This window comes from Bifidobacterium moraviense (assembly GCF_012932365.1).
GTDB lineage: Bacteria > Actinomycetota > Actinomycetes > Actinomycetales > Bifidobacteriaceae > Bifidobacterium > Bifidobacterium moraviense.
The window spans coordinates 1-57,671 of the sequence record NZ_JAAIIH010000009.1 but is presented as its reverse complement, the minus strand read 5'-3'; the positions used below and the strand labels follow the sequence as shown (position 1 = coordinate 57,671).

Sequence of the window (57,671 nt, the reverse complement as noted above, 5' to 3'; positions counted from 1 at the left end):
GCTCCGACGACGCTCCGCCCGCCACGGCTGAGCGTCACCCGCCGCCGCTTGGCTCCGGCAGGTGCGGGCGCGCATGCGCCGTCACGTTTCGCCGTCCGCGCCCGGACTGGGCGGAACCCGTATTCCGGTTCCGCCCAGTCCGTCGTCTATTCGGCGTCTTCCGGTTCGCCGGATGCGTCGTCGGTCTGCGACGTCCCGTCGTCGTCCGGTTCGCCGTCCTGCCCTATGCCGGCATCCCCGCCATTGTCGTCGTCATCGATTGGCGCGAGGGAGCCGTTGAGGGCTTCGGTCTCCGTGTCCGAGGTGCGGTAGCCGAGCGTTTCCAAAGCCTCGTACAGTGGCGCGGCGTGTTCCGCGATGGTCGCCGCGCCGCGCCACGTTTCCCAGCTGACGCGTTCCTCGGCCAACGCGTAGAGCAGTCCGAACGCGGCCCGTTGCGGGTCGCCGGCAATCATCGCGGTGACGGACGCGCGTAACGGGTCTTCGGCCTCGCTCTCCGGCTCCTCGGCATCGGCGCCGTCGCCCGTCGTGTCGATGCCGGTGATTTGCCCCCAGACGTCTTCGGCGTGACTGTCCCATTGGTCGAATCCCTCGGTGAGCGCATCGAGCGCGAATCTCGCGGACAGCAGGGCGACGGCCCTGCCGATGCCTTTCGGCTGGGATTTCAGTTCCATGAGATGCGTCACGAACGCGATGCGCAAATCACGGCTTGCCCGCGCGAACTCCTTGGCCGGTGCCGTCTCGCGTTCCTCGCGTTCCCGTTCCTCTCGCCAACGCGCCTCCCGCGCCTCGCGGGCCGCGGTCTCCGCCTCCTCGTCCACGGTCTCGTACAGGACGATGCCGCGCGCCCATGACGCGCCTTCGGCCCGCACCCCCACGACGGGCGTGGCACCGTCATGGGAGTCGCGCCATGCGTCGATGGCCTTGGCGATGTCGCCCGTGGTCAGCATCGTGGTGCGTCGCAATCCCTTCGGCGAGTCATACCAGCCGTCCGTGTTCGGTTGTTCGTCGGCCGCGTCGATGCCCATGCGTTCCAATTCGGCTCTCGCCGTGTCGAGCCATTCGCGCCATGTCCGCTCCTGCCGGGCGTGCTTGACGGCCATGTTCCAGTTCTTGCCGCCCGCCGCCTCGGCGAGCCGTTCCTGAAGGTCCGGATACCGGTCGAAGTCGGCGATGGTTTCCCAGTCGTCGATGCTCAGCTGGGCGGTTCCGGCCTTGCTTCGCGCGTTCTCGCCGATGGCGGCTATCTTCAGGCGTCGGCGCACCAATGACACGGAACGGCCGGTACGTTGCGCCGCCTCGTCCACGCCCACGCCCAAATCGAGAAGCCCCTGATAGCCGTCGGCCTCCTCGATGACGGTCAGGTCGGCGCGCTGGCTGTTCTCCACGAGCATGAGCTCGCGTTGCTCCCGTTCCGACAAATCGGCCACCACGGCGGGCACCCGGCTCAATCCGGCGAGTTTGGCGGCGGCGAGGCGACGATGCCCGATGACGAGCAGGTAGCGTCCCCGCGGCGTGGGAGTGACGAGCAGGTTCTGCCGGATGCCCTGCGCGCGTATCGAATCCGCGAGTTCCGACACGTCGCCCACGTCACGGCGCGGGTTCGCGGGGTTCGGGTCGATGAGACCCACGTCCAGCATGACGATGTTCGATTCGTCCATGCTCTCGTCGGTCATTACGGGACGTTCGATGATTGCGGTTTCCATGATTGTCTCCTTGAAAAAATCGGATGATTGGGATTGGTCGGGGCTTCCGGCGTCGGAAGCCCCGACCGGATTGAATCCGCGGCCGACGTTCAGTGGCGGCGGCGTTCCGTCCATGCGGGGCGGATGCCGTGTTCGCTGGCCGCGAGCACGAGGGACGCCAGCGAACAGTCGTCATCCAAGGCCAAGGCCTTGAGCGCGCGCACCGCGGCGGCGGTCGAACGGTCGGCCATCCACAGCAGGTACGCGCACGACGCCATCGGCTGCGCCTCGTATCCGTCCGGCGCGTCGGCCGTCACCGATTCCAGCAACGCCGTCGCGCGTTCCCCGCGTCGCGTGTCCGGCTGGTAGTCGGCGTCCTTGAACGCCCGTGACAGTTCGCGCATGACCACGGCCGCCGATTCCATCGAATGCGGCTGGGCGTACAGCATGTGCAGTTCGCCGCCGCCCATTTCGCGCAGCGATGCGAGTATCAGCGCGTCCCGCATGCTCAGGCACTCGGTCATCAGCACCGCCAGCGTGACGCGCTCCTCATGGGAGAAGCCGCCCTCGTCGCGCGACAGCAGGCCGTTCCACCTGTCCATCAGGGGCGCGAACCACTTGTCGGCCGCTTGCGCCGGTCCAAGTTCACGCCGGTCCTGAAGAAACCCGTCGCGTACGCGTTTCGCCAGTCCGGTTCCCGCCATGCGGGTGTCCACCATGTCGTTCATGTCCATCGGTCCTTTCCGTGTGGTTTCCATTTCGGACACCACCCGCCTGCCATGCGCGTAGGCGGAGAGACCGGAGGCGTGGACCGCGACGATCCGGGCCGTAGCGAAGACGGCATGCTGGTCCGCCGTCGCAGCGCAGGCACGGGAGCGGCGCGGGACACGGCGCAGGGAACACAGACGGAGCGCATGGCATGCTGGTGGTGGCCGCAAACCCCTCGTCAGATTCCGCGCGGCCCACCGCCGCGAGCATGCGAGCGGCCAAGCAACACGGTCATGCGCGTAGCGCATGGCCCGGGGCCGCGTTCCCGCGCCGATTGCGGAGAGTATGTCGAACAGCCCCGCCTGGAGCATTCTCTCCGCAAGCGGAGCGGGAAGTCCGCGATAAGTTACTGTCATCCGTAGATGTCAAACAGGAGCCAGGTCATGGACATGCGAGCCTCGAATCGTAGATAATGGGAGAGCTGTATTCTCGGACAACGAAGAAGGCGTAAGGTGCAGGTTGCGAGGAACCGCCTCATTATGGGCTCACGCCGGGGTAAGTCATCAGATGGGGGACAAACGCTGGCCGTCACCCCGCGGGATCGATTGATCCTATGGCTTCGTCAGCTCAAAGGGGAACGCCTGCTTCGTTTCACGACGACTCTGATCTGCATCGTTGGCACGATGGGCGTGCTGATCCGCGATTATGTGAAAGAGCGGATGGCAATCGGCACAGGATATTCGTTTATCCGGTTCCTCAACGAGGGAGCGGGGATATGGTACTTCCTCATACTGCTGGTTTTAGGAGCCATAAACGTGACGTTAAGGTCCAGAAGCCCCGTGGCGTTGCTGGCCTTGGAATTCATAGAACTCTCCCTGGGCGTCCTGTTCGGCGTTGGCCTGCACTCATACACGCAGGTCGCGCTTATCCTGGTGCTCTATCTGTGCATTCGGCTTCCCCTGTATGCCCAGGCCATGTGCGATCTGGCCATGATCTGCATGATCGCAATGCAATGCATCTATCCCTCCTATCTACAGCCTCAGTATTTGGCGTTACTGTATTCCGTCGCTTTGGCCGGCATCGCATCCTCACTGTTGTCCATAGTGCGGGAACGGCGAACGGCGAATAGGCTGCTGTCCGAGGCACGGCGAAAGGCCGCAATACTGGCGGAGGAGAAGAATCGTACGGAACGGCGCCTTCGCATGGCCAACGAACTGCATGACAGCGTCGGTCATGGATTGACCTCGATCATCGCGTTATCGCAGGGAGGCGAGGACTGCATAAGGAACGGCGGCTATTCCGACCCGCAACTGGCCGATGTCTTAGCGGAGATCACATCGATTGCGAAGGACAGTCTGGGTGATACGCGCCGCATCTTAAAGGTCTTCAATGAAGAGGAATCGCAGCCGTCTTTGGAACAGGTCGGTCTTGAACCAGTGAATCAGGATGACATCCTTCGTTTACGGGATTGGGACGATATCAGACCCGTACTGGAACACATACGCTCAACCGGAATCATCGTCGTGTTCACCGAAACGGGAAGACGCGTCGAGGATCCCCGCCGTTCGGATTTATGCTTCGCCGTCACTCGCGAGGCACTGACCAATGCCCTTCGGCACGGCGCGGGACTGACCCGCATTGCCGTCTCCTGGAATCATTACCGTGATGGCGGAACAGCAATCACGATCCGCAACGATGGACACGTCTCCGGACACGACACCACCGGCGAGGCATCCGGTCAAAGCGGGAAGCCGACAGGTGGAACCGGACTGCAACGACTCTCCCAACGCCTTGCGAAAATGGGCGGCACCCTGTCCTATGGGCCATACGGCAATGGCTGGGCGGTCAAGGCACTAATCCCCTGAAAGAAACGGAAGAACCATGAAGGATGCAAGAGACGACATCATCAAGGTCATGCTGGTCGATGACATGCGAGGGGCGCGCACCGGCTTCATGATGATGCTGAACAACGATCCGAACATCATCGTCAGCTCACAGGCCGCGGACGGCGCCCAAGCAATCGAGTTCCTACGGCAATCACCGCAGCAACTGCCTGACGTGATTCTGATGGACGTGCGCATGCCCGTCATGGACGGCATAGAGGCGACGGGCATCATCAAGGAGCAATTCCCCCAAATCCAGATACTGATCCTGACCACATACGATGAGGACGATTACGCCTTCGACGGATTGGCGCGCGGGGCATCCGGATTCCTGCTCAAGGATGCGACCCCCAAACAGCTACGTGACGCCGTACACGCCGTGCATAACGGAGATGCGGTATTGACACCGAGAATCACCGGTGAAGTGCTCAATCGCGGGGTTCGGCCCATATCGGACAACACCCGCATCAAGCTGCTACGAAGCCTATTCGACGGACTTTCCAAGCGGGAACGTGAAGTCGCGGAACTCGTGGCGGCAGGCTTGTCCAATCAGGAAATCGCGGAGCGCCTATTCATCGAAACGACATCGGTACGGCGCACGGTAAGCCGCATATTGGCCAGAATGCACATGCGGGACCGGGTTCAAATCGCCATAGCCTGGTATCAATCGGGGCTGGACCAAATAACAGGCGGCAAACCAGCATAAAAATCACGATATTCATCTCAAGGATTGTGGTGTTTGTCATCTTCAGATGACAAACACCACAATCCTTTTATTGGAGAATAGAGCGAACTGGTTAACTGTCTATGTCCATCGCTCAAGCGAACGGAACAAACCTAGCATATATATCACGTCACTTCTGCCATCCCCTAAGATAGGGCAGTATCCAAAAACCGTTAGGGGGGGGGACTTCGATTATTGCGGCTCGGGTCAATCGAAGAAAGGAAAACGATGTGCCAGCTGCCCGATTCGGCTTCACCCATCATCGCGTTTGAGAACGTCTCATTCAATCATGCCGGTCGCGAATTGCATGGGATCTCATTTGCCGCCTATGCAGGTCGAGTCACCGTTCTGATGGGACCGCATGACGCCGGCAAAACAACTGTTCTCCGGATGCTGTTGGGACTGGATATCCCGGATTCCGGATGCATATCCACCTGTGGCAAACCCTATGGCACATCCCGTATACCAAAAAACGTTGTGAGTGCAATGCCCGAAGCCATTTCACTGTCCCCGTATTACTCGGCCGGAACCTATCTTCGTTGGAAGGCGCTCTGGGCCGGGACGTCTGATTCGCTTCTTGACGGGATCATTCACATGACCGAACTGCAGAATCTTCTCACCGTCAAGCTCCACGATCTCGCTCCGATCGGTGTCCTCAAAATGCGATTCGCTATAGCTCTGCTTCCCAACCCCAAAGCCCTGATCGTAGACGAACCGCTCCAGGCACTTGATCAATCGGGCACGAATTGGATCTGCGAGCAGATACGGAAGCAGGCGAATCGTGGCGTTGCGGTGCTCATCGCATCCGAACCGGACGGCAGACTGAAGCCGATTACCGATGATGTTGTGGTACTGGATAAAGGCACCGTGGTAAAAGAGGGTTCCCGCGGCCAGCTCTGGAAGGAAGACTGAAAAACGCCGGCGGATCACCCGCTCCCATAGGTCCATGTGTTTGGTGTTTGTCATCCGAAGATGACAAACACCAAACACATTCTTGGATGTACCATCCAAATCAGGTTAACTGGAATGGCATGCACCGGCATGCAATCCGGTTCCATATACAGAACATGAGGAGAACGAAGATGAAGGATTATGTGCCTCCTGTCGTTGAGGTCATCGCATCATTCAAGGAAGCAACCAATGGCGTATGGTTCGGCAACTATGTCGATGTTGGCGGAGCCAAGGCCCCGTTCCCTTGGGGATCGAACTGACCGAAACCCTGCATATATTGATGATCCCTAGCTGTATCAGGATAGGGAAACGTGATGCCGTTTACGCATAAGAACCCAAACCGTACCGTGATTGTCCGCGGCGGGAAGCCGACGGACCGTTCGAAGCTTCCCGCCTCCATCAGCATCAATGACGAGGGAACATGCGTCCAGGTTCCTCTGTTGAGTGGCGATCGCATGTTCTGGACCGTCTCCGAAGATGAAGTGCTCCTGTCGGACAGCGCCTTCCGGCTTGCAAGCATCACGAACGCCGATCTTGACCTGGAACGCATCATCATGGATCTGCTGCCTTCGCTCCCTGACAGCCTGCGAGGGGACAAATCCCCATGGAGGAACATACATTCCGTACCCGCCGCAACCACACTGCACCTCGACAAATCCAATAGGCCGCGATATACGAGAGCGGAACCTTCACCCATAAAACATGTTTCAAACGACGTAATTCTGGCATCGCTAAGGAGCCGTTTCCTGACGATCGCGGATGAGTGGCGCAATGAGGCACCACTATCCGCCGATGTGTCCGGAGGAGTGGATTCCGCCGCCATCGCATACATCTTCGCCAGTGAGGGGGTTCGTATGCCCCTGTATCATGAAACACCCGACGATCCAATGAATCAGGATTCCCGATGGGCCGAGCGAATCTCCGAGGACGTTCGGATGCCACTCATCAAAATCGGCCGAGTCGTGGATGGAAACAGATCATTCGAATCCACAGCCGAATATCCCAACAGAGAGATACCTGAAGAACCGGTCTTCTGGAGCGATATCGAAGGCTATCTCAGCCGAATCTCCGAAATGGAAGCAGACACAAGCCGTATCCATGTCACGGGTTTCGGAGGAGACGAGCTGTTCGCATCCATGCCATCCTCATCATGGAGTTGTCTGCGGGAACACCCGCTGCGGCTACGGGACATTCGAAGACAATACAGCGCCGATTACCGGGTCCCACCCTATCAGGCAATTCTCGATCTGACCGACAGCACCGATCTGCATGAGGAATTACGGTCATCGCTCCTGGACGCGGAACAAGATCATGGCCATCGCTCCTCGCCTTGTGGATGGCACGATGCCATACGCATTCCCGAATTCCTGACCGCGAAAGCCAGGGATACCCTATATGGCGCCATTGAATCACAATTGAAACACGCCGACATTCGGCCATTAAGCCCCGACCGAAGCCGTCATCAGGCGCTCTACTCTCTGTCAATGCAGGCACGAATGCTCAATCAGGTTAATCGGACGTTCGCCTCCGACGACATAACGTTCCGCTCCCCCTACCTGGACCGTGGAATCGTGGGCTATGCGCTATGCGCCCCAATCAGTGCACGCACCGAGGGAAATCTACACAAAGCCGTATTGTACCGGGCGCTCAAGGGTATAGTCCCCGAAACGATATTCCGGCGTCCCGTCAAAGGCGATCACTCATATTCACTGTATCTGGCATGGCAACGCTCGAAAGACACGCTGCTCGACTCAATCGCCGGCGGAGTGCTGGACGAAGAAGGACTGATCGATATACCAGCCGTACGGCGTCGAGCTTCCATGCCGATGCCTGACATCACGTTTCTGTTTGAAATGCAACGAGTCGCGGCAGTGGAAAGGTGGCTAAGACATGCAAACCGATAACACGATGGCGAACACCAGCCTGAAAGACCAGATATCCCTATATCCCAAAGAGGGAGGGGCAATCGTATTCGTCAACGACACCGGCGAATACCTGCAGGTCAACGAAATAGGCCGAATCATCCTCGACGGTCTGATGCACGGCAAAACCGTCGAGGATTGCATGAACGCAATCGCCGAAGAATATCAGACCGACAGACAAATCATCGTCCGGGATACGGAACGATTCCTCGCCGATATAGGGAAGCACGTGCGCCTATGAGTATCCCTCTACAGCCGGAAGCAACCACACGCGTCAACTTTCACGACCGCCTGGTGGCGCTGATTGCCATCATTATCGGAAGACGGATGGAACGACAACGAATCGGAAAGTTCTGCCGCCGGCTTGAAACGTGGTCCGAACGGTATCCGCCAGCCGATGCCGACATGGCGAAGCGTTACCGCAACGCCGTATGTTCGGTAAGCCGCAGATGCCGCAGCCAGCAGGGTTGTCTGCTTCGGTCGCTCTCCACGGCGGCGGCATGCCGCATATCTCGCCGATCCGTCACATGGTGCACCGGGTTCACCGATCGTCCCTTTCGCGCACACGCCTGGGTCGAAGCCAACGGCATACCCATCGGCGAACCTGATGCCGTCAGACGGTACACCATCACCAGAACCAGTTCCGAACGGAAAGATACGCAATGACCGCCAACGACCCGGACGACACCATGCACATGAAACATGCCTCCATGTACAATCTGATTTCTCCTCTCCGAAAATACCGAGGACGGCTGGCACTCATCCTATGTCTTGGAGCCATAGGAGCCGTTATGACGCTGCTCGTGCCTAAGTACATGACCAACTTCTTCCAGAATGGTGTATTCCAGGTTCCCCAGTGGCCCGTCATTGCCGGAATGCTGTTACTCGTCACCGCTTCAGGAGCTATATCAGCCCTACAGAACTACCAATTGCAGAGCACAGGGGAGGATATCGTAAGGGATGCTCGTCTCGCACTAAGCAAACACCTGCTACGTCTGCCCATACGCGAATACGATCAACGTGACTCCGGCGACCTGCTCAGCCGTGTCGGCAACGACACCTCACAACTGCGTAATGCATTCATGCAGTGCACATCAGCCCTTGCATCAGGTTTCATCACCGTCATCGGTTCCGCTGCGTTTATGGCAATGCTTGACCCGATCCTATTCGGCACAGCGATCACCTTGCTCCTTACGGTATTCACGCTCATGCTGCTGTCCGCTAAATTCATCGAACGAGCAAGCTATGACAGCCAATACACGCTCGGCGACCTTACCTCCACGCTCAATCGTGATCTCGCCGGCATCCGCACCATACGCGCTTCAAACGGCTTCGAGAACGAGAATAAGGTTATTGCCGCCTTGATCAACCGCGTCCGCCTGTCCGGACTCAAGATTGCCAAAATCCAGTCGATCGTCAATCCACTGGCCACGATAGCCCTGCAACTCGCAGCTATCATTGTGTTCGGTCTGGGATTATGGCGCGTAACCACAGGGCTGCTATCCGTAGAGAAACTTACTCAGTTCATCATGTTGCTGTTCATCAGCATCTCACCGCTCAGCCAGATCATTTACGCAGGCTCACAAATCGGCAATTCAATGGCCGCAATGAACCGTATACGGGAAATATTGGATATTCCCGAAGAAAAGGACTCTGACACCGTCGTCGCAACAATCAATGAACATATGCCGCTGGCACACAGCGGGCCCCGTCCGCCAGCGGTGGAATTCCAACACGTCTACTTCTCCTATGGATCCAAACCAATTCTGCGTGACCTGAATCTCTCCATATCCCAAGGAAGTGTCACGGCACTTGTCGGGCCCTCAGGGGCAGGGAAAAGCACGATCCTGCAACTTATCGAACGTTTCTATGATCCTTCCAGCGGAAATATCAATGTACTCGGTAAGGACATAACAACCTGTGATCGAGACGATTTACGCAGCCACATCGCATACGTGGAACAGGATTCACCGGCACTGTCCGGTAGCATACGAGAGAACCTACTTCTCGGATCAAACGATTGTAGCGATGATGAATGCCGACGGGTATTGGAATCCGTGAATCTCTCCCATCTGCTAGATCGATCCGACAAAGGTCTTGATATGCAGATAGGGGAAAACGGAATCATGCTATCAGGCGGAGAACGCCAAAGACTCGCCATAGCCCGCGCCCTTCTTTCCACGGCAAAAATCATCCTGCTCGACGAAGCCACCGCAAACCTGGACGCCGATAACGAACGCCTTATCACTCAGCTATTGACTCAGGTAGAAGGCCGCACTTTTATTATCGTTGCGCATCGACTCGCCACGATAATTGACTCCGATCTTATATATGTACTTAATCAAGGGCGGATTATCGGATCGGGAACCCATAAACAACTTTTTAAAACGGCACCATTTTATCGCAATCTCGCAACGGAACAATATATCTCATAGCTAAAAGAAATTTGGCGATTTATTACAATAATTCCTCATCTAACTATAAAATATAGTTATTTTATATATGCTGCATATATATCACTTTTCACCGATTACAACCGATTGGACATCTACACAAAATACACTATGTTCCGCTAGGTCAAATAAGCAACACTCTGACTAACTCTATAACAAATACAGACATAAACTATACAAAAAATGTATATATCATCATATGATGACAAGGCCGACGACTGGACGGAAATCTATATCGACTCTTATCTCTTGTCATCTGGAGATGACAGATAACCCATAACGGGTCGCGCGGCACGCGAATAGGTGATGTAATAAAAATGTCATAAGCCATTAATAAGGAAAGAGACAGAATCGTGCCCATCGACCTAAAATATATCCCATTCTGTCAGTCCAACAGTTCCTTCTATGAGCCACCAGATCGTCAATCTTCGCCAAGACTTGATGATGAAATTCACTTTCCAAATAATTGGAAGATATATAAAGGTACCCCATGGACAAATTGTCGTCCTAGTAATGTTAAAATTCCGGAACAGGGATGGAAGATTCACATCTCGGCAACTCTTTGGAATTATGAAAAGATATTAAGAGAAGTATCAAATTATTGTTTTTCAAAAAAAGTCGCATTTAAATATCTATCAACAAAAGCTGATTTTTTTGATCAAAACAGTAAATATACCGATAGGGCTGCTGCCGGAAAATATATTACAATATATCCAGTAAACGAATTGGAGTTTCATTCTACTCTCAATGGGTTAGACGACATTATTGGGAATGAGTCAGGACCCTATATCCTTTCGGATAGACGTTGGAGGAACGGGCCTATATTCTATCGCTTCGGCGCTTTTATCCCGCCTAAGGATAAGACAAAATATATAAGTGTATTGAAAAGGCCCGACGGAGTCGAGGAGGAAGATGTACGTCGTCCTACCTTTATCGTGCCGGATTGGGTGAAAATACCGGAATTTCTACACGAATCCATAGAATCTCAATCTATACCATTCCCATTCGAGATGAAATCAGCTATGCATTTTTCATGCGGTGGAGGTGTGTATACCGCAGAGGCGTTGACGGATGAATACGTTTCAAAAGGAACTATCGTTGTACTAAAGGAGGCGCGACCATATACGGCGCTTGATTCCGACGGCCATGATGCTGTATATCGTTTGAAGCACGAAGAACATGTCTTATCCGAATTACAAGATACGGGCTTTGTGCCTCAGGTATTCGGAATGTTTAGAGCATGGGAAAACCTTTATCTCGTGATGGAGAAAATACCAGGGAACAACCTTAAGCATGAATGCATGCTTAGAACTCCCATACTAAAGCCAGCTCCTTGGAAACTAGATAATGCTGCCTTTGGGCAATGGGTTGATCATACCGTTTCACAGCTTGATAAAGCAATGTCGCTCTTTCATCGACACGGATGGCTTCTTGGTGATATTCACCCTAAAAATATCATTATGGAAAACGGAGTTAATCCTAAATTTATTGATTTTGAATTCGCGCACAAAATGGATAAAGGATGGCGAATTAAACAAATAGCACCAGGATATGGTCCTCTGACAGGGTTTACCGGCACCGACGCAGATTTTTGTTCATTAGGGTTGCTGGAGTTAGATATGCTTCTTCCTCAAGCCACCATTACAGATCAGGGCAATGAAGGAAGCATTATACGAATCGCTAGACACGCGCAGAGTCATCTCGATATTAACGAAGACTCCATCGAATCTATAATTCAAAAGACATCTAAAAATACTCAGCTATCCTTGGATCAGCGAGCTGTCAATCTCGCTTCTATTGAAGATTTAATACATGGACTAGCTCGGGGAATAAAGGCACACCTTCATTTTGATGAAGGCGCTACAGTTGCTCTACCCGGTGATATAGAACTATTTGGCCCTAATGCTGTACAAGCCTCGGTGGGATACCCTTATGGCGTTGCGGGTGCTTTGTCGACGTTAGCTTTGGCAGGTGATCCAATAGATTCCGCATCGGTTCAAAAAGCATCTCAATGGATTTTAAATCATCTTTCGGGCGTTAAAAACCGAGGATTCGCCGGCAAAGATGGTTTGGAGTATGGCTTACGCATGGCGGGATTTGATGAACTCGCTCGAGAAGCACATTCTTTGCCCGTGGCAAACCCCATTAATCCTACTTATTGGTCCGGATGGGCTGGCGTCGGCCTAAATGACCTAAGTATCGGGTCGAATAAATCATATGATGAACTATTTTTAGCCTCATCAAAGTTGCAGAACATGCTTACCAACGATGTCGAATGTGAATCCGCTGGATTATTATATGGCTGGTCTGGCGCGGCCTTATTGTGGGCCGAAATCTATAGAACGGTTGATCGAGATGAAAAATATGTGGATTATGCACTACATGCAATACAAAACGATATTAAAAAATGTGTTTTGACCCAAAATATGACCATGGAATACGATGAAAAGTGGAGAACTCTGCCATATCTGGGAACCGGGTCATGCGGTATTGCAATCGCTTTATATGCCTTGCGAAAAGCGACCGGAGAATGTCTCTTGGACAAAGAGTATGAGTCCCTAGTTCGCGCATGCACCTACTATCAGTGTGCACAGGGAACATACGCATATGGTATGTCAGGCTTTTTGACTTTTCTGAATGCAAAGGACGATAAAAGCAAGCTGGAATATCAGGTAATTAACTCATATTGCGATTCTCTTCGACTATTTATCATTCCAAGTAAAGGCGGTTTTTATGTCCGAGGAAATCAAGGACTAAAACTGTCGTGTGATTTTCTGACCGGATCCGCCGGAGTCCTCGGATCTCTTGCCGCACTCCAGGGGAAATGGTCAGGCATACCGTTCCTGTCATGGAACGATTCCTTAGATATTAGAAAGGAGGTGCACAATGGGAAACAACGTTCTTGATTTTCAAATCTTGACTGCTGACGGCGAAACGGATGATGCAGCACGTATCAGCACGTTTAGCTTCAATGGCCCCTGCCCGGGCCTGCCGAGTACCTTGACCTACAGCAACTGCTGACAAGACAAGTGTCTGGCACCAATTCGCAAAATTGATGCCAGACACTTTTGCAATGGAGTAACTATGAAGTGTACAACACTCAATCAACCCATCAAATTGTATGAAGAATTCTCTGACAAGTATCGCAGCAAGGCGCAACAACTTTGTGAACATTTAATAGAGGATACAAATAATTTTCATTATTCCAGTAATCAATCGCTCGAATTAATGCAAATTAATAATGAACTAGTAATTCATTTCAAGGATGATCCGTCGCAATATATTCATTTATGTCAAAAACCGATTGGAAGAATATCTGGTTTTTACATTAATTCAGAGAAGACAATAGCGGCATTATTAACGCAGATGCCAAAAACTGATTTTTACACTATTTCATTATATGAATTGAAAAAGCAATCCGCCAATATTCTTCTGAGGTGCAACAATGTTGTACCTCAGATAAGAACGACATACCATTCTATCTATTGGATTAATAAAAGCAAATCAAATCGCCCGTATAAACTAATGATGGCAAACAAGTGTGGCATCATTGAAGTATACGGCACAAATAGTGAATATGATATATTATCTTTCGTTTGCAGTAATGATGCGGTTATTGTTATAAGAATGACGCACGGAGACAATTCTCGTATGCTGTTTTTCGATGATTTCGGCGAAAGAGACACACGCTTTAGGGAAATTACTGCATCACTCCCCATTGATTCGATGGAGATTACAAATACTCTTCTATATGCTATCGTCAATAACCAACTTCTAATTATTAACTTTTTTAACGATATACATGATAGGCAAATGATTCAGTCTCCCCATGGATTTATTCCTAAACCATTGCAAAAGCGTAATGGGATTGTTTATGTGATAGGACGCCTATCGGGCGACTCCGCCATCTGGATTCCATCTCTCGGACAAAATGGGATATGGAAAGCTCCTCCTTGTGGAGTTATTAGTTTTCTTGGATTTCAGGATAGATTCCCTGTTTTCTGCATATCATCTCCAATCCATCAAACGCAAATTGTAACAGGAAATAGGAAAGGATTCTTAGAGGCTGTATCGTCCACACCTAATATTCACTGTCGCAAAATTATTATCCGGAGTAGAGATCAAACAAATATTCCCATTACACTTTTTTATAGACTTGATAGTATTCTCGAGCAGTCTCCTATTCTATTGATGGCATACGGATGTTATGGAATCGCACTTGAGGGAGCCTATGACCGTTTGATTTCATATGTCATACAGTCCGGCATAACTGTTGCCTTCTGCCATATTCGAGGTGGGGGCGAGTATGGGGAGGAATGGCATAGGCAAGCGATAAAAAACAATAAGTTCATATCTATCAATGATTTTCTCGATTGCACTAAAGGATTGATTGCAAATAACTTATGTGACGCCAAACGCATTGGAGCAGTGGGTTCAAGCGCCGGCGCTTTGGTTGTTCTTTCTGCCGCATTGCGCCGCCCGGATTATTTCAAAATTGTTCAATTATCGCACCCTTTTTTAACACCGGAATTGATTCTCACAAACCCCGACAATCCACTTACAATTAGCGATTGGGATGAATTCGGATATCCATCATCATCTTCTTGCTATGACTCGTTTTCACCTTTGGCGCAATTGCGGCGTCTTCCAGCTGATTTTTCTAATCAAGCTCCTGACATTTGGATTACTGCCGGCAAGAATGATATAAAGGCGCCTCTCTTATATACGGAACAATGGCTGAATTCATATTCGGCTATTGTTCCGTCCGCACATAATTCGGTGTTTTTGCAACTTTTAGATGAAGGACATCACAATTCTGATGATTCTTTGACCGGTGGCTGTTTATCAACTATATGGTTACTCGACTCTCTCTTCGACACAGATTGACATCTTTTGATGTCAATCGTCTCTCCGGCATAGACGATTGACTCGTCTTTATGGATACTGTCGGCAGTAGCACTCTCGTAGGAAGGATTCTCGTCCATGAAAAAACAACCAAATGACTTCATTGGGGTAAATACATATTTATCGATTCAGGCGCGTGGGCTGGTCAAGCGTGTGGCTTCCGCTGATGGTTCCAGTCCGAGTGTGATTCTCAATGATGTCTCGTTGGATATTCCCGGTGCCGGGTTGACGGCGATCGTCGGGCCTTCGGGAGCGGGCAAGACCTCTCTGTTGTACGTGTTGTCCGGTTTGGACAGGCCCGACTCGGGCCGGGTCGTCATCGGCGGCACCGACATCTACGCGTTGGACGAGGAGCGTCGTTCGCGGTTCATCCGCGGGCATATCGGTTTCGTGTTCCAGCAGTACAACCTCGTGCCGTATCTGACGGTCGAGGAGAACGTGACGCTGCCGCTCTCGCTCGCCCATCGCAAGGCCGACTACGTGCATGTCACGCAGCTGCTGTCCCGGTTCGGCCTGCGCCAGAGGGCGAGGACCGTGGTGAGCGCCCTGTCCGGTGGAGAGCAGCAGCGCGTGGCCCTGTGCCGGGCCCTGCTCTTGCGTCCGGCGGTGGTGTTCGCCGACGAGCCCACCGGCGCGCTCGACACCGCGAACAGCGAGCTCGTGCTGCAGGTGCTGCGCGAGCTGGCGGATTCGGGTTCCAGCGTGGTCATGGTCACGCATGACACGGATGCCGCCGCACTGGCCGACCGCGTAGTCTTCCTGCGTGACGGCGGGATCACCCACGTCGCGGGCAGGCTGACCGCCGGGCAGATCGTCGAGGGCATGCGCCGCACGTTCGAGCCGCCCATGTCGCAGCACGGTCAGGAGGTTCGCCGTGGGTAGGTATGTGCTTCGCGTGTTCCGCGACAATCTCGCGGGTTGGGTGCCCACGATCATGGTGGTCGCGGTGGTGACCACGCTGGTGGGCGTGTGCATGAACCAGTTCGTGTGGACCTCGTCGCCGTCGTTCGCGTCGGCCGCCCGGCTGGCGGGTTTGGATCCGGCCGAGTTCGCCATGGTGTCGGTCACGATCTATGTCGTGGTGGCGTTGCTTGCGTTCTTCTCGCTCACGGTGGTCGGTTCGGCCACGGTTGACCGCATCCGCGGCACGTTCGCGCAATGGCGTCTCATGGGCGCCAGCCCGAGCCAGGTGCGTGCGGGCATGTGGATGCTCGTGGGCGTGGCGAGCCTCATTGGCTCGCTGCTCGGTTCACTGATCGCGATGCCGGCCAGCCTGCTCGCGGTTCCCGAGTTCGACGCGATGGCCGCGGAGAGCTTCGCCGGCGGGCTCGGCTCGTTCGTCCCTCCCGCGTTCGCGCCGTCCGTGGCGGCATGGCTCGGCTCGCTGCTGTTGGGCGTGGTCACGTGCATGCTGGGCGCGTTTGTGCCCTCGATGCGTGCGGCGAAGGTCCGTCCCATCGAGGCGATCCGCGGCAAGGACGCGCCGATTGGACGGCGTGGATGGCGGTATTGGGTGCGCTGGGCGCTGGGACTGGTTGTCATGGCGGCGGCGCTGGTATTGGCGTTCTCCGGCATGGGCATGCCGCGCGCCCGCGCGTTCGGACAGGAGGCCGGCCAGACGTTCAACGGCGCATTATGGGCCGGGATCATCGCGTCGTTCGGCATGTATGTCCTCGCCGGCGTGCTGGTCCCGATCCTGTTGGACGCGGGACGCGTCATGTGCCGCCTGTGCGGGTCGGCGACCGGCGTGCTCGCGGCCCGTGCCGCTAGGGCGAAGGCCGTGTCCAGTATGAACACCATCGCCCCGCTCGCACTGGCTCTGGGATTGTCCGCGACCCTGCTGACCTGCGCGCGGTCCTACGGGCGGATACTGGCCCTGGGTGGCCATCCGACGAGCCTGAACTACGCGGACTCGCTGCTGATGATCGCGATGCTGTGCATCGTGTCCCTGGCCACGAGCCTGGCCGTCATCGCGTTGTCGAACCGCGGCATGGTCGCCGACCAGGCGCTGCTGCGCAGCATCGGCATGTCGCCGCGCCGGGTGACGCGCATGATCCTGTGGCAGAGCCTGCAATTGGCCGCCGGCGCGGTCGTCCTCGCGCTCATCCCGGTCGCCGTCAGCTCGCTCGTGCTCGCCACACGCTCCATCACGCTCGTCGGTGTTCCGGTGGCCGAGATCCCGTGGACCGGTGTGATCGGCGCGGCAGCGGCCTGCTGGCTGGCGTTGTTCCTCATCCAGTACATGCAGATCCGCCCCGCGTTGCGCCGCAGCGTGGCCGACGCGATCAGAAGCCGTTGACGGCACCGGATTCGGAAAAGGAGGATGAGATCATGCCTGTCCGATACACGGCCATGCCGAGGCGAGCCCCGGTGTCCATGCTGCTCGCGTTCCTGCTAATCCTGACGGCCTTGTTCGGGCTGGCGGCGTGCGGCTCCGTCCAAGGCTCCTGGCCGGACGGCCAGTATGCCGGCCGGGTGCCCGAACCCGATCGGGTGACGACCCGTATCAGGGACGAGACCGACAACGGCTATCTGATCGACGTGTCATGGACCATCGCCGAGGCGAAGGACTACGCGCGAAAGATCAAGGACGCGGGCTTCACCCGCAACGCCACCGAGGAGGAACAGGCCGGCGTATACGACTACACGGCCGACGACGGCATCGTCAAGGTCTCCATCAGTGCATTGCCTGGTGACAACGGCACCATCAACATCAACAAGCTCCAATGACACTCAAAAGGATCGGCGCTCATGGACATTCCCGCACATCACGAACCGTCACCCGGCAAGCCCCTGTCGGCGTCACCGCCCGTCCCGGAGCCCGGCCGGCCGAACCCGCCCCAACCGTTGCAAGCCGCGCCGAACGATTCGATCGTCGGATTCCTGCTGCTCGGACTGTTCCTGTCCCTGCCCGGCGTGCTGATCGCGTGGATCACCGGCCGCGACGGGCACGGATGGGAGCATGGCGGCCGCGTCGCCGCATGGATCGGGGCGCTGCTCTCGCCGTTCGTATGGCTGGCCATCATCATCGTATTCACTTTGTTGTTCACCGGTTCGGTCACGATGCTCGGCTGCCTGATGCCCGGCGCGGACTGTCTCGCCCAGTAAGCACGCCGATGACCCGGCGAGACGGCACAGTGGATCGTATGGAACGGCAAACGGTGAACGTCGGCAGGGTCACGGCCACAGCCATGCCATTATGCGTGCTCGCGGTCGAGGTCATGATGCTCATGTGGGAGCGCATGATCGGCACCCCATTGGACCCGATGTACACGCTCGCCAAGCAGACCGGCGGATTCGTGCTGCTGTTGCTGGCCCTGTGCCTGTCATGCTCGGTCTTGATGTTCCGTTACCGGGTCCCGTCCGTCACATTGATGTCGCAGCTCGTCCTGACCCTAATGCTGTCCTTCTGGCATGCGGACTCGATTCTGCTGGTCCAGCTGGTCGCGGCGTTTTACGCGTTCATGCGCACGGCCGGGGAACGCCGCATGTACATCGGATCCCTCGCGACGACGTTGGCCGTGACCTTGGCGACGTTCATGTCATGGCCCGCCAGCCAGTTCCTCGGCGAATGGCCTGGCCGCATCCTCCTACTCGCCCTCGCCGGCGCGATCGCCCTGGCGCACCGCGGCATGGTTCAAGCCAGGAGAGCCACGGCCGCCGCCGGCCTGGAACACCGGCGCGCGCAGACCGCCGTCAAGCAGCGTGACGCCGCGGTGCGTCGTTCGCGCATCGCCGGACAGCTGCACGACAGCGTGGGTCACGGGTTGACCGCGATCATCGCTTTATCCGAGGGATTGAGCGGTAAGACCGGCGACCCGCGCGTGGACGAGGCCCTGAAAGGCATCAACGAGATCGCACGGGAAAGCCTGGCGGACACGCGCAAGGCCGTGCGCGCACTGACTGAAACCGACACGACCGACGAAGACCCTGCTGAACCGGGATCCCGGAGCATGCGTTCATGGGATGACATCCGTCCGATCCTCGCACATGCCCGCACGCTCGGCATCATCACCATATTCACCGAAACCGGCATCCGCGCCGACGACGAACCCCAGGCGGACCTCTGCTTCGACGTGACCCGAGAGGCCATAACCAACGCCATCCGCCACGGCAGACACGTCACGCATCTCAACGTCTCATGGAACCACCAGCCCAACGGAGTCACCGTCATCGTCCGCAACGACGGAGCCACCGGTGCGGCGCAAGCCGTCGCACCCGATGACGGCACCGGATTGGCCGGACTGTCACGGCGCGTGCAAGACGCCGGCGGCACGTTCGCCTATGGGCCGGTCGATGGCACCGAATGGCAGGTCAAAGCGGTCATTCCCCCAACCGGGAACATGACCGGGAAGCAACCGGCCGAAAGGAAGATTCAACCATGATCCGTGTGATGCTCGTAGACGACCAGAGACTGGCACGCCTCGGTTTCCAGCTCATGCTCGACGACGTGACCGACATCACCGTCATCACCTCAGCGGAAAACGGGCAATCCGCCATCGACACACTCAACCAGTTGGATGCCAATCACCGGCCATTGCCCGACGTGATCCTCATGGACGTGCGCATGCCCGGCATGGACGGCATCGAAGCAACCCGACACATCGCCAGACACTGGCCCACCATCAGAACCCTCATCCTCACCACCTACGACGAAGACGACTACGCCTTCGGCGGGCTCGACGCTGGAGCCAGCGGATTCCTACTGAAAGACATAAGTAAATCACAATTAATGGAATCGATAAAAGCTGTTTTTGAAAATGGTAAAATTCTTACTCCACGAATAACAAAGAAACTAGTAGAATATCAACAAAGCAAATTCATTTTTCAAGACCAACAAAATATATTTATTGAATCATTCAAGAGTCTTACTACTAGAGAGCGTGACATATGTGCCTTAATCGCACAAGGACTCAGTAATGAAGACATAGCAAAAAAACTATTTCTGGAAACCAAATCAGTCAAACGCTATGTTAGTCGAATTCTATCGAAACTTCATCTTTCAAACCGCACCCAAATTGCAATCAATTGGATTAAATCGGGTGTTTTTACACAACTGAAATAGTGACTTCAATTCAAACATAGGCCCATGTCAATATTTCACACATTTATGAAATGTGCTTAACATGAAGTATCCATCTAATTACGAGTATAATTTATATACTCCTTTATAATACTATATGAACCATAGCTAATTTCTTACAGGAGTCATCTTTGTAATCTATTCATCTTGAAACGATGCAAATCCTTGGTCAGCGGCATAATTTCTTAGCGCTATCTGCCATTTGCCAGCAGCAGTCCTGAAATCGGTCTTGCCGGAGAAGAACGATCCCATATTGTCGTTGTAGATGGAGCGGGCGTAGGGTTCGAAGGGCAGAAACTCCCATTTGCCGGTGACGTTCTTGGCGGCCTGGGAGAAGACCTCGTTGTATTTCTGTCCGCCGAAGAACTCGTTGTCGCTGCCGTCGGCGTTCCTGAGCGTGGTCTTGGCGAGGAAGTCCTTCTGGTCGAGGGTCTTGGTGGTGGCGGGGAAGCTGCCGTTGGATACGCGGGCGTCGATGCCTTCGTCGTTGGTGGTGACGTATTCGACGAACTTCTTGGCGGCGTCGAGTTTGCCGTCGGGGATCTTCTTGGTGATGGCCAGTCCGCTGCCGCCGTATTCGCCGTTGATGGGCGTTCCGTCGATGGTGGGTAGGAGGGCTACGCGGAATTTGCCGGTGGCTTGGGGCACGCCCTGCAGGAGGTTGTTGGCCATCCATGCGCCGCTGATGAGGCTGGCGATGGAGCCGTCGCCCAGTGACTTCATCCAGTCGTCGGTCCAGGTCTTCGTGTGGACGTCGATGAGGTCTTCGTCGCGCATCTTCTGCCAGAGGTTCATGAACCGCTGGGCGCCCTTGTCCTTGGTGATATTGATGGTCAGTTTGTCGTCGTTGAGTTTGTAGGCGTGGCCGCCCATGGCCCACATCATCGCGTTGAACAGGCCGGCGTCGCCGGAGTCGGAGGTGATGTAGGAGCCGGTGGCGCGGATCTTCTTCGCGTCTTCGTAGAACTCGTCCCAGGTGGTCGGTGGTTGGCCGATACCGGCCTTGTCGAACACGTCCTTGTTGTAGAAGTAGGCCATGGGGCCCGAGTCGGCAGGCATCGCGTACAGGCCGCCGTTGATGTTCACGGAGTTCCATGTGCCGGGAGTGAACGTGTCCTTGAACTTGACGGTGTCGTAGACCTTGCTCAGATCCATGAGCGTGTCCGAGTGCACGAACTGCGGGATGGCGAGGTATTCGATCAGGGTGACGTCGGGCAGGCCATTGCCGGCCTGGGCCGCGTTGTTGAGCGCGGTGTAGGTCTCCTCGGTGCTGCCGACGTTGCTCACCTTCACCGTGATGTCGGGGTTGGCCTTCATGAAGTTTTTGGCGGCGCGATCGATGCTGGCGTCCCACGACCATACCGTCAGTTCGGTCTTGCCCGAGCTTGTTGTCGTGTTGCCGCATCCCGCGAGAGGGATGAGCAGCGCTCCGATGGCGGCCGTGGCGATGGCTGCGCGTGTGGTGTTGTTCATGTTGGTCTTCTTTCCGTGCTCGACCATCTTTGGCCGTATGTCGCAACTATTTTGTTTGGATGTCGAACATGATTATGTACAAAGATGGGAAACTTGTCAAAGTGCCGGGGTTTTCATATTGTCAGTCCCCTGATGGGTGTTATCCTGAAAGCCGTTCGAGGATGACGCCGGGATGTCCGTCCCGATAATGTGATTCCGCATTTTCCGCAATCGTCTCACCCGAGGAGGGCTCCCATGTACGCTAAATCCAATCCCAGCGATGCAAGGGCCAACAACCGCAGACTGCTGTTCCGGCTACTGTTTCCCGACCGGCAGCTGTCGCGCGCCGACCTGTGTAAGGAGACGGGGCTTTCCCGCGCCACCGCTACGGATGTGACCGGCGAGATGATCGACGACGGCCTGCTGAGGGAACTGGGGTCGGGCAGGCGCGACGGCCGGGGCAAGCCGGGCACCCTGCTGGCCATCGACGCGGACGTGCTTCGTCTGGTATGCGTCGATCTGTCCCGCCCGTATGTGATGACCGGCGCCGTGATGGACCTGCGGGCCAGAATCGTGGAGCGCCGCGAACGCGTGCTCGATGATGGCGACCGGGTCGATCTCGACGATGTGCTCTCGCTTGTGGGCCAGATGATCCGGCTTGCCGGTTCGGGGCTCGTCGGCATCGGCGTGGCCGTCCCCGGCGTGGTTTCCGGCGCGGGGAGGGTGATCTCCAGTTCCAATCTCGGCTGGGATGACGTGGAGCTTCGCGACATGCTCGAAGGCGAGTTCTCGTTGCCGGTCCGAGTGGACAACGACGCGAACGCGGCTCTGCTCGCCGACCGCTTCCTCGGGCACGGCAATCCCAACTGTCTGCTCGTGCAGATCACTCGGGGCATCGGCGCGTCGGTGCTGCTGAACGACGAGTTCGTGGAGGGCGATGACCATGCGGCCGGCGAAATCGGCCATGTCGTGATCGATCCCGCCGGCCCTGCGTGCACCTGCGGCAAGCGCGGCTGTCTGGAGACCTATGTATCGGCCATCGCGTTGCGCGACCGCATCCGCCGGAATCCCGAGCGGCGCGCGGACATCCTGGCCGAGGCCGGCGCAAGGCTCGGCAGCGCGCTGGCCATGCCGGCGAGCCTGCTGAACCTTCACGACATCGCCGTCTACGGGCCTCCCGACATCGTCGGCGAGACGCTGCTCGGCGCATGCGGCGAAACCGTCAACTCCTTGTCGCGGAACGACTACCAGAGCAACATACGGGTGCGCCGGTGCGAGCTCGGCGACGACGCCACCCTGCGGGGGCAGGCGGTCTCGGTTCTGCGCGAGATCGTGGGCAGGCGCGGGCTGTCCGCGGCGGCGGCCTCGTCCTGATGGATGCGGCCGCCGTCGCAGGGCGCGCATGTCGTGGTGTATCATCGCTTCCCGAATCCAATATGTAAGGATTTCGAACATAATGATCGGCGGACGAAAGAGAAGTCCGTCCAACGGGAACGGAGATTGCCATGATGATGAACGGCGGCGGCGCGACGGAAATAGAGAACCTGCGCGTCGGAGTGGATGTCGGGGGAACGAAGATCGAGGCGGTGCTGACCGACGCGGCCGGCGCCATCCTCGCGTCCGGACGCAGGACGGCCCGAAAGGGCGGCAATGAGGTCGTGGAGGACGTGGCCGCCATCGTGCGGCAGGTGGCCGGCATGAGGTTCGGTGATGTGAGATCGGTGGGCATCGGCATCCCGGGGTTGGTCCACCGAGACACCGGGCAGGTGGAGAACGTGGTCAATCTCGGAATCGAGAAACTGGAGCTCGGGGGCCGCGCGTCCGGCGTGCTCGGTCTGCCCGTGTGGGTGGACAACGACGTGAACGCCGCCGCGCTGGGAGCCTATGGGACGCTTCCCGAACGGCTCCGTCAGGGAAGGATGGCGTTCGTCAACCTGGGGACGGGGCTGGCGGCCGGATTCGTCCGCGCCGGTCTCGTCGAACGCGGCGACACGGGCGCCCTCGGGGAGATCGGCCACCTTCCGGTGGATTCCAACCGCGTGGCATGCAAATGCGGCCAACGCGGATGTCTGGAGACCGCATGCTCGGGAGGGGCTCTGCGACGCATGTGGCCCATGGCGGATCCTCCGCTGCCCGACATCCTCGCGAAGGCCGCAGGAGGCGATGCCGAAGCCGGGCGGGTTCTCGGCATCCTGCTGCATGCCCTCGCCGACGTCGTGCAGATCGTCGCCCAGGGCGAGGACCCTTCGGTCATCGTCATCGGGGGCGGCGTCTCGCGCGTCGGCTCCCCGTTGCTTGACGCATTGCGCGGGGAACTGCGCAGGCGGGAATCCTCCAGCGGTTTCATCGCGGGTCTGCGCCTGACGGAACGTCTGCGGCTCGCCGACCCGTCGATTCCGATCGGCGCGCTCGGTGCATCCCTCATCGCCTGCTGACCGCACTTCCCGATGCAACGCCCCCCTTCGGCGCGTCGGGCCGAATGCCGCGCGTTCCGTCAGGTTTCGCCAAGCAAGGCCGTAGCATGCCCCTTATTTTGTTCGACTGACTTGCAAAAAAGATAAAGGCGTCATATCCTTGGCTATCAAGGAGGTTGAAACCAACTAAGGGAATTAAGCAAGGATGACTAACAAAATTCTGGTCATTCATGCCGTGATGTCATGTCGAGGAACGATGTGACATCACGTTCCCAGGCGCTGTTTCGGGCGCCGGCGACGGCGTCCGAAACAGCATCGTCCACGCATGGCAGCGCGGGCGGATACGGACCCGGGACCGTCGTGCGCAGCGGCACGTCGCGCCATTCCTCCGAACGGCGGCGTCGGGCAGGCATTCCAGGAAAAGGAAACCACCATGAGAACGAAGAGGATTTCCGCGGCCATCGCCTTGGCGGCCGCGTCAGCGCTCACCCTGTCGGGATGCTCGATGGGAGCCCCGTCCGGCGGATCGCAGCAGGATGCGTCCGCGGGCGGCAAGCTGACGGTGTGGATCATGCAGGGCGACCAGAGCGAGGACACCATCAAGGCGATCAACGAGCGGTTCACCAAGGAGACGGGCGTCAAGGTCGATGTGCAGACCCAGGTGTGGGCCGACATCAACACGAAGGTGACGACCGCGCTGTCCACGGACACGCCGCCGGACGTTATCGATCTGGGCAACACGCAGGTCGCCGGGTTCGCCGTGAGCGGCGGCCTGCTGGATCTGACGGACAAGGCCGACGATATGAGGCAGGGGCACACCTGGCTGTCCGGTCTTGAGGAGCCCGCCACCATCGACGGCAGACTGTACGGCATCCCCGCGCTGGGGGCCGCCGGCGCCGTGATCTACAACAAGAAGATGTGGTCCGCGGCCGGAATCGACAATCCGCCGAGCACGTACGAGGAGCTTGAAGCCGACCTGCAGAAGCTCCGGGACGCGAACACCGACAAGGACTTCTCCCCGTTCTACATGCCCGGCCGCGATTGGAAGTCGGCGGCACGGTGGATCTGGGATGCCGGCGGCGACTTCGCCGAGCAGCAGTCGGACGGAACCTGGAAGAGCACCCTGTCGAGCGACAATTCGCTCAAGGGCATCGACCAATGGCTGGAATTCCAGCACAAGTGGTCCTCCGAGGCGTCCCGTTCGCTGGATACCGGCAACCCCGACTTCAGCCAGCTGCTGGCCGAAGGCAAGACCGGCGCGATCCTGAACAACAGCGCCGGCATCCGCACCATCCAGCAGTACAACCCCGACCTCACGACCGACGATCTGGGATCGTTCCCCATGCCCGGCGCCAGCGGCAAGCTCCAGCCGGCGATGATGGCCGGCTCGGTATGGGGCGTCGCCCAGAAGAGCAAGCGTCAGGAGCTGGCGCTCAAGTGGATCAAGATCGCCGCGAGCCCCGAGATCCAGAAGGACTACGTGTTCGCCAAGGACGGGTGGATGCCCAACTACGTCGAAGGCCTCGACGAGGTCATGAAGTCCGCGGACTTCCCGTCCTACCTGACCGGCTTCTTCGAGTCGGCGAAGAACACCAAGGCCACGCCGGCGTCACCGCAATGGCTGACCATCGAGAACGACAGCTCCCTGAACTGCTTCGGCGACATCGCCACCGGCGCCACCACGGCCAAGGCCGCGGCCAAGTCGTTCGACGAGCATGCGGACTCCCTGTACGCGAAGAAGTAGGGGAAGCGTGATGAGCAATGCGCAATCGACGGCTGCCGCCGTCCCCGTGGTGAAGCGGCGTCGCAATCTGACGCCCCTGTGGCTCCTGACACCCGCCGGCGTGATCATCATCGCGCTGGTCGTGGTGCCGTTGATCTTCCTGGTCTTCACGTCGTTCACGGACTTCAACCAGAAGACCCTGTTCACGGGCTCGTTCAACATCGTCGGGTTCGACCAGTACGAGAACGTGCTGACCGACCCGGAGTTCTACAAGTCGCTGGCCCGCACGTTCGGGTTCGCTGCCGCCCTCGTGGCCGGCAGCGTGCTGATCGGCATGGGCGTGGCCCAGCTGATGACCAAGCTGGGGCCGGTGATGCGCTGGCTGGTCACGTTCGTGCTGATCTTCGCGTGGGCCATGCCGAACGTCGCCTCGTCGGTGGTATGGAAGTGGCTGTTCCAGCCGGGGTACGGCGTGGTCAACTGGCTACTGACCCAGACCCATTTGTTCGGGGACGTGACGAACCTGTCGTGGACCGACAACACGTGGCTCGCGTTCCTGGAGATCTGGCTGCTGGTCGTCTGGCAGGCCGTCCCGTACATCGCGATCAACCTGTACGCGGCGACCACGCAGGTGGACAAGTCCTGCCTTGAGGCGGCCCAGCTGGACGGCTGCTCGAAGCTGCGCTGCTACTGGCAGATCACCGTGCCGCTGATCAAGCCGAGCCTGATGGTCATCACGATGCTGTCGGTGATCTGGGACTTCAACGTGTTCAACCAGATCTGGCTCGTCTCCCAGGGAGGCCCCCGCGAGACGACCGCGACGATCGGCATCTTCACCTACAAGAAGGCGTTCGTGTCGTTCGACATCGGCACCGGCGCCGCCGCGAGCGTGCTGGTCACGCTCATCCTGCTCGCCCTGACGAGCGTGTACATCCGATACCTGCTCAAATCCGGGGAGGACCTGTGATGACCACCGCAACCATAACCTCTGCCGCGCCGCGAGCCAAGCGCAGCCTTTCCTCACGGCTGCGCCGCATCGGCACGATCGTGTTGGCCGTCGCGTTCTGCATCGTGTGGATCTTCCCGGTCTACTGGATGTTCGTCACGTCGATCAAGCCGCGCAACCAGATCATGACCGCCACGCCCGTGTTCTGGCCCGCGAAGCTGTCGATCGACAACTTCATGGTGGCCGTCACCCAGACGTCTTTCCTGACGAACCTGAAGAACAGCGTGATCGTGACCGCCGTGTCGATCGTCCTGTCGATCGTCCTCGCGTTCTTCGCGTGCGCGGCCCTGACCCTCTACCGGTTCCGCGGCCGCAAGGCGATCATGGTGTTCGTGCTGGCCATCCAGATGACCTCGGGCGGCATCATCCCGCAGTTCATCATCTTCAACCAGTTCGGCCTGCTGAACAAGTACAGCGGCCTGATCCTCGCGTACATCGCCATGGTCCTGCCGTTTGCGATCTGGAACATGCGCGGCTTCTTCCTCAACATCCCGAAGGACATCTTCGAGTCCGCGGCCGTTGAGGGGGCCAACGACTGGCAGATCCTGTGGAAGATCACCTTCCCGCTGGCCGCGCCCGGCATCGTGTCCACGTCCGTGTTCGCGTTCATCAACGCGTGGAACGACTATATGACCGCTTACACGTTTATGAAGGATCAGGCGAAGTATACGTTGCCCGTGTGGCTCTCCTCGTTCTCCACGCCCACCATGGGCACCGACTTCGGCGGGCAGATGGCCGCATCCGTTATCTTCTCCCTGCCCGTCGTGATCTTCTTCATGATCATTCAAAGGAACATCATGAAGGGCGTCACCACGGGAGCCGTCAAATAACCCAACCGAATCGATCGGCAGCATGTGCGGTGTCGGGACCATATCCGCGAAATGGCCTCGACACCGCACTGCCATCTCAGGGCCAAACGAACCTCACAACAATCCTTAGCGATATGCCAAGAAAGGAACTTCCCATGAACGGCCAAATACTCCTGCAAGGATGGACCATCATCCCCACGCCGCAAACCATGCAGCATAAAGCAGGCATCGCATTGCTGCCAATGTGCGGACGAATCAACGAAGCGCGCACGGTCGGTGACGATCGGCATATACTCGCCGCACAACTCATCGACGACATCCGCGCAGCCACCGGATTGGAATGGGACATCGCGACGGGCGACCGCTGGCCGGGATTCATCACCCTGACCATACTTGACAATCCCCATGCACACCCGTCCGGCTCGTATACGCTCGATGTCACCCCGGATGGCGTGACCGTCGCGGGCGTGGACTTCGAGGGCGTGCGCAACGGCGTGCAGACCCTGCGCCAGCTCATCCGCCAATGCGGCGCCGCCCTGCCCCTCCTGCACATCGAGGACCGGCCCGCCTTCGAAACGCGCGGCTACTACCTCGACGTCACCCGCGGGCGCGTCCCCACCCTCGACTGGCTCAAACACTGGGCCGACAAACTCTGCCTCTACAAGTACAACCAGCTCCAGCTCTACGTCGAACACACCTTCCGCTTCGACGGCATGAGCGAGACATGGCGCGGCTCCAGCCCGCTCGCCCCGCGCGACATCCTCGACCTCGACGACTACTGCGCCGAACGGGGCATCGAGCTGGTGCCGTCGGTCTCCACGTTCGGTCACCTCTACATGGCCCTGCGCACCCGGAGCCTGCGCGATCTCGGCGAGTTCCCCGAGACCGCCGACGAACCGTTCGGATTCATCGACCGCATGCGCCACCACACATTGAACATCAGCGACGAACGCGCCTTCACTCTGTCATGCCGGCTCATCGACGACTACCTGCAATTGTTCCGCTCCGACAAGTTCAACATCTGCGCCGACGAGACCTTCGACCTCGGCAGGGGTCGTTCCAAGACCTTCGCCGAGGAGATCGGCGTCGCCGCCATGTACGTCGACTACGTCACCCGCCTGTGCCGCCACCTCGAAGCCCAAGGCAAACAGCCGATGATGTGGGGCGACATCGCCCTCGAACACCCCGAGATCCTGGAGCGCCTCCCCGAAGCCGTCACCCTGCTCAACTGGCAGTACGACCCGCAGGTCACCGACGAGAAGGTCCGCACCGTCGCCCAATCCGGCGCCACACAGATCGTGTGCCCGGCCGTATGGTGCTGGAACGCGCTCCTGCCGCGCATCGACGACGCCTGGAACAACATCACCCGCATGGCCCGCTACGGCACGCAATACCAAGCGGCAGGCATGCTCGTCACCGACTGGGGCGACCTCGGCCACGTCAACGACCCGCGCATGGCCATCCCCGGCATGATCATCGGCGCACAGGAATCCTGGAACCCCGGGCGCATCCCCGACGAGACCGACATGCTCCGACGCATCTCCCGACTCGAATACCACGACGCCAGCGGAGAACTGCTTGATATCCTTGCTCGCGCAAGCCATGCGGCCTGCTTCCAATGGAACCACCTGATCACTTGGCTGGAACTTGATGACGGACGGGGCGGCGTCAACACCGGTGTCCTGCAAACCATCCCAGGACTGCTGCCGGAAAACGAACGACCAGACGATGTGATCCGCGCCCTTCAGGACGGAAGCCGGGCACCGTCACTTGTGGAATCCCGACGGATGCTGCTCCGCTATCTGAAGCACCACATCTCGCTCGGTGAAACCGCAGATCACCTTCTGCAGACCAGCGCCCGTCGAATCTCCGCGATCACCGCGACCGCAGGACCGCGAATCGCAGGAAACGCCGCTGCATTCCGCGTAGCCATCGAGGGGCAACGACTGTTGAACCGAGTTGGTCTCCAGCTTGCGTCCGATGTCGGGGTCATCGACTCTTTGCAGTCAAGTGCCGCATCTCAGCATGATGATACGGCGCGTCTTGCCGAAGCGCTGGAAATCTGGATGGAGGCGTATGCGGCGCAATGGAGTACTCTCAGCCGAGACTCCGAACTTCGTCGGCTGCAAGATACGGTGTGGGAGTTAACGGACTATCTGCGCTTCCAATCCGTCTGATGCTGCGATTGTGAGACTTCGACCAGTCAGAGACCGAAATGCCGTGAGGGACCAGATTCAGATCCCTCACGGCATTTCCTATATGAAGGTGAGTCACGTATCGCGATGGTGCATCACTTTGGTCTAGGACTCACGCCGCTGAATGTCGCTCATAAATGATTCGGCAAGCTCGTCAACCACTTGACTCTGATGTGAGGCGACGGTGAGCTGGTAGTACCGGATAGCCACCTTCTCACTGACGTGTCCCAATTGATTCATGACTTCCCGCAACGTTCCACCCTGAATCATGAGTAATGTTGCATGGCTGGCTCGTAATGCCTGGAATGTCAGATCAGGGCGTCCTGCTTTCAGCCGGGCCTTGGCGAACTGGCCGTCCAGCGTTGTCTGGGACATGATTCTTGCACGTTTGGGCACGAACACCGGCGAATCCGGTCGTGTCAGATCGCAGTAATCAGAAAGGTGCTGTCGAATAAGAGGAATCAGGGTATCCGGGATGTGTACGTTCCTGATGCTGGATTCCGTTTTCGTCTTACCGAATTGGAGATCCCCTCTGTCAGCGTCACCGCGATTCACGGAGTGCCGGACATGAAGTATCTGCCTGTTCAGATCGATGTCTTGCACCTGAAGCCCACATAGTTCACCACATCGCAGACCACCCACTAAAGTCGAGAGGAATACGGACAGTCTGGTGTAATCGGGCATGGCGTCAGCCAGCAGGATCAGTTCGGAAGGAGTCACCGGCGGTACATTGATGCGGGCGGGCTGTGGCGCTGGCGGAATATGGAATATGAAGGGATTGAAGGACAGCAATGGCTCCGAACCGTCCAATCCGCCACGGGTGGCTGACTCCAGTACCGCCTTCAGTCGCATGCATGAGCGTCGGAACGCCCACCGTCCTTCCGGGTGAGGCGCATCATACCAAGCCTTGATAATGGACGGAGTGATCTCGTTAAGCGGCAGGTCCCCAAGACTTGGCAAAAAATGGCCAATGTCCAGATAAAGATTGCGACGCGTGCCACCGGCGATACCATTGCCGTCGGGCAGCCGGTATTCCTCGGCCCATCGCATCACATAGTCGCGGAACAGCATATTGCGTTGTGTCCGGCTCTTTTCCGCGACGGCTTTTCGTCGGCTTCGTTCCGTTGGATGAACCCATTCGGCGATGCCGTTACGATGGAGACTGACAAGATACTTTTCGGCTTCCAACCACCTACGGGCTTCGAGCTCCTGATCCGGCTTGAACTGGCGTTGGACGCGTTTGCCAGGTTCTAATGGATTCGGATATCGAACCTGCCATGCGATTAGCATGCCGGTTCCGTCATAACGGGCCAGCACGGTTCCCCACTTGCTTCGCGGAGGCTTCTGCGGATGGTTTCCATGGGAATGCCTGATTTTCGGCATATTGATCTCCCTCGATCGCGAAAAGGCGCACCCTGCGTGCGCCTTGTGGGGAGATTGAAACCAAAAACCAGTGTAGGCAGATATGCTGAAAGAACCGTTGTTTGTTTTTGTCATCCAGAGATGACAAAAACAAACATAATCGGCCTTAAGCGGGTTATAGAAGCAGCTAGTTGTATCTCTCCCTTCCCGCGATTGACGTATTGCAAGTCATCTCTAGATGTCAATAACTCCTTTTCTGATTGCTTCTCTCTCGCTTGGGCAGAAGACTGAATCTTGCAAGATGAAGTCATAGGGCTTCGACACCTAGCAGAAAGGAAAGTAATTACCATCTAGTTTTTACGTATGCCTTTACACATTCCAAATTTCCCAACAAAAACAAAGGAGTAATCATGATTGTGCGAAAGTAATTTACGGCAATTGTCCTTGCGACAATTCTGGGTATAACTGGCATCGCATTGCCCTCTACCGCTTTTGCCGGCGGTCCGAATTATGGTCGCACATGGGAAAGCAGCATTGGCGGCATCAAGGTGAATGGCTATGTACAGATTCAGGCCTCCTATAATGATGGCGGGCGTCACGCGCGTCGCGGATATCAGCGCTTCACCCGACAGGCCGGCCCCAGTCTGGATACCGGACGCCTGTATACATCAGCTGCTTCCTATTCAGGAGACACTCAGGTTCGAAGCAGGACGGACTCCGTCTGGGATTCCGTATTGTGGGGCGATAAGTACGTCACGCACTATTACTGGGGCGTTGAATACTTCTGACGCATTTCTTATTGCACCCATCTAGAAATACCGTGATTGGAAAGATACGGAATGCTAAAAATTACCCATCATCTAAAGATTTTTTCTACATCCATTTGCGCAATATCGTTGCTGTTGGGTGTGTTGTCTTCGTTTCTTGCGTGGGCTGTGTACTGGAGCGTTCTTGATTGGCGTGGCTCGCAGTGGGGCATGTCCGATGCGCGGACGCAACTGGTGCTGACCGCTTCGGCGGATGCCGAGCACGACGACGGGAAGAATCTTGAGGCGACGCGTGATCTGGCCAGGTATCTTTCCGGTCACGGTATTTCCCTGTTGGAGGGTTCCGTGGGGGACGGTTGGCCGGCGATCGTGTTCCAGTCGTCGGGGTCCTCCATCGGATGGGCCGATGCGCTTCCGCGCGGATGCCGGGACATGGACAGTCGCATGGCTTGTGTGATCGAGTCGTCGTTCTCGGCCGGCCAATGGCGCGAGCATGGGGATGCCCCGCTGCTGCCCCAGGGGTTTTCCGTCGGCGGCGTCGCCAGGGTTCCGGGGGTGAACGTGGGCGGCAATCTGCAGTATGTGCTCCCGTTGGGGGCGGTTCCCTTGTTTCCCGGCAGCGTGTACGTGAACACGAGCGACCCGCAGCGGCTCCGGGAGATTTCGGATCTGTTCGCGCGCTGTGGCATGGACGTGACCCGGCCTCAGGCGCAGTCGTTGTGGTCGTCCCTTGCCGGGGATTCCTTCGTGGGCGTCACCTTGTTGTTCCTCGTACTGGCGTTGGTCTGCGCCTGCGTGTGCGTGACGACGATGGAGACGGCGAGGAAGGCCGACCTGCATGTCAGGCGATTGTTCGGTGCCACTGGCAGGCAGGTGTGGGCGGGCCGGGTGCGCGGGGCCGTTGCCTCGATTGTGACGGGCGTGCTGGCGGGAACCATGTTGAGTGCCGTGCTCATCACCGTGGTGTCGGGCAGGACCGGCATCGGCCCGGCTGTCGCGTTCGCCGCGGCCTTCATCGGCGGGACGGCCCTGACGGTGCTGGTGACGGGTCTGGCCGAATGGTTCGGCATACGATCGAATGACGAGGTGGAACGATGATCCATGAACTGATGACCGGCGTCCGTATGGGATTGAGGCGATGGGGATCGATCCTCGGCATCACGCTGCTCGTAGTCTTCGCAGGCAGCGTGTTCACGATGACGCTCAGCGACGTGCTGACCGAGTCCAGCGTGATCGGCGGCGAGGCCCGCCTGCGGGCCGCCGACGCGGTCACGTTCTCCCCGCAATACCTCCTGCAGTCCCCGAGCAAGACGGACCCCAAGGTGGCGGATGGCCTGCAGGACATGCTGGAACAGGGCAGGGCGTACTCCGCGATCATCAACAACATCGAGATCGACGATCCCGGGTTCGCCAACGGCATACCGACCATCATCCTGATGGGCAACGTCGACGACGTGTTCCCCCGATTGGGCTTGTGCTCCCACGCGCCCTGCGCGTCCATCGGCTACCGGGTGGACCGGGCGCAGGCGCCCGACAGCGTGCATATCGCCGGCACCGACGTCAAGGTAACCGGCACGCTACCGGCCTCGGCGGCCATATTCGACCCGAACACCGCCGGCATCAACCTGGACCGGTATCTCGTCATCCGGCTCGACCCGAGTTCGTTGAACCGGCTCAACGACATCGAACTCGAAGAGGCGGTGACCAAAACGGTCATGTTCAACCCGTCCCGGACCCGGCTCGACGAGTTCATCACGGGAAGCCGCGACGCCGGCCTGATACTCGTGCCACACCGATTGAACACGGAACAACCCCAACGGGACAAGGACCTCATCGTACGCGCACTGATGTACCTGCTCGGACTGTCCGCCTTCCTCACGCTCACCGTCATCGTGATCATCCAAACACTGTCCGTGACCCTCGCACGGGAACGGCCGTCGATGCTCGTCCGCCGGCTCTACGGCGCCACCGCCGTGGACGAGGCGATCCGCGTCGCCGGACTCATCCTCAGCATGCTGCTGCCCGCCACCGTGGTACTGGCATGCTTCCAGCTGATAGGGGAACCGGTGGCCACCGCATCCCGGACGATGATCGCCGTCATCCTCGTCATGGCGATCCCGATCTGGACGACCGCCGCGCGACGCGCAACCACACACATCCAATGAAAGAAGCACCGACCATGCCACAGACGACCATAGACGCCAGAAACCTGACCAAACGATACACGGACGGGCAGGCGCAGCTCCTCGCCGTGCACGACGTATCCCTGCACGCCTCGGCCGGGGAGTCGATCGCCATCATGGGACCGTCCGGATGCGGCAAATCCACCCTGCTGCGCATGATCGGACTGTCCATGAAACCCACCTCCGGCTCCCTGCTCCTGCAGGGGCGCCCGGCACCGGAAAACGACACGGACCGTTCCGCATGGCGCAACCGCATGTTCGGCTTCATCCCGCAGGACTACGCGATCCTCGAAGACGAACCGGCATGGGCCAACGTCGCCATCCCCATGGAATACGCGAACCCCCGGATCGGACGCGCCGAACGCCGGCAACGCGCCACGGCCGCACTGGAACAAGTCGGACTCGCCAGCAAGGCACGACGCATGCCCAGACAACTGTCCGGCGGCGAAAGACAACGCATCGCCATCGCCCGGGCGACCGTGATGCACCCGGCCATCATCATCGCCGACGAACCCACGGCCGCACTCGACACGCACACCGCCGACGTCATCATGACCATGCTCCTCGCGCAATGCAGGCAAGGCGCCACGCTCATCCTCGCCACGCACGACCCACGCGTCGCGGCCCAATGCGAAACCACCCTCACCATGCGAGACGGCACGTTTCTCTAGAGGTTGTCGCCAAACATCGGCCGAAGCTACAGGAAATGATTTACCATGTGGCGAGTGTTTCGATGGCATCCAGTCCGTCCTGACGGTGTGGTTCGTCGAGGTTGTCCCAGTAGGGGGAATCCTCGGTGAGCTGGTCGCGCAGGAGTTTGATGCGTTTGCGGTCGGTACCACTGTGCAGGCGCATGAGTTCAGCGTCAGGGTCCGGGATGAGTGATGCCAGCAGGGCGGCGTCGTAGAGGTGGCGTTCACCGTAGCCGGCGTGGTCGGCACTGTAGGCCGCGCTTTTGAGTATCAGGGCGCCGAGCAGGTCCGGGATACGGATTGTGACTTCAGTTCCGCTCTGGTCGTCGATAAGTCCGACCTGCATGCTGCGTTCCACGGCCTGAGCGCCGCCCGGCATGGACAGTACCGGCGTGCCGGCGATGGTCGCGTCGTTGCCGAGGAACTTGGGCAGGTGGTCGGCGACCAGCAGATCCACGACGTCGCCGTTCGGCGCGCTCATGCGGGTCGTGTATCCGGTCAGCGTGCCCGGCTGCGTCTCGAACCCGCGGGCGGCGAGGATACTGCGCAGTCTGGCGATGCCGCGTCGGTCCGTCATGAGATCGGCGAGCAGGTCGGCGTCGGTGGTGGGACGCGCGGTCAATCCGCCCATGATGGCGTGCAGCTGGACCATGAGCCCGCCCGTAAGCAGCCATGATTCCGGGATGTCCGCCGCGGCGACCGCGTACACGGTGCTCCACGGATGGCCCGTGCTGGGAATGTGGATTGTCGGAATCATGCCTGATGCTCCTTGCGATGATATTCATCGATCAGCCGTTGGAGGGTTTCCAGACCGGCGCGGCGTTCCCTCGGGTCGTTGGATTCGGCCAGGTCGGCCGCACATACGCCGAGAGGCATAGGGCCCTCACCGGCGGGAAGACCGTCGGTGACATGGAGTCGCACCCGAACCGGCGTCGTCCCCTGCTTCAGCCGGCATTGCCGAATGACGTCATCTAGAGCATCGGCGGTGACGTAGCCTTCCACCACGTTCGTGGCGGTCAATTGGAACGAGGCGGCCAATGCTCCGGTGGCGGCGGAGGGACGAATGAGGGCTTCGACCTTGGCGAGGTTGGAATCTCTGCACCAGTATTCGACCATCATTGCGCGCCGTCGGGTGAGACGAGTCAGATTCTCGGCATCCATCTGTCTCAGGTAGCCTTTGAGCCGGTACCGTTGCTGCCGGCCCAGCCATGGCGCGTCGAGCCCGCTAAGCATGTATAGTGCCCCGAACGCCATGTCCGGTGAATACGGGCGCCCGTCCGCCCCCTGCCACTGTGCTTGGCGGCGTACGGAATCCTCCGTGACCAGCGAGCCGCCTCCCACGGGAAACGATTCAAGCCGGCCGGCAGCGCGAAGCGCGCTGACCCGTCGTTCGCTCACTCCGAGTCGGCGGGCGGCTTCCCGCCGTGTGAGCAGCGTCCGATTCGTTCTGATAGCCATACCTCTATTGTATACAGAACTATTCCATATTGGGAATAGTTCTGTATACATCGGACGGCAGGACATCTCAATCCGTATTCGTCCATATGTGGTCATTGCGCTGCTTTGATGAAGTCTTCGGCGAGTTGGTTGACGATCTGGTTGCGGTGTCGGGCGACGATGCGCTGGTAGTGCTTGATGGCGACCTTCTCGCTGACGTGGCCGAGTTCGTCCATGACCTCCCTCAAGGTGCCGCCCTTGAGCATGAGCAGGGTCGCGTGACTCGCCCTCAGGGACTGGAAGGTCAGGTCGGGTCGGCCGGCTTTCTCCCTGGCTTTGCGGAACTGGGCCTCCAGGGTGGTCTGACTCATCACCGAGGCTCGTCTGGGGCGGAAGACCATGGCTTCCGGGTCCGTCCATTCGCAGTGCCTGAGCAGATGGTCGTGAATCAGGGGAACGAGACCGTCGGGGATGGGCACGGTGCGCCGGCTGGAGTCGGTCTTGGTCCTGGCGATGCGTGTCGAACCGCGATCCGCATAGCCCCTGTTGACGGAATGGCGCACGGTCAGGCGTTTGGCCTTCAGATCGATGTCCTTGACCTGCAGGCCGCACAGCTCGCCGCAACGGAGACCTCCGACGAGCGTGGCGAGTATCACCGCCAGTCTCGTGTAGTCGGGCATGTTCTCCGCGATCAGCTTGAGTTCCAGCGGCGTGACCGGCGGAACGTCCTCCCTGGCGGATCGTGGCGCTGGCGGTATGGGCAGGATGAACGGGTTGTCGCGGATCAGCGGCGGGGAGCCGTCCATGCTCATCTTCGTGGCGCTGGCGAACGCCGCCTTCAGGCGCATGCATGAGCGACGGAACGCCCATTGCCCCTCGGGGTGCGGTGCGTCGTACCAGCGTTTGATGTCCTTCGGCGTGATCTCGGTCAGGAGCTTGCCCTTGAAGCCCGGCATGAAGTGCGCGATGTCGAGATACAGGTTCCGGCGCGTGCCGCCGGCTATCCTCTCGCCGTTCGGCAGCCGGTATCCCTCCGCCCATCGGGTCACGTAATCCTCGAACGAGATAAGGCTCGCGCGCTTCCTGCGGCGGCGTTCGGACGGATGGACCCATTCCTGGATGTTCTTGCGGTCCAGTTCCACCAGATGCCGCTCCTTTTCGAGCCACTGGTGCGCCTCGTGCTCCATGTCCGGCTTGAACTGGCGCTGGACCTTCTTGCCCGGTCGTTTCGGGTCCGGGTAGCGCACCTGCCAGGCGATGAGATTGCCCGCGGCGTCGTAGCGCGGCGTCACGGTGCCGAATCTGCTCCGCCGCTCCGGCGACGGCCCCATTCTGTCCTTCTTCGTCCTTGCGGACATGATGATGCTCCTTGTGCTGAATCCAGGATCGATGGCACGCATAACGGCCTCGGAAAAATGCCACCAAAAATGCCACCAAGTGGCCGAATGGGCTCTCGGCGAGCCATTGCACCTAAAAATGCACCTACGGCACCTTAGGCCTTGCAATCATTGGGGTTTAGGATGATTCGATCACTCGTCACAGGTCGTTTCGACCATCAGCCGCATGAAGATGACGCTAAGGAGCAACACTGCTTGCGTGTCTATTGGAAGAAAGCGGGAACCGTTGCTATGATTGGTTTTGTAAGAAATGAAAGTGAATTTATTTGCCCCCGGAGTGGTGGATGTGGACTTGTACGACGCTGGGCCGTATCCCCCTCTCAGGGGGTACCAACCGATCCCGCAAGCCCAAGGTTTGCGGGATTTTTTCGTTGCGGGCGGCTCGGTCGCGCCGAACACCCGCGAGACACGAGGGGAGCGTGGCATGGCGAGGATCGTGGCGGGCATCGTGGCCCATGTGGATGCGGGCAAGACCACGCTGTCCGAGGCGCTGCTGTACCGGTCGGGACGGATCCGCAGGCTGGGGCGCGTGGACCATGGCGATGCGTTCCTGGACACGGATGCGCTGGAGAAGCGCCGCGGCATCACCATTCACGCGCATCAGGCGGTGGTGGAACGCGGGGACCTGCATCTGACGCTGCTCGACACGCCGGGGCACGTGGACTTCGCGGCGGAGACCGAGCGCGTGCTGCGCGTGCTGGACATGGCGGTCCTCGTGGTCTCGGCCACCGACGGCGTGCAGGGGCACACCGAGACGCTGTGGCGGCTGCTCGCGCAGTACCGTGTGCCCACGGTGGTGTTCGTGAACAAGTGCGACGCCGCGGGCGTGGACCGCGACGCCGTGCTCGCGCAGCTGCGACGCAGGCTGTCCGACGCGTGCATGCCGTTCGGCGCGTTCGGCGGCGACCGGGAGGACGCCGAAGGGGACGCGGCGGGCGTCGCGGACGTGGACGAGTCGCTGTGGGAGGATCTGGCCACGCAGAGCGAATCGGCGATGGACGAATTTCTGGAGACGGGGCGTGTCGGCGACGCCACGCTGCGCGCGATGATCGCCGCGCGCGAGGTGGTGCCCGTGTACTTCGGGTCCGCGCTGAAGCTGGACGGCGTGGACGCGTTCCTGGACGGTCTGGAGCGGTTCGCGCCGAGCCGGCGGTGGCCGGACGCGTTCGGCGCCAGGGTGTTCAAGATCAGCCACGACGACCAGGGCAACCGGCTGACATGGCTGCGCGTGACCGGCGGTACGCTGCGCGCCAAGGCGATGCTCGGCGGGTCGGAGGGCTCCGCGTCCGCCGCGGACGGGGACGCCGACGACGGACGTCCGCTGGAGAAGGCGGACCAGCTGCGCGTCTACGACGGCGCGCGGTTCGAGACCGTGACCGAGGTGCCCGCCGGCGGCGTGTGCGCCGTGGCCGGTCCGGAGCATACGTTCCCCGGCGAGGGGCTGGCGACGGAGCCGGACGCCGAGCCGCCCAGCCTGCAGCCGGTGCTCACCTATGCCGTCACCGCGCCGGATGGCGGCGCGTTCGACGATCTGACGCTGCATCGGGTGCTCACGGCGCTGCGCGAGCTCGAGGACGAGGAGCCGCTGCTGCACGTGGCATGGCAGGAGCGGCTGCAGGAGATCCACGTGCAGCTCATGGGCGCGGTGCAGCTGGAGATCATCCAGCAGACGCTGCACGCGCGGTTCGGCCTCGACGCGGCGTTCGGCGCCGGATCCGTGCTGTACAAGGAGACGATCACGGCTCCCGTGGAGGGCGTGGGGCACTTCGAGCCGCTGCGGCACTATGCGGAGGCGCATCTGCTGCTGGAGCCCGGCGCGCCCGGCAGCGGCATGCGGTTCGCCACGGCGTGCGGCCAGAACGTGCTCGCGCGCAACTGGCAGCGGCTCATCCTCACGCATCTGCGGGAACGCGAGCATCTGGGCGTGCTCACCGGCTCCTCGCTGACGGACATGACGATCACGCTGGTGGGCGGCCGCGCGCACGAGAAGCACACCGAGGGTGGCGACTTCCGTCAGGCCACGTACCGGGCGATCCGTCAGGGACTCATGGAGGCGCGCTCCGGCGTGACGGGGCATCCGAGCGACGAGCAGATCGCCGCGGGCCGCCCCGAAGGGCCGCTGGACGTGGCGGCCGAGGCGGAGAAGGACCGGGACGGCGCCGGTCGGGGCGGAGACGGCGAAGGCGACGTGCGCGTCGACCCGGGCAACTGCCGGCTGCTGGAGCCGTGGTACGCGTTCCGTCTGGAGGTGCCGGGCGACATGATCGGCCGGGCCATGGCGGACGTGCAGCGCATGGGCGGCGAGTTCGATCCGCCGTCGTCCGACGGCACGGGCGAGTACGCCGTAATCGTCGGACGCGCGCCGGTCTCCGAGATGCGCGACTACGCCATGGAGATCAACGCCTACACGCACGGCCGCGGCAGGTTCTCCGCCACGTTCGGCGGCTACCGTCCGTGCCACGACGCCGACCGCGTGATCGCCGAGGCCGCCTACGATCCGGAGGCCGATCTCGAGCACACGCCGGACTCCGTGTTCTGCGCGCACGGCGCCGGATACCCCGTCAAGTGGTACCGCGTGCCCGACTTCATGCACGTCGGCTGGTGCGCCGGCGTCTGACGGGGCCGCCGCGCGGCGCCGGTAAGCCGCGGCCGCTACAGTGAGCGGCATGGGTTTCGGGACATACGGGCACGTGTACGGCGCGTCATACGGTTCTGCGGACGGTTCGCGTGCCGCCGCATCGCGTGGAGCCGCCGGTTCGGGCCGAAGCGCGGGACGCGTGTTCGCCGTGCTGCCCGAGGAGCTCGAGGACCACTGCGCCGCCGCGGTGATGATGCGCGGCCGCGCCATCGCCGCCAAGGCCGACGTCATGATGTTCTCTCTGACGTACGAGACGGACTCCGAGGGGAACCTGGCGACGATCCGAGGCAAGGTGCACGGCTCCAGCTCGCCGGGCAGCGTCTACCGCGTCTGGGTCTCGTTCGACCCGCACACCGAGGAATACGACGACGGCGCCTGCACCTGCCCCGCATACACCGGGTACCGCTACGACGTGTGCAAGCACATGGCCGCGCTCGTGCTGCACTTCGCCGACCATCCGAACCGGTTCGCCGGATTCGAGGGCGCCGCCGCGGCGGGCAGCTCCATGGACCTGCTCGACTACATGCGCCGCATGGACGAGGCCGAGGAGCTGCGCAGGCGCGCGCGGCACGAGGCGCTGCTGCGCGAGAGCGGCGTCGACCCCGCGGACGATGGCGGGCGGGACGGATCCGGGCGCGGAGGCACGCTGGCCGAGCGCACCGGCACGTTCGGCGTCGGGCGGTCCTCGTCGCGTTCCTCCGCACGCGCCGCGGCACCATCCGCGATGCCCGCATCCATGGCCGCGCCGGGCAAGGTGGGCATCGAACCCGCGCTCTCGCACACGGGCTCCTCGTCCGGCAGCGCGTGGAGCGTGTCGTTCCGCATCGTCAACCGCGTCAACGGCGCATCCTACGTGCTCAAGTCCGTGTCGCGCTTCGTGCTGAACATGCGATGCGGCGAATACGAACAGTACGGCGTCAGGCTCGCGTTCACGCACACGCCGGACATGCTCGACGACCACGGCCGCGCCATGCTGCGGTTCATGCGGCGCGTCGCCGACACTCGCGCGGTCGCGCTCAGGGCGGCGCGCTACTACTCCGCTCCCGTCATCGAACGCGACATGGCGCTCACCGACGACGAGGTCGTCCAGCTGCTGCACGCCAGCGAGGGACGGCGCATCGGGCTCGCGTTCGACCCGTGGGACCGGGCCGAGGGAACGCCCACGGCCGTGGAGGCCGGAGAGCAGCCGATCCGCATCACCATGCGCCGGGCCAGACAGGGCGCGACCTCCGGATACGCGCTGCACGGCAACGTGGCGGTGGAGGCGCTGATCGAAGGCGCCGACCGCACCTACCTGCTCGTGGGGCCGGCGCCGGAACACACGGCGGCCGCGGAGACCTCGGACGAGGCCCCGCGCACCGGCGCGCAGACCGCACGCGCGCTGTCGTCCATGGGCATCGGCGCCATCGCCGACCTCTCCGATGACGATCTGGTGCGGCTGGGGCTGCTGGCGCCCGGCGCGGATGCCGACGCGGCCTCGAAGGGTTCCGCGGACGCCGGGAGCCGGACGGGCGCGCTGCACCGCCCCGGAGAGCATCGCTGGTTCTGTCGACTGCCCGAATCATGCGCCCCGGTGCGCCCGGTCATCGCATCGCTGTGCGACGGCGACCCCGAGGGACGGTTCGTCGCCGACGACGACCTGCCGCTGTTCGCACGCACCCTGCTGCCCATGCTGCGCGAGGCCGGACTCGACGGCGACATCCCCGACGACGTGCGCCAGCTGCAGCCGCTGCCCTGCGAACCCGAGTTCTACCTCGACCGCAACGAGAACGGCGTCACCTGCATGCTCAGGGCGCGCTACGGCGCGCGCGAGGTGGGCATCATCCCGTTCGTGCCCGCGGACCGCGGCGGATCGCACGACTTCGCCGCCGAACGGATCGCCGAACAGATGGTGCGCCGATACTTCGCCGTGGACGACACGCGGCATCCGGGGCGCATCGACCGTGACGACACCCACGCGCTCGTGCGGCTGTTCGACGAAGGACTCGCCGTGCTGCGGCACGCCGGCAAGGTGTTCACCACGCCGGCGTTCGACCGTCTGCTCGCGCCCAGACCGCCCAAGGTGCGTCTCGGCGCGGCGATGAACGGCGGACTCGTGGAGGTCTCCGTGCTGGCCGACGAGGTGCCGCCCGACGAGGTGGGCGCGCTGCTGGCGAGCTACAGACGCCGCCAGCGCTTCCACCGGCTCAGGGACGGCACGCTCGTGCCGCTCGCCGCACGGGACGAGGGCATGGACGCGCTCGCCGACGTCGCGCGCGATCTGGGACTCGACGCCGACGCCTTCGACCGCGGCGACGGCCGTGTGACGATCCCCGGATTCCAGGCGTTCCTGGTGGACGGCGAGGTGGACGACGCCGACAAGGACGCCTCGTTCGCGCGCTACGTGAACGATCTCAGGGTGATCGATCCGAACCGCTACGCCGTGCCGGATGCGCTCGCCGGCGTGCTCAGGCCGTATCAGGTGACCGGCTACCGGTGGCTGCAGACCTTGTGGGACAAGGGATTCGGCGGCATTCTGGCCGACGAGATGGGCCTGGGCAAGTCGGTGCAGTTCATCGCACTGCTGCTGGCTCGGCACGCCTGCGGTCAGGTGGGTTCGCCGGGTGCGCCCGCGTCCACCGCAGGGGAGCGCGCGGTGGACAAGTCGGGTGCGCCCGCGCCGGCGCTCATCGTGTGCCCGGCGTCGCTGGTGTACAACTGGACCGCGGAGTTCGCGAAGTTCGCGCCGGAACTGGACGTGCGCGCCGTGGCCGGCTCCAAGGCGGACCGTCGGGCGCTGCTCGCGGCGATACGGAAGGCGCAGGACGCCGGGAGCGCCCGTGCCGGGGACGACGGCGCGGACGGGGATTCGTCGCGCTCGTCGGACACGTCGGACACGGCACCCGCGGCGGGCACGGCGGCGGCACCGTGCCCGGACGTGATCGTCACGTCGTACGACCTGCTGCGCCTCGACGCGGACGACTACCGCGGCATCACGTTCTGTGCGATGGCGCTCGACGAGGCGCAGGCCATCAAGAACCACGCCACCAAGGTAGCCAGGGCCGTCAAGACCGTGGACGCGCGGCATCGCTTCGCGCTCACCGGCACGCCGGTGGAGAACCGACTCGCCGAGCTGTGGAGCATCTTCGATTACCTGATGCCGGGGCTTCTGGGCGGATTCAAGCGGTTCCACGAACGCTACGAGCTGCCGATATCGTCCGACGCGTACGGCGACGAGGGACGCGCGCAGGCAGCCAAGCTCAAGGCGCTCGTGGGCGTCTTCATCCTGCGCAGGCTCAAGTCGCAGGTGCTCACCGATCTGCCGGACAAGCTGGAGAACGTCATCACCGTGCAGTTGGAGGGCGAGCAGCGCAGGCTGTACGCCGCGCACGAACAGCGCCTCAAGGCCACGCTCACGCACACGGACGTCAGGGAGTTCAACGCGGAGCGCATCCGCATCCTCGCCGAACTGACCAGGCTGCGGCAGATCTGTTGCGACCCGCGCCTGCTGTACGCCAACGCCAAGGACCGCTCGGCCAAGCTCGCCGCCATAGACGAGCTCGTGGGCACCTGCATCGACGAAGGCAAGAAGGTACTCGTGTTCTCGCAGTTCACGTCGTTCCTGGACCTCATTGGGGAACGGCTCAGGGCGCACGACGTGCCGTACTACGTCATCACCGGATCCACGCCCAAGAAGCGCCGCGTGGAGCTGGTGGACCGCTTCAACGCCGACGCCGTGCCGGTGTTCCTCATCTCGCTCAAGGCCGGCAACACCGGGCTGAATCTCACGGGCGCGAGCGTGGTGATCCACGCCGACCCGTGGTGGAACGCCGCCGCGCAGGACCAGGCCACCGACCGCGCGCACCGCATCGGGCAGACACGTGACGTGAACGTGTACCAGATCGTCGCGAAGGACACCGTGGAGGAGCGCATGCTCAGGCTGCAGCGCACCAAGAGCGAGATCGCGCGGCAGGTGGTCGGCGGGAGCGGCGGTGCCGCTGGCATCGGCGGTGCTGGTGCCGTGGGTGTTGCGGGTACCGTGGGTACTGTGGGGCCGGGCGCGACTGCTGCGGACTCTGTGGGCGCGACCTCTGCAGGCACGAATGCCCCGGACGGTGCCGCGGCCATCACCGGACTCGCGTCGCTCACCAAGAACGAGCTGCTGGGACTGCTGTCCGCGTGAGGCGGTCGTGTCGTTCGTTCGCGCGCGCGATATGCGGATTCACCCACAATTGGCATGAATATTGCGAGAATTGGCGAATATGCACGTCTGCGGTTCCGATTCGGCCGCGTGGCGTGCGGCTCCGCCAATTCTCGCAATATTCATGCCAATCGTGGGCAGATCGGCATGCCTTGCGGGAAGATCCGTCCTTTGGTGGCAAGGCCGCGGTGGAGGTTTGGTCTGCCCCGCGCAAACTGGGGATGATCCACGCGTTGCGGTGCGGTCGTTGCGGCGGTTCGCCTGCGCGATGTGCCTGCGCGGTTCGCTTGTGCGATGCGTCTGAGCGATGCGTCTATGCGACGTATCTGTACGATGCGTCTGAGCGATGTATCTGCGCGATGCCAAACCGTGCGCCGCGCAGACGACGTGACCGTGCACGAAGGATGCCTATTGTTGCTTTTTGTTTGCTTTTGATGACAAATACCGGCAACACCCTGTCCGGGTGGGGCGCGGGGCGAGTACACCTAGAGGTATGAGCACTACAGATACCATCAAGGAGACCTTCGGCGCCGTCGTCGAAGCGTTCGCCGCAGTCAAGTCCGACAACGACAAGCTTGCCAGGGACGTCGAGCACGTCAACTTCTACTCCGTGCTTGGCGAGTCCGCCCCGAACTCGCAGCTGCCCAACCTGTGGAACACCCTCGAGCGCATCGAGAAGGCCGTCAACGCCGACCCGCAGCTCAAGGCCGAGTTCGGCGAGAAGGGTCAGAAGGCTCTCGCCGCCGCCTACACCGCCATCGCCAAGCGTCTCGCTCCTGCCGAGGCGTGAGCCGCTGAGGCGATGAGCCTCGCATAGCCGTGGACTGGGCCCCGCACTACAAGGTGCGGGGCCCAGTCGCGTTTTTGGGGAGGCGCTAGGCGGGGAGATGTGTTACACTCAAGTCGGCAAGTTTCCATACTTGCTATAGATAAGCGAAAGGAGAGCCATGGTCCATGTGGTTTTGATCATTGCGGCATTGATGGGTGCAACTCGGCTGAGCGTCAGCGTGTGCATCGATGTCAATGTGCAGTGATTGCCTGACGGCAGGCGTTAAGCGAAGAATTCGAGTTGACTTTTTCGGCTGGCGGTGCTATGTCGGCGTGACGAACGGTTGATCGATGGATTGGCTGCGCGCCTGCATCCTTTCATTGAGGATTGCTCTAGATCTGAGCAACCACATAGTAGATAGAATATGCCTCTTCCACGAAGGGGCCTTCGATGGAACACGACCCTATGGTCGGGTTGTTGGATGTGGTGAGGTGTCAGGACTCTGATGCTTCACCACACCCTCATCTTGGCTTGTAATGTGACTTCTGTGGAACTGAGCAGAATTATTGACTACTGCGATATGAACTTGTTGCTTGAGTCGATCGTACAGTGACGCATGTTGTGGTAGTATAAAACTGCATCATCTGCTCGGAACACAGTGGTTCTGATCGCAACGAAGGGAATATACAATGGTACGAGAGCTTACGTATAAGGATCTGCTCGAGGCTGCGCACATTGGCGGACCGAGCACGTTGACGGAAAAGACCGAGCTTGAGCCCGCGGCCGGGTTTGACGGTCTGGTTGCGCCAGCGAAGTATTTGGGACGGAGCGATTCCGTATACGTGTTCGAGGATCGTTTTGTCGACCAGCAAGTGGTCAATACTGTGCTGATCGATTCGCGTACGTCGCAAAGCAATCGTCTTGAGGAATACATCGCTCGGACGGTCAGAGACAACGATGTTGATTCGATGTTTGCTCAGATGCCGCGCATTCGGGTGACCTATGCGTACGACGCGAACGACAAGAGCGGTGTCGGCAGCAAAACGGCGTATGATTTTGAGCTGCCGCATCGTGCATTCGATGGACATATTCGCGTTGGCACTGTTGACGGCCAGTCTGTTTCGAGCTTGCCTGATTATGTTCAGGCAAGGAACTCGAATGCCAATAATATGCTGTCGCTGTTCAATCTGTCGCCGATCACCGTGGCATTTGGTGGTTGGGATTCCACTCGTCCCAAGAACCAGCTTCGCATTCCCTCGCCGTTTAACGGTGAGATTATCGGCGTGCTGGCCAATCAGGATGCTCAGAATCCGGTGAAGCGATCTGGTGCACGCGTCGATCCTATTGAGCCAAGCATCAGGTTTGAAGGTAATGATATTAAGGAAATTAGTCGGATTGTCAGTAGTGATATTAGTAAGAATTTGAAGGATAAATTCGAAAAAGGTGACAAAGACAAAAAGCCGGGAGCTGGATCCACGATCGGTCTGGGCGCCATTCCTCCGGCTACGAGCGCGTTGGACGGCATCGCCGTTCGGCGCATCATCCGCACGCATGTGCTGAGCTTCACGACGCTGCGTGCGCTGAGGTTCGGCAAGGGCAAAGAGGGCGACGAATCCATCCGAGCGCTGATCGCAGCCATGATCCTTGCTGCGATGGCCGGCAGCAACGCCGAGCTGAACTTGCGTGCGAATTGTGAGCTGCGCGAGCTTGCGGCTCCTTCGCTGCTGCTCGACAAGCGTTACGGCGAAGCGGAGGAGATCGAGCCGATTTCGCTGGAACAAGGCAATGCGCTGCTCAAGGAAGCGTACGAGGCTGCTCATGACAAGGCCGGCATCGACTGGCACGGGCAGACGCTGGAAGTCGAAGGCAATCCGCTGGTCATCAAGTCCGGGTCGGCCGAAGACGACAACGAGTAATGAGGAGGCGTCATGCCTTTCGCTATTGCTGCGCGCTTCCTGATGGATACGTATCAAGGCGCCGATTCCGCTGGCGTCAGCGAGACATATCCATCAGCGGAGCGCTTGTATAAGGCGCTGGTCGCTACCGCATATGGCGTCTTTGGATTCCACGCTGGTCAAACCGACAATGAATCCGCACTGACCGATGATCAGATCAACGATGCGTTGCATTGGCTGGAATCCAACCCGCCCGATGCCATTCGACTGCCATATCGAATCCGAAGAAACGTCTCATCGGCAATCGTATTTCGGAAGCGCGGAAGCGTGATGAAGCAATCAGAGAAATACGAGACCAAGTCCAACAAGGCCGCGCAGTTCACGGCATACGTCGATGGCGAGCAGGGAGAGCTGATCTGGCAATGGGAGCATGGGCCGGAGTCCTCCGATACTCGCGCAACTTTGGCGGCGCTGGCCTATGAGGTGCCGTATCTCGGCGAAGCGTGCTCACCGGTGCGGCTGACAGTACTGAGCAAGCCGAGCGATTTCCCTGAGGGGTACCCGTTCGACAAGGACCATACGTGGACGCGCGTGGATGCCGATTCGATGTTCACTTCCACGCGGCCGGTGCAGGAATTCCAGGCTCCCGACGAAGGGCACCTTGCCGAGCTGCAGGCCGGATACGCTGCCGCATATCCCAAGAAGCTCAGCGATTCCTCCAAGAAGCCGCCGCAATGGGGCACGGAGCGGATTCCCATGCCTAATACGCTGACGGTGCGTACGCGGTACATCGCATATGCGGAGCCTGAGTCGGACGAGCCTGCAAACCGGATCGTGCATCCGTGGAATTTGGGGTTCTTCATTCCTGCCCTCATGGTCGGTGACGATGCGAGTCAATCCGATGGAGTCGTCGACGATTGGACACCACAACCGTCGTCGCTGGTGGCATGGTGCGTAGCCCTGCACCGTCTGCTGGTAAGGACCTGGGGATACGGCGCATCTCCGATGCTGACCGGCAGGTATGCCATGAAAAGCGTTGAACGACCGGCGAACAACGTTGCCATTCAGGTGCTGACCGCCAGGGAACGGGAGCTGGTCGACGAATCGCTGCGCGACCAGCTGCCAGGATTCCTGCTCATGCTGCCGCATGATATGCCGCAGGATGAGGTCAATGCGCTGGCGGATGTCTGCGCATCGCTGCAAGGGCAGCGGCTGTACTACGGCAGCGGTCAGGGAACACTGCAGCTGGGCCAGGCCGATACCACGGTTGACGTGGATGCGGTGTGGCGTCCGGTGCAGCCGGGATGTCGCCGGCTGTGGGTGCCGTATCCGATGTGCGTGAGCGAAACGAGGCCGATTCCCGATCCCGACGGCAGCCACGGCAAGTGGACGGCGGCGCAGGGCGTGGCACTGGCCATAGCTCACGTATGGCGTGACGTGATTGCCGGTCAGCTCCCGGATCGTCGGCACGAGGAGCTGAAGTCCAGCGTACGAAGGAACTGGCAGTACTGGGATCAGGCGGAATGCGTGCTGAACGGGCAGAACCGGGTGCGCGTCTACGGTGCGCATGGCACGTATCGGTCGCAGATGAGCGACTACGTGCATAAGACCCAGCCGAACACGCTCATTACCGGGCTGAGCGCGCAGATCGCGTTCGACGAGGCATGGAACGTGGAACGCACGGCGTTGGCGATCGGCCAAAGCCGTCATATGGGCGGCGGTCTGCTGCTGCCGGTGGACGTGCCTGACCAGCTGTTTGACGAGAAGGGAAACCTGCTATGGATGCGATGAATGAACTGCTCGGCCAGTTCGATGCATTCGTCAGTGCGGTACACGATGGACGCAAGCCGTATCAGTGGCAGCGCAGGCTCGTGCGCTTCATCATCGAGCACGGCCGCTGGCCTGAGCGCATCGCAGCTCCCACCGGAGCCGGCAAAACCATGGCCATCGACGTACATGTGTTCCTCAGCGCGATGGCGGGCTTGGCAAAGCAGCCATCGCGTACAGCACCTGATGGACTGGCGGATACAGTGGCAGCGTATCGGGATGCGCTGGCGAGGCTGCCGCGCCGATTGGTCATGACCGTGAATCGCCGTGCGCTGGTTGACGATCAGTACGAGGCCGCGTGCGCACTGGCTGCGTGCCTTGATGATCCTGGTCAGAACGATCTGCTGCACGCCGTTCGACAGGGTCTGATCGTTCGCGAACGTGGCAATCTTGGCGATGGCGAATTCAGTTCCTCGGAATACTGTCGCGTAACACGATTGCGCGGCGGCGCGGCCATCGACCCCGAGACACGGTCGTGGCGGTACCGGCCCACGGCATGCCAGATCATCTGTGCGACGCCGGACATGTTCGGCAGCCGTCTGCTGTTCCACGGCTACGGCGTGACGCCGGAAGCCAGCCCGATCGAGGCAGGATTGCTGGCATACGACACCGTGCTGGTGGCGGACGAAGCGCATCTCAACCGCCAGCTGGTGAAGACGGCCATGTCGGTGCAGCGGCTTGAACGGCTGCAGGCGAATCCGGTGGCGGATTGCGTCACGCCGCTTCAGGTGGTGTCTACGACGGCCACGCAGCAGAACGACGGTGCTGCCGCGCCTGACAACGCAGAGGTTGGAAGCGCCGAGACTGAGCACACCGTAGGAGTTGACGAGCGCGACTTCGCTGTCGATGAGGCACTCAAGAGCCGCCTGACCAAACCGAAGCCCGTTGCATTGGAGGAATACGCCGGGAATGACAAGCAGTTTGCGCAGTCCATGGCGGAGCTGTGCGTCAAGACTGCGGAGGCCTATGGCGATGGCGGCGTCATCGGCGTCATCGTCAACTCCGTGGCTATGGCGCGGGACGTGCGCAGGGCGATGGAGGAGGTTCTTCGGCTGCGGAAGAAGAAAAGTGCAGCAACAGATGAGTCAGTGAAACGCTGCGAGATTCCGATCGACAAGCAAATTCAGAGCTTCGTCGGACCGATGCGCGAATACGACAAGCGCCAGCTGATGAGCGGCCGGCTGTTCGACGCCATTCAAGGCGATTCGACGGCTCAGGCTGAGACCGGCTTGTGCTTCGTCATTGCCACGCAGACCATGGAAGTGGGCGTCGATGCGGACTTTGCGGCGCTGGTCACGGAGCTGCCTTCGGCGTCCGCATTGGCGCAGCGCGCCGGTCGCGTGAACCGTCGGGGCAAACGCGAAGCCGGGCCGATCATCGTGGTCGCGCATGACGCAACGCCCAAGAACAGCGTGTACACGGACGAGGAACTCCAGCAGGCAAAGGACTGGATCGATTCCCTGCCACAGATCGCACAGCATGATGGTTCTTCGGTGCCGGACATGGCCGCGTGGAACACGGTGCAGTGCCCGCCCCCGGCTGATGCACTGCGTCGTGCGGCGCTGCAGCGACTGGAAGCATGGGACGTGGAGAACCTGTCGCATACCGATGAACAGCTGAGCGGCTTCATGTCATTGCCGATGCAGGGAGCTGCCGATCTGAATCTGTGGCTTCGTGACGACCTGCAGCCTGATGACGTCTCGGTCGGCGTCGTGGTGCGCGATCTGCCTCAAGGGGATGCCGACGCCTGCGCTGTGCTGAACGCGGCGCGACCGGTACCCGACGAAGTGTTTCCAGTGCGCAATCGCAGACAATTGGACGATATCGACAAAGCGCAGCGCAGAGCACAGCAGAAGCCGCAGGAAGAATTCCGCATCCTCATCGTGCGTTCGCGCGATGGCGATGATGCGGTGACTGCATGGCAGCCGCAGCCTGATCTGAAGCTGAGTGACGTTGTGCGTGCTGGCGACGTGCTCGTCGTGGATGCGAATGCGAAGCTGTTCGATAGGGGACTTCATGTCCTGACACCCGAGCTCGGTGAGAAGAAATGCGAACGCGAATGCGACGTGCAAGCGCAATGCCAGCGCGATGCCATTGTGGTGAGTACCACGATGAGCGTTGAAGCAAAGCAGAACGATGCAACGAATCAGCCTGCGCGCGTCGATTCTGCGCTCGCTCAGGCATTGGTCAAGATTCGCGATGCTGATCTGGCGGCGGAACATGATGAGGCTGAATCGCTGAAGCAACTGCTCGACGAAACGGAACAGCAGCTGCTGAAGAAGGCGATCGACAAGGTGTACGGTTCACAGGAAGACGATTCGCTGAAGGATCGGTCTGAGTGGTGGATGGATGCTGCGACGGATCGTCTCGTGGTTCCGCTTGAAGACGCCGGCGACGACCCGGTATGGATGGTTCTGCGCACTGCAGTCGACGCCTTGTCAGGCGGTGCCGCGCAGCAGGAGATGCGGGTGCCGCGGAAGAACTCCGGGCTGGTGTATCTCGATCGTGACGACGGGCACCAGCGTTCTGTGGAAGTTCGCGCCACGCGATTCCTTGACGTTCTTGGCATCGTCGATGGTATTCGCGAGGACGTGGCGCTGGCGGCTCGTCATCATGATGACGGCAAGAAGGATCGTCGTTTTCAGCGGTTGCTGCATTATCGTCTGCCGGAACCTGATCAGTACGATGCGTCAACCTACCTAGCGAAAAGCCGGTTCCGCGTTGTGGCGGTCGAGCAACGACTGCGTCGAGAGCTCGATCTGCAGGGCTGGAGGCATGAACAGCGCTCCGCCGCGGATATCTGGGCGAATCGGAACGCCTATCATGCCCATGATGCGGAGCTTGTCACACGGCTTGCCGGCACTTCGCACGGCCATGGTCGGTCCTGCTTCCGCGACAACGCCGAGCGTCTGATTCCGCAGAGCGTCATGGCGCAGTCCTCCGACCCGGATCTGGACATGGCGAGCATCAGAAAGTCGGCGGAAGCATTGTTCGGCGACGGCCTGTGGGAGCGCATCATCACTCGCACGAATGCGCGCTACGGCATCTGGGGCATGGCCTATCTGGAAGCGATTCTGCGCGCCGCCGACGTCAATGTCTCCACGGAAGGACGGTGAATCGGCATGAGCACAACGGAACTGGAGATTCACGGCCGCTACGACAGCGCGTTCACGCATCTCATGGCCATCGGGCTGGCTTCGATTCTGGATGATGACGATGCGACGCGTTGCTGCACGGTGCGTTGGACCAACGCCAACACGGTCGTGGTGCAGGTACACAGCGACGGTGGCGGCGAACTGTCGTGGAATGACGTGGGCGACATCGTTCGCAGTCACGCAGCGCGGTGGAACGAGTCGCATTGGTTGCACGCGCAAGGCGTGTATTCAGGTGATGCGGCTCGATCCACCATGGCGCCGCGCCTAGGTACCCCGTCAGATCAAGGCTGGCGGCAGCTGGAACAGGACCGCGAACAGCTTATCGACGGGTTGGGGAGCGCGTTGGATCGGCGCTATCTCGGTGCGTTGGGCGAGCCGTCATATTGGTCAGGTGATCGCACGGCGCAGGGCTATACGCCTGATCGAGGCGCTTCCCGTTGGGAAATGGTCGCGCGTAACCGAGGTCAGGAATTCATTGCCGGCAGACTGGCGCCGTTGGCCGATGCCGTTGCCAAGCGTGATGCGAAGCGGATCGTGGACGGTTTGCGAGGCATCGCCGCCGTCGACGAAGCAGGAAAGAACAAGGATGACAGCCGCACGCCTACCGGCTTGCGTCATCCTTCGATCACGGACAATGCCCAGGCATGGTGCGCGCTTGTTGGCGTATCGGCGTTCCCGACGATGAAATCGACGCAGCCGAAGCGTGGCGGCAGTGCTGCCTTGTTTCAGGTGACGGGACAAGGGCCATATGCGGTACTGCCGATCTGGCTGCATCCATGGACCGTGGACAAATATCGTGCCGTGGTGCGCAGCCAGGCCTTGCTGATAGCAGGGCTGGATGCGACGGTGGGCGGCGATAAGGCCGATGCGTGTGAGAAGTATGGTCTTGACGAGGCAACGGTCAGCGCGAGCTGGCAATGGTTGGCAGCGCAAGGCGTGAACTCCGTCATGCTGTTCCCGCAGTTCGTGTCGGACAACAAGTCCGCTCCTGAACGCTGGCTCGAAACCGGTCGGCGAATTCAGCCTCCTGACGTGAGGACATCTCATGGACGATGACCCCATCCCCATCAGTCTGGTCGCCAACTACATGTTCTGTCCGCGCAGAGCATGGCTGGAAGCTGCCGGCGAGCGCGTGGATTCGGCGCAGATCGCGCAAGGCGACTACGATCACCGGATCGTGGATCGCACTGGAGGCGCCGCGGATGCCGGCGAATATCAGGCGATCAACATCAGGCATGAGCAGTGGGGCGTGATCGGGCGCCTTGACGCGGCGCGGATGGCCGATGACGGCGTTGTCATCCGCGAATACAAGGCCACGCCCGTCAAGCGGGCGATGATCGTGACCGACGCCATGCGCACGCAGCTTGCCTTGCAGACGGCATGTCTGGAAAGCATGGGGTATCGCGTTGCGCGCACGGAGATCTTCTTCACAACGCACCACCGCAACGTCGTCGTGGACATCGGCGCAGAGGACATCGAACGTGCGCGCATCGCCGTCGAAGAGACACGTGCGCTGATCAACGCGGACACGGCGCCGGACCCGCTGGACGACAGCCCTCGCTGTCTGCGCTGCTCGCACGTGGGCATATGCCTGCCTGAGGAACGGAAGCTGACTGCGGTCAGTCGACGCATCATGGTGACGTCGCCGGACAATCAGGTGACGCATCTGGCGACGCCCGGCGCTCGCGCATACAGCAAAGCAGGGCGCATGGTGGTGAGCAAGAACGGCGAAGAGCTGGCGTCGGTGCCGCTGGACACCATTCAGGGGCTGCAAGTGCACGGCAATACGGATCTGTCCAGCGGATTGATGCGCGAACTGATGTGGCGCAACGTGCCGATTCTCTGGTGCAGCGGCACCGGACAGTTGTACGGCTGGGCCACATCGTCGTACGGACCGAACGGCGAACAGCGCGTCGATCAGCATGTGGCGTCCCACGAGGGACGACTGGGGCTTGCGAGGGAATTCATCATCGCCAAGGTGCACAATCAGTCCGTGCTGCTGCGGCGATCGGATCGAACGAATCCGGTGCTTGACCGGCTGCGTGGTATCGAGCGCACGGTCCGCAATGCCAACCGCTGGCAGGACGTGCTGGGATTGGAAGGCGAGGCGGCATCGCTGTATTTCTCGCAGTTCGGTCAGCTTATCAAACCGGAGCGGCGTGACGATTGGGTCTGGAAAGCCCGAATGCGCAGACCTGCGCCCGATCGTCTGAACGCGCTGCTTGACTACGCGTATTCGTTGCTGCTTGCCGACTGCATCCGAGCGCTGGTCTCGTGCGGACTGGACCCGCACGCCGGTTTCCTGCACAGCAGCAAGCGCAACAAGCCGGCGCTGGCGTTGGATCTGATGGAGGAGTTTCGCGCTCCGGTCGCGGATTCCGTCGTGCAGACCGTGGTGAACAACGGCGAAGTGTCGTCGCAGGGCTTCGTATTCGCTTTGGGATCGGTGCGCATGGATGATGCGACAAGAAAAGCGCTGATCGGAGCCTATGAGCGGCGCATGCAAACGGAGCTCACGCATCCGCTGTTCGGATACAAGGCATCATGGCGGCGCATCGTGGAGATTCAGGCGCGGTTGATTCTCGGCTACTTGGACGGTACGCAATCCGCGTATCGCGGCATTCGCATACGATAGGTAGGTGTGAGATATGGCTGACGAGAAGCGTGGTTATCTTGTCGCATACGACATCAAAGACGACTATCGTCGATCGCATGTGGCCAAGGTATTGCAAAGCCATGGGGAACGGCTGCAATACAGCGTGTTCCTACTGCTCATCCGGCCGGCGAAGATGCTCAGGGTCAGGGCTTCGCTGCAGCGCGAGATGAACGCGGCGGAAGACTCCGTGGTGGTGTGCGATCTTGGCACGAGCGATCACGCCTTGTGCGCGCTGCAGTTCATCGGCTCGCGCAGCTATGAGGACGTGGCCGTGCCCACCGTGATCTAGATTCGCTTGCGAATCGAGACCGATTGGCATCCGTTGCCGATGCGAAGACAAGTTGTCGTTGCTGCGCGGCTGCACCGAGCATGCAATTGATGGTTGATAACTGCACAGTGTGATTGACGTCCCATGCGAGCGCTGGATCATTCGTTCACATCCGCTGCAGCGCTCGCGGCTGCATTTGTGCCGATTCTGCGGTGCCGAGGCTCTCATGATGAGCCGAGCGTCGCAGGTTGCCGCGGACCTCTCGCAGCAGTACGTTCCGTACGGCTCAGGTGCTAGCCTAACCAATAGGCTGTCTCCCTGCCTTCAAGGCAGGGATTTCATTGAGGGTTGCGAACGGCGTCAGCCTAGTTTAGGCTGAAAAGTCTCCCTGCCTTCAAGGCAGGGATTTCATTGAGGGCTGAGCGACCCCGTGTGCGTCGAATGCAAGAGCACCGGTCTCCCTGCCTTCAAGGCAGGGATTTCATTGAGGGCCCCATATATAAGGAGCTTACGGTGAAACGGAATGTCTCCCTGCCTTCAAGGCAGGGATTTCATTGAGGGTGGTTGCGGACGGATGCGGAGCTGTGGGTGCGGGGTCTCCCTGCCTTCAAGGCAGGGATTTCATTGAGGGGACGGGAACGTCTGTCCTATCGAGGTCGTGTCGGCGGTCTCCCTGCCTTCAAGGCAGGGATTTCATTGAGGGATGAACCAGGTCACGTCGTTCTCGGCCAGCCTGATGTCTCCCTGCCTTCAAGGCAGGGATTTCATTGAGGGTGGGTCGGCGGGGACACCGGTCTGAAGCAGACCACGGTCTCCCTGCCTTCAAGGCAGGGATTTCATTGAGGGCCGTCCCTGGCTGCGGCCGCGCAGGCCATCATGGCCGAGTCTCCCTGCCTTCAAGGCAGGGATTTCATTGAGGGTCGACGGCGGTCCACCATTCGGTCTCGCCGTCCTCGTCTCCCTGCCTTCAAGGCAGGGATTTCATTGAGGGCAGTTCTGGTGGCTGCGTTCCGAACTTGAGGCCGCCGTCTCCCTGCCTTCAAGGCAGGGATTTCATTGAGGGGTCGTGTTCGGTCAGGGCCGTCTCGATGCCCGCTCGTCTCCCTGCCTTCAAGGCAGGGATTTCATTGAGGGTTGACCTGCAAGGTGAGTCGTTCCTTGAGTCGGATCGTCTCCCTGCCTTCAAGGCAGGGATTTCATTGAGGGTGGCGTCCGCCTGTTCGTCCGTGATGTTGATGCGCTGGTCTCCCTGCCTTCAAGGCAGGGATTTCATTGAGGGTGCGTGACCCACCCCAAGTGGGTGCACGCAACAATCGTCTCCCTGCCTTCAAGGCAGGGATTTCATTGAGGGACGCCGACCTACACGCCCACGCCGTCGTACACGCCGGTCTCCCTGCCTTCAAGGCAGGGATTTCATTGAGGGGTGAAGCGCATTCGCGCCTCGACGGTCGGGTCGCCCGTCTCCCTGCCTTCAAGGCAGGGATTTCATTGAGGGAGCGCTGTCTGGAGCGGCAGGGCGTGCGCGTGGTGCGCGTCTCCCTGCCTTCAAGGCAGGGATTTCATTGAGGGACGCGCGACGGGATCAGCCAGTCGGGCACGTGGTCGCGTCTCCCTGCCTTCAAGGCAGGGATTTCATTGAGGGTTGAACCCGATATCGTGACGCGCTACGCGCCGGAAGGTCTCCCTGCCTTCAAGGCAGGGATTTCATTGAGGGGTTCGAATCCTACCGGATATGCGATGGCTTGCGTGCCGTCTCCCTGCCTTCAAGGCAGGGATTTCATTGAGGGCTGCCGAGGGCATGACCGAATTCCCCGATTGCAGCGACGTCTCCCTGCCTTCAAGGCAGGGATTTCATTGAGGGTAACATGACGCCATCTCTCACGGTGCCAACCGTCAAGTCTCCCTGCCTTCAAGGCAGGGATTTCATTGAGGGCTTGTCGGTGATCTGTTGTGAGAATGACTTGGTGACGTCTCCCTGCCTTCAAGGCAGGGATTTCATTGAGGGTCTGTGACACAGTATGACGGAGGAAGATGATATCCGGGGTCTCCCTGCCTTCAAGGCAGGGATTTCATTGAGGGCGAACGTGAGAAGCGCATCGCCGAACAGGCATGGGAGTCTCCCTGCCTTCAAGGCAGGGATTTCATTGAGGGGTTTGAAGCAAAGAGTCCAGCCGGTTGCCGCCGACTGTCTCCCTGCCTTCAAGGCAGGGATTTCATTGAGGGGACGTGTGGCGCTCCGACAACCCCGGCCTCGGCACGTCTCCCTGCCTTCAAGGCAGGGATTTCATTGAGGGTCTCGCGGGGTGTTGGCTTCGTTTTCCTTGTTCGGGTCGTCTCCCTGCCTTCAAGGCAGGGATTTCATTGAGGGCCGGTCAAGGATTACGGCAAGCAGAAGGTCGAACAGGGTCTCCCTGCCTTCAAGGCAGGGATTTCATTGAGGGGACGTGTGGCGCTCCGACAACCCCGGCCTCGGCACGTCTCCCTGCCTTCAAGGCAGGGATTTCATTGAGGGTCTCGCGGGGTGTTGGCTTC

42 protein-coding genes, 1 pseudogene and 1 CRISPR repeat array (1 of these 44 running past the window's edge) are annotated in these 57,671 nt (G+C 59.9%); of the genes and pseudogenes, 36 read left to right on the top strand and 7 right to left on the bottom strand.

The window, feature by feature from the left end; all coding sequences use genetic code 11:
* Nucleotides 1–31 carry the 3' portion of a hypothetical protein gene (locus G1C96_RS06620; protein WP_043164796.1) on the top strand. It extends 302 nt beyond the left edge of the window, so only the last 31 of its 333 coding nucleotides appear in the window; its start codon lies off the left edge, out of view; its stop codon occupies nt 29–31.
* 115 nt (nt 32–146) lie between these two features.
* On the opposite strand, the gene G1C96_RS06615 is transcribed toward G1C96_RS06620, so the two are convergent.
* A complete protein-coding gene (locus G1C96_RS06615; protein WP_470287131.1) occupies nt 147–1,661 on the bottom strand; it encodes a ParB/RepB/Spo0J family partition protein in 1,515 nt (504 codons plus the stop codon).
* A gap of 134 nt (nt 1,662–1,795) precedes the next feature.
* A complete protein-coding gene (locus tag G1C96_RS06610; protein WP_169275832.1) occupies nt 1,796–2,287 on the bottom strand; it encodes a hypothetical protein in 492 nt (163 codons plus the stop codon).
* A gap of 789 nt (nt 2,288–3,076) precedes the next feature.
* Between G1C96_RS06610 and G1C96_RS06605 the strand changes: the two genes are divergently transcribed.
* The 17 genes from G1C96_RS06605 (at nt 3,077) to G1C96_RS06530 (ending at nt 20,296) form a co-directional block, all read left to right on the top strand.
* On the top strand, nt 3,077–4,258 hold the full coding sequence (locus G1C96_RS06605) for a sensor histidine kinase (protein WP_223847978.1): 1,182 nt from the start codon (nt 3,077–3,079) through the stop codon (nt 4,256–4,258).
* Between the two features lie 16 nt (nt 4,259–4,274).
* Nucleotides 4,275–4,982 (top strand): response regulator transcription factor, encoded by a 708-nt coding sequence (locus tag G1C96_RS06600; protein WP_032743799.1) that lies wholly within the window; start codon nt 4,275–4,277, stop codon nt 4,980–4,982.
* Nucleotides 4,983–5,228: 246 nt separating this feature from the next.
* On the top strand, nt 5,229–5,912 hold the full coding sequence (locus tag G1C96_RS06595; RefSeq protein WP_043164790.1) for an ATP-binding cassette domain-containing protein: 684 nt from the start codon (nt 5,229–5,231) through the stop codon (nt 5,910–5,912).
* A 170-nt stretch (nt 5,913–6,082) separates the two neighbouring features.
* Complete coding sequence (locus G1C96_RS06590; protein WP_106426817.1) at nt 6,083–6,211, top strand: lasso RiPP family leader peptide-containing protein; 129 nt, start codon at nt 6,083–6,085, stop codon at nt 6,209–6,211.
* A gap of 54 nt (nt 6,212–6,265) precedes the next feature.
* On the top strand, nt 6,266–7,855 hold the full coding sequence (locus G1C96_RS06585) for an asparagine synthase-related protein (RefSeq protein ID WP_043164788.1): 1,590 nt from the start codon (nt 6,266–6,268) through the stop codon (nt 7,853–7,855).
* Nucleotides 7,842–8,114: a PqqD family protein gene (locus tag G1C96_RS06580; RefSeq protein ID WP_043164786.1), complete on the top strand. Its 273-nt coding sequence runs from the start codon at nt 7,842–7,844 to the stop codon at nt 8,112–8,114. The genes G1C96_RS06585 and G1C96_RS06580 overlap by 14 nt, the downstream gene beginning before the upstream one ends.
* Nucleotides 8,111–8,539 carry a lasso peptide biosynthesis B2 protein gene (locus tag G1C96_RS10450; RefSeq protein WP_081886553.1) on the top strand — a complete coding sequence of 143 codons (429 nt, stop codon included), beginning with the start codon at nt 8,111–8,113 and terminating at the stop codon, nt 8,537–8,539. Before G1C96_RS06580 ends, G1C96_RS10450 begins: the two co-directional genes overlap by 4 nt.
* Entirely contained in the window at nt 8,536–10,308 is a 1,773-nt protein-coding gene (locus G1C96_RS06570; RefSeq protein WP_043164784.1) for an ABC transporter ATP-binding protein, read from the top strand. Before G1C96_RS10450 ends, G1C96_RS06570 begins: the two co-directional genes overlap by 4 nt.
* 371 nt (nt 10,309–10,679) lie before the next feature.
* Nucleotides 10,680–13,232: a class III lanthionine synthetase LanKC gene (lanKC, locus tag G1C96_RS06565; protein WP_150378753.1), complete on the top strand. Its 2,553-nt coding sequence runs from the start codon at nt 10,680–10,682 to the stop codon at nt 13,230–13,232.
* A complete protein-coding gene (locus tag G1C96_RS10370; protein WP_257798101.1) occupies nt 13,213–13,347 on the top strand; it encodes a hypothetical protein in 135 nt (44 codons plus the stop codon). The genes lanKC and G1C96_RS10370 overlap by 20 nt, the downstream gene beginning before the upstream one ends.
* A 63-nt stretch (nt 13,348–13,410) precedes the next feature.
* On the top strand, nt 13,411–15,213 hold the full coding sequence (locus G1C96_RS06560; RefSeq protein ID WP_169275831.1) for a prolyl oligopeptidase family serine peptidase: 1,803 nt from the start codon (nt 13,411–13,413) through the stop codon (nt 15,211–15,213).
* A 96-nt stretch (nt 15,214–15,309) separates the two neighbouring features.
* On the top strand, nt 15,310–16,113 hold the full coding sequence (locus G1C96_RS06555; RefSeq protein WP_043164782.1) for an ABC transporter ATP-binding protein: 804 nt from the start codon (nt 15,310–15,312) through the stop codon (nt 16,111–16,113).
* Nucleotides 16,106–17,530, top strand: a complete 1,425-nt coding sequence (locus G1C96_RS06550; RefSeq protein ID WP_043164780.1) for an FtsX-like permease family protein — start codon at nt 16,106–16,108, stop codon at nt 17,528–17,530. The genes G1C96_RS06555 and G1C96_RS06550 overlap by 8 nt, the downstream gene beginning before the upstream one ends.
* Before the next feature lie 32 nt (nt 17,531–17,562).
* Nucleotides 17,563–17,961, top strand: a complete 399-nt coding sequence (locus tag G1C96_RS06545) for a DUF6591 domain-containing protein (RefSeq protein ID WP_043164778.1) — start codon at nt 17,563–17,565, stop codon at nt 17,959–17,961.
* A gap of 21 nt (nt 17,962–17,982) precedes the next feature.
* Nucleotides 17,983–18,339, top strand: a complete 357-nt coding sequence (locus tag G1C96_RS06540; RefSeq protein WP_052119033.1) for a hypothetical protein — start codon at nt 17,983–17,985, stop codon at nt 18,337–18,339.
* A 38-nt stretch (nt 18,340–18,377) separates the two neighbouring features.
* Nucleotides 18,378–19,616 (top strand): sensor histidine kinase, encoded by a 1,239-nt coding sequence (locus G1C96_RS06535; protein WP_240945143.1) that lies wholly within the window; start codon nt 18,378–18,380, stop codon nt 19,614–19,616.
* Entirely contained in the window at nt 19,613–20,296 is a 684-nt protein-coding gene (locus G1C96_RS06530) for a response regulator transcription factor (RefSeq protein WP_043164775.1), read from the top strand. Before G1C96_RS06535 ends, G1C96_RS06530 begins: the two co-directional genes overlap by 4 nt.
* A 156-nt stretch (nt 20,297–20,452) precedes the next feature.
* Here the strand turns inward: G1C96_RS06530 and G1C96_RS06525 are convergent, their stop codons facing one another.
* A complete protein-coding gene (locus G1C96_RS06525) occupies nt 20,453–21,787 on the bottom strand; it encodes an ABC transporter substrate-binding protein (RefSeq protein WP_043164978.1) in 1,335 nt (444 codons plus the stop codon).
* Between the two features lie 234 nt (nt 21,788–22,021).
* On the opposite strand from G1C96_RS06525, the gene G1C96_RS06520 reads away from it, so the two are divergent.
* The 6 genes from G1C96_RS06520 to G1C96_RS06495 all read left to right on the top strand — a co-directional run bounded on the left by G1C96_RS06520 (nt 22,022) and on the right by G1C96_RS06495 (nt 29,895).
* A complete protein-coding gene (locus G1C96_RS06520; RefSeq protein WP_044088998.1) occupies nt 22,022–23,140 on the top strand; it encodes an ROK family protein in 1,119 nt (372 codons plus the stop codon).
* Between the two features lie 131 nt (nt 23,141–23,271).
* A complete protein-coding gene (locus G1C96_RS06515; RefSeq protein ID WP_052119032.1) occupies nt 23,272–24,201 on the top strand; it encodes an ROK family protein in 930 nt (309 codons plus the stop codon).
* Nucleotides 24,202–24,613: 412 nt separating this feature from the next.
* The gene (locus tag G1C96_RS06510) at nt 24,614–25,924 is read left to right on the top strand and encodes a sugar ABC transporter substrate-binding protein (RefSeq protein WP_043164773.1); all 1,311 of its coding nucleotides are present in this window, start codon (nt 24,614–24,616) and stop codon (nt 25,922–25,924) included.
* 10 nt (nt 25,925–25,934) lie between these two features.
* Nucleotides 25,935–26,870: a carbohydrate ABC transporter permease gene (locus G1C96_RS06505; RefSeq protein WP_044088999.1), complete on the top strand. Its 936-nt coding sequence runs from the start codon at nt 25,935–25,937 to the stop codon at nt 26,868–26,870.
* The gene (locus tag G1C96_RS06500; protein ID WP_043164770.1) at nt 26,870–27,739 is read left to right on the top strand and encodes a carbohydrate ABC transporter permease; all 870 of its coding nucleotides are present in this window, start codon (nt 26,870–26,872) and stop codon (nt 27,737–27,739) included. The genes G1C96_RS06505 and G1C96_RS06500 overlap by 1 nt, the downstream gene beginning before the upstream one ends.
* Before the next feature lie 134 nt (nt 27,740–27,873).
* Entirely contained in the window at nt 27,874–29,895 is a 2,022-nt protein-coding gene (locus tag G1C96_RS06495) for a beta-N-acetylhexosaminidase (RefSeq protein WP_043164768.1), read from the top strand.
* A 123-nt stretch (nt 29,896–30,018) separates the two neighbouring features.
* On the opposite strand, the gene G1C96_RS06490 is transcribed toward G1C96_RS06495, so the two are convergent.
* Nucleotides 30,019–31,296, bottom strand: a complete 1,278-nt coding sequence (locus G1C96_RS06490; RefSeq protein WP_043164767.1) for a tyrosine-type recombinase/integrase — start codon at nt 31,294–31,296, stop codon at nt 30,019–30,021.
* Between the two features lie 818 nt (nt 31,297–32,114).
* On the opposite strand from G1C96_RS06490, the gene G1C96_RS06485 reads away from it, so the two are divergent.
* The 3 genes from G1C96_RS06485 to G1C96_RS06475 are packed head-to-tail and all read left to right on the top strand — an operon-like array spanning nt 32,115 to nt 34,896.
* Complete coding sequence (locus G1C96_RS06485) at nt 32,115–33,140, top strand: hypothetical protein (RefSeq protein WP_043164765.1); 1,026 nt, start codon at nt 32,115–32,117, stop codon at nt 33,138–33,140.
* Nucleotides 33,137–34,207 carry a hypothetical protein gene (locus G1C96_RS06480; protein ID WP_043164763.1) on the top strand — a complete coding sequence of 357 codons (1,071 nt, stop codon included), beginning with the start codon at nt 33,137–33,139 and terminating at the stop codon, nt 34,205–34,207. Before G1C96_RS06485 ends, G1C96_RS06480 begins: the two co-directional genes overlap by 4 nt.
* A 14-nt stretch (nt 34,208–34,221) precedes the next feature.
* The gene (locus tag G1C96_RS06475) at nt 34,222–34,896 is read left to right on the top strand and encodes an ABC transporter ATP-binding protein (RefSeq protein ID WP_043164762.1); all 675 of its coding nucleotides are present in this window, start codon (nt 34,222–34,224) and stop codon (nt 34,894–34,896) included.
* Between the two features lie 40 nt (nt 34,897–34,936).
* Here G1C96_RS06475 and G1C96_RS10245 read toward each other — a convergent pair whose 3' ends face one another.
* The 3 genes from G1C96_RS10245 to G1C96_RS06460 all read right to left on the bottom strand — a co-directional run bounded on the left by G1C96_RS10245 (nt 34,937) and on the right by G1C96_RS06460 (nt 37,712).
* Complete coding sequence (locus G1C96_RS10245) at nt 34,937–35,674, bottom strand: hypothetical protein (RefSeq protein ID WP_081887206.1); 738 nt, start codon at nt 35,672–35,674, stop codon at nt 34,937–34,939.
* Nucleotides 35,671–36,375: a helix-turn-helix domain-containing protein gene (locus tag G1C96_RS10240; RefSeq protein ID WP_223849697.1), complete on the bottom strand. Its 705-nt coding sequence runs from the start codon at nt 36,373–36,375 to the stop codon at nt 35,671–35,673. Before G1C96_RS10240 ends, G1C96_RS10245 begins: the two co-directional genes overlap by 4 nt.
* A 92-nt stretch (nt 36,376–36,467) precedes the next feature.
* Nucleotides 36,468–37,712: a tyrosine-type recombinase/integrase gene (locus G1C96_RS06460; protein ID WP_052119031.1), complete on the bottom strand. Its 1,245-nt coding sequence runs from the start codon at nt 37,710–37,712 to the stop codon at nt 36,468–36,470.
* A 463-nt stretch (nt 37,713–38,175) separates the two neighbouring features.
* Here G1C96_RS06460 and G1C96_RS06455 point away from each other — a divergent pair, with 463 nt between their 5' ends.
* From G1C96_RS06455 to cas2, 9 genes and pseudogenes are all read left to right on the top strand, one after another.
* Nucleotides 38,176–40,368 (top strand): GTP-binding protein, encoded by a 2,193-nt coding sequence (locus G1C96_RS06455; protein WP_169275829.1) that lies wholly within the window; start codon nt 38,176–38,178, stop codon nt 40,366–40,368.
* Nucleotides 40,369–40,417: 49 nt separating this feature from the next.
* Nucleotides 40,418–44,345: pseudogene (locus G1C96_RS06450) on the top strand (DEAD/DEAH box helicase); the annotation flags it as partial.
* Nucleotides 44,346–45,062: 717 nt separating this feature from the next.
* Nucleotides 45,063–45,359 carry a hypothetical protein gene (locus G1C96_RS06445; protein WP_169275828.1) on the top strand — a complete coding sequence of 99 codons (297 nt, stop codon included), beginning with the start codon at nt 45,063–45,065 and terminating at the stop codon, nt 45,357–45,359.
* Between the two features lie 668 nt (nt 45,360–46,027).
* Nucleotides 46,028–47,254, top strand: coding sequence for a type I-G CRISPR-associated RAMP protein Csb1/Cas7g (gene cas7g, locus G1C96_RS06440; protein ID WP_169275827.1), 1,227 nt, complete (start codon nt 46,028–46,030; stop codon nt 47,252–47,254).
* A gap of 12 nt (nt 47,255–47,266) precedes the next feature.
* Nucleotides 47,267–49,024, top strand: coding sequence for a type I-G CRISPR-associated protein Csb2 (gene csb2, locus G1C96_RS06435; protein WP_169275826.1), 1,758 nt, complete (start codon nt 47,267–47,269; stop codon nt 49,022–49,024).
* Nucleotides 49,021–52,176, top strand: coding sequence for a type I-G CRISPR-associated helicase/endonuclease Cas3g (gene cas3g / locus G1C96_RS06430; RefSeq protein WP_169275825.1), 3,156 nt, complete (start codon nt 49,021–49,023; stop codon nt 52,174–52,176). Before csb2 ends, cas3g begins: the two co-directional genes overlap by 4 nt.
* A gap of 6 nt (nt 52,177–52,182) precedes the next feature.
* Nucleotides 52,183–53,271 carry a hypothetical protein gene (locus G1C96_RS06425; RefSeq protein WP_169275824.1) on the top strand — a complete coding sequence of 363 codons (1,089 nt, stop codon included), beginning with the start codon at nt 52,183–52,185 and terminating at the stop codon, nt 53,269–53,271.
* The gene (cas1, locus tag G1C96_RS06420) at nt 53,261–54,850 is read left to right on the top strand and encodes a CRISPR-associated endonuclease Cas1 (RefSeq protein WP_169275823.1); all 1,590 of its coding nucleotides are present in this window, start codon (nt 53,261–53,263) and stop codon (nt 54,848–54,850) included. Before G1C96_RS06425 ends, cas1 begins: the two co-directional genes overlap by 11 nt.
* A 13-nt stretch (nt 54,851–54,863) precedes the next feature.
* Nucleotides 54,864–55,160, top strand: coding sequence for a CRISPR-associated endonuclease Cas2 (cas2, locus tag G1C96_RS06415; RefSeq protein ID WP_169275822.1), 297 nt, complete (start codon nt 54,864–54,866; stop codon nt 55,158–55,160).
* 291 nt (nt 55,161–55,451) lie between these two features.
* A CRISPR array of direct repeats spans nt 55,452–57,651; the repeat unit is 36 nt; unit sequence GTCTCCCTGCCTTCAAGGCAGGGATTTCATTGAGGG.
* Between the last annotated feature and the right edge of the window lie 20 nt (nt 57,652–57,671).

Bases quoted from the DNA above. Each gene is read 5' to 3' on its own strand.
- G1C96_RS06535 (WP_240945143.1), top strand. From the start codon at position 18,378: ATGGAACGGCAAACGGTGAACGTCGGCAGGGTCACGGCCACAGCCATG.
- cas2 (WP_169275822.1), top strand. From the start codon at position 54,864: ATGGCTGACGAGAAGCGTGGTTATCTTGTCGCATACGACATCAAAGAC.
- cas1 (WP_169275823.1), top strand. From the start codon at position 53,261: ATGGACGATGACCCCATCCCCATCAGTCTGGTCGCCAACTACATGTTC.
- G1C96_RS06530 (WP_043164775.1), top strand. From the start codon at position 19,613: ATGATCCGTGTGATGCTCGTAGACGACCAGAGACTGGCACGCCTCGGT.
- G1C96_RS06500 (WP_043164770.1), top strand. From the start codon at position 26,870: ATGACCACCGCAACCATAACCTCTGCCGCGCCGCGAGCCAAGCGCAGC.
- G1C96_RS06445 (WP_169275828.1), top strand. From the start codon at position 45,063: ATGAGCACTACAGATACCATCAAGGAGACCTTCGGCGCCGTCGTCGAA.
- G1C96_RS06515 (WP_052119032.1), top strand. From the start codon at position 23,272: ATGATGATGAACGGCGGCGGCGCGACGGAAATAGAGAACCTGCGCGTC.
- G1C96_RS10240 (WP_223849697.1), bottom strand. From the start codon at position 36,375: ATGGCTATCAGAACGAATCGGACGCTGCTCACACGGCGGGAAGCCGCC.
- G1C96_RS06615 (WP_470287131.1), bottom strand. From the start codon at position 1,661: ATGGACGAATCGAACATCGTCATGCTGGACGTGGGTCTCATCGACCCG.
- G1C96_RS06475 (WP_043164762.1), top strand. From the start codon at position 34,222: ATGCCACAGACGACCATAGACGCCAGAAACCTGACCAAACGATACACG.
- G1C96_RS06455 (WP_169275829.1), top strand. From the start codon at position 38,176: ATGGCGAGGATCGTGGCGGGCATCGTGGCCCATGTGGATGCGGGCAAG.
- G1C96_RS06595 (WP_043164790.1), top strand. From the start codon at position 5,229: ATGTGCCAGCTGCCCGATTCGGCTTCACCCATCATCGCGTTTGAGAAC.
- G1C96_RS06480 (WP_043164763.1), top strand. From the start codon at position 33,137: ATGATCCATGAACTGATGACCGGCGTCCGTATGGGATTGAGGCGATGG.
- G1C96_RS06520 (WP_044088998.1), top strand. From the start codon at position 22,022: ATGTACGCTAAATCCAATCCCAGCGATGCAAGGGCCAACAACCGCAGA.
- G1C96_RS06490 (WP_043164767.1), bottom strand. From the start codon at position 31,296: ATGCCGAAAATCAGGCATTCCCATGGAAACCATCCGCAGAAGCCTCCG.
- G1C96_RS10450 (WP_081886553.1), top strand. From the start codon at position 8,111: ATGAGTATCCCTCTACAGCCGGAAGCAACCACACGCGTCAACTTTCAC.
- cas7g (WP_169275827.1), top strand. From the start codon at position 46,028: ATGGTACGAGAGCTTACGTATAAGGATCTGCTCGAGGCTGCGCACATT.
- G1C96_RS06560 (WP_169275831.1), top strand. From the start codon at position 13,411: ATGAAGTGTACAACACTCAATCAACCCATCAAATTGTATGAAGAATTC.
- G1C96_RS06555 (WP_043164782.1), top strand. From the start codon at position 15,310: ATGAAAAAACAACCAAATGACTTCATTGGGGTAAATACATATTTATCG.
- G1C96_RS06570 (WP_043164784.1), top strand. From the start codon at position 8,536: ATGACCGCCAACGACCCGGACGACACCATGCACATGAAACATGCCTCC.
- G1C96_RS06585 (WP_043164788.1), top strand. From the start codon at position 6,266: ATGCCGTTTACGCATAAGAACCCAAACCGTACCGTGATTGTCCGCGGC.
- G1C96_RS06485 (WP_043164765.1), top strand. From the start codon at position 32,115: ATGCTAAAAATTACCCATCATCTAAAGATTTTTTCTACATCCATTTGC.
- G1C96_RS06510 (WP_043164773.1), top strand. From the start codon at position 24,614: ATGAGAACGAAGAGGATTTCCGCGGCCATCGCCTTGGCGGCCGCGTCA.
- G1C96_RS06460 (WP_052119031.1), bottom strand. From the start codon at position 37,712: ATGTCCGCAAGGACGAAGAAGGACAGAATGGGGCCGTCGCCGGAGCGG.
- G1C96_RS06425 (WP_169275824.1), top strand. From the start codon at position 52,183: ATGAGCACAACGGAACTGGAGATTCACGGCCGCTACGACAGCGCGTTC.
- G1C96_RS10370 (WP_257798101.1), top strand. From the start codon at position 13,213: ATGGGAAACAACGTTCTTGATTTTCAAATCTTGACTGCTGACGGCGAA.
- G1C96_RS06590 (WP_106426817.1), top strand. From the start codon at position 6,083: ATGAAGGATTATGTGCCTCCTGTCGTTGAGGTCATCGCATCATTCAAG.
- G1C96_RS06610 (WP_169275832.1), bottom strand. From the start codon at position 2,287: ATGGACAGGTGGAACGGCCTGCTGTCGCGCGACGAGGGCGGCTTCTCC.
- G1C96_RS06495 (WP_043164768.1), top strand. From the start codon at position 27,874: ATGAACGGCCAAATACTCCTGCAAGGATGGACCATCATCCCCACGCCG.
- cas3g (WP_169275825.1), top strand. From the start codon at position 49,021: ATGAATGAACTGCTCGGCCAGTTCGATGCATTCGTCAGTGCGGTACAC.
- csb2 (WP_169275826.1), top strand. From the start codon at position 47,267: ATGCCTTTCGCTATTGCTGCGCGCTTCCTGATGGATACGTATCAAGGC.
- G1C96_RS06580 (WP_043164786.1), top strand. From the start codon at position 7,842: ATGCAAACCGATAACACGATGGCGAACACCAGCCTGAAAGACCAGATA.
- G1C96_RS06605 (WP_223847978.1), top strand. From the start codon at position 3,077: ATGGGCGTGCTGATCCGCGATTATGTGAAAGAGCGGATGGCAATCGGC.
- G1C96_RS06540 (WP_052119033.1), top strand. From the start codon at position 17,983: ATGGACATTCCCGCACATCACGAACCGTCACCCGGCAAGCCCCTGTCG.
- G1C96_RS06505 (WP_044088999.1), top strand. From the start codon at position 25,935: ATGAGCAATGCGCAATCGACGGCTGCCGCCGTCCCCGTGGTGAAGCGG.
- G1C96_RS06600 (WP_032743799.1), top strand. From the start codon at position 4,275: ATGAAGGATGCAAGAGACGACATCATCAAGGTCATGCTGGTCGATGAC.
- G1C96_RS10245 (WP_081887206.1), bottom strand. From the start codon at position 35,674: ATGATTCCGACAATCCACATTCCCAGCACGGGCCATCCGTGGAGCACC.
- G1C96_RS06525 (WP_043164978.1), bottom strand. From the start codon at position 21,787: ATGAACAACACCACACGCGCAGCCATCGCCACGGCCGCCATCGGAGCG.
- G1C96_RS06545 (WP_043164778.1), top strand. From the start codon at position 17,563: ATGCCTGTCCGATACACGGCCATGCCGAGGCGAGCCCCGGTGTCCATG.